This window comes from uncultured Bradyrhizobium sp. (assembly GCF_936943645.1).
Classification (GTDB): Bacteria; Pseudomonadota; Alphaproteobacteria; order Rhizobiales; family Xanthobacteraceae; genus Bradyrhizobium.
Window position 1 is genome coordinate 56,541 of the sequence record NZ_CAKZJO010000103.1, and the last position, 47,975, is coordinate 104,515.

The 47,975-nt window shown below is 65.2% G+C and carries 41 protein-coding genes (1 of these 41 only partly in view); 30 read left to right on the forward strand and 11 right to left on the reverse strand.

Features of this window, described 5'->3' with window-relative positions:
- The 6 genes in view from Q0743_RS30165 to mtnK are tightly spaced (at most 45 nt apart) and all read left to right on the forward strand, a layout consistent with a single transcriptional unit that may run on beyond the window.
- A protein-coding gene (locus Q0743_RS30165; protein ID WP_298245077.1) for a biotin--[acetyl-CoA-carboxylase] ligase crosses the window boundary here: on the forward strand, positions 1-763 show its 3' portion. 44 nt of this gene lie to the left of the window's left edge; 763 of the gene's 807 nt are visible here — the last part of the coding sequence; the start codon falls outside the window, past its left edge; it ends in the stop codon at positions 761-763.
- Positions 763-2,433, forward strand: coding sequence for a ribonuclease J (locus tag Q0743_RS30170; protein WP_298245078.1), 1,671 nt, complete (start codon positions 763-765; stop codon positions 2,431-2,433). Before Q0743_RS30165 ends, Q0743_RS30170 begins: the two co-directional genes overlap by 1 nt.
- A gap of 45 nt (positions 2,434-2,478) precedes the next feature.
- Complete coding sequence (gene mce / locus Q0743_RS30175) at positions 2,479-2,883, forward strand: methylmalonyl-CoA epimerase (RefSeq protein WP_097662509.1); 405 nt, start codon at positions 2,479-2,481, stop codon at positions 2,881-2,883.
- Positions 2,884-2,892: 9 nt separating this feature from the next.
- The gene (locus Q0743_RS30180) at positions 2,893-3,168 is read left to right on the forward strand and encodes a DUF1467 family protein (protein WP_298245079.1); all 276 of its coding nucleotides are present in this window, start codon (positions 2,893-2,895) and stop codon (positions 3,166-3,168) included.
- A gap of 29 nt (positions 3,169-3,197) precedes the next feature.
- Positions 3,198-3,545 (forward strand): hypothetical protein, encoded by a 348-nt coding sequence (locus Q0743_RS30185; protein ID WP_298245080.1) that lies wholly within the window; start codon positions 3,198-3,200, stop codon positions 3,543-3,545.
- A gap of 35 nt (positions 3,546-3,580) precedes the next feature.
- Entirely contained in the window at positions 3,581-4,867 is a 1,287-nt protein-coding gene (gene mtnK, locus Q0743_RS30190; protein WP_298245081.1) for an S-methyl-5-thioribose kinase, read from the forward strand.
- A 174-nt stretch (positions 4,868-5,041) separates the two neighbouring features.
- Here mtnK and Q0743_RS30195 read toward each other — a convergent pair whose 3' ends face one another.
- Entirely contained in the window at positions 5,042-5,926 is an 885-nt protein-coding gene (locus Q0743_RS30195; RefSeq protein WP_298245082.1) for a hypothetical protein, read from the reverse strand.
- Between the two features lie 283 nt (positions 5,927-6,209).
- Here Q0743_RS30195 and Q0743_RS30200 point away from each other — a divergent pair, with 283 nt between their 5' ends.
- The 5 genes from Q0743_RS30200 to Q0743_RS30220 all read left to right on the forward strand — a co-directional run bounded on the left by Q0743_RS30200 (position 6,210) and on the right by Q0743_RS30220 (position 11,867).
- Positions 6,210-7,799: an ABC transporter substrate-binding protein gene (locus Q0743_RS30200; RefSeq protein WP_298245083.1), complete on the forward strand. Its 1,590-nt coding sequence runs from the start codon at positions 6,210-6,212 to the stop codon at positions 7,797-7,799.
- Between the two features lie 59 nt (positions 7,800-7,858).
- Positions 7,859-8,782, forward strand: a complete 924-nt coding sequence (locus tag Q0743_RS30205) for an ABC transporter permease (protein WP_298245084.1) — start codon at positions 7,859-7,861, stop codon at positions 8,780-8,782.
- Between the two features lie 250 nt (positions 8,783-9,032).
- On the forward strand, positions 9,033-9,854 hold the full coding sequence (locus tag Q0743_RS30210) for an ABC transporter permease (RefSeq protein WP_298245085.1): 822 nt from the start codon (positions 9,033-9,035) through the stop codon (positions 9,852-9,854).
- The gene (locus Q0743_RS30215) at positions 9,851-10,831 is read left to right on the forward strand and encodes an ABC transporter ATP-binding protein (protein ID WP_298245086.1); all 981 of its coding nucleotides are present in this window, start codon (positions 9,851-9,853) and stop codon (positions 10,829-10,831) included. Before Q0743_RS30210 ends, Q0743_RS30215 begins: the two co-directional genes overlap by 4 nt.
- On the forward strand, positions 10,824-11,867 hold the full coding sequence (locus Q0743_RS30220; RefSeq protein ID WP_298245087.1) for an ABC transporter ATP-binding protein: 1,044 nt from the start codon (positions 10,824-10,826) through the stop codon (positions 11,865-11,867). Before Q0743_RS30215 ends, Q0743_RS30220 begins: the two co-directional genes overlap by 8 nt.
- A gap of 320 nt (positions 11,868-12,187) precedes the next feature.
- Here the strand turns inward: Q0743_RS30220 and Q0743_RS30225 are convergent, their stop codons facing one another.
- From Q0743_RS30225 to Q0743_RS30240, 4 genes are all read right to left on the reverse strand, one after another.
- Entirely contained in the window at positions 12,188-13,210 is a 1,023-nt protein-coding gene (locus tag Q0743_RS30225; RefSeq protein ID WP_298245088.1) for an ABC transporter permease, read from the reverse strand.
- Between the two features lie 11 nt (positions 13,211-13,221).
- On the reverse strand, positions 13,222-14,724 hold the full coding sequence (locus tag Q0743_RS30230; protein ID WP_298245089.1) for a sugar ABC transporter ATP-binding protein: 1,503 nt from the start codon (positions 14,722-14,724) through the stop codon (positions 13,222-13,224).
- A 6-nt stretch (positions 14,725-14,730) separates the two neighbouring features.
- Positions 14,731-15,753 carry a sugar ABC transporter substrate-binding protein gene (locus Q0743_RS30235; RefSeq protein WP_298245090.1) on the reverse strand — a complete coding sequence of 341 codons (1,023 nt, stop codon included), beginning with the start codon at positions 15,751-15,753 and terminating at the stop codon, positions 14,731-14,733.
- A 137-nt stretch (positions 15,754-15,890) separates the two neighbouring features.
- A complete protein-coding gene (locus Q0743_RS30240; RefSeq protein WP_298245091.1) occupies positions 15,891-16,310 on the reverse strand; it encodes a globin in 420 nt (139 codons plus the stop codon).
- Between the two features lie 497 nt (positions 16,311-16,807).
- On the opposite strand from Q0743_RS30240, the gene Q0743_RS30245 reads away from it, so the two are divergent.
- The 10 genes from Q0743_RS30245 to Q0743_RS30290 all read left to right on the forward strand — a co-directional run bounded on the left by Q0743_RS30245 (position 16,808) and on the right by Q0743_RS30290 (position 27,632).
- Positions 16,808-17,182, forward strand: a complete 375-nt coding sequence (locus Q0743_RS30245) for a DUF2946 domain-containing protein (RefSeq protein ID WP_298245092.1) — start codon at positions 16,808-16,810, stop codon at positions 17,180-17,182.
- Between the two features lie 95 nt (positions 17,183-17,277).
- The gene (locus tag Q0743_RS30250) at positions 17,278-19,686 is read left to right on the forward strand and encodes a TonB-dependent receptor (protein WP_298245116.1); all 2,409 of its coding nucleotides are present in this window, start codon (positions 17,278-17,280) and stop codon (positions 19,684-19,686) included.
- A 26-nt stretch (positions 19,687-19,712) separates the two neighbouring features.
- On the forward strand, positions 19,713-20,924 hold the full coding sequence (locus Q0743_RS30255) for a sialidase family protein (protein ID WP_298245093.1): 1,212 nt from the start codon (positions 19,713-19,715) through the stop codon (positions 20,922-20,924).
- Positions 20,921-21,418, forward strand: a complete 498-nt coding sequence (locus Q0743_RS30260) for a TlpA disulfide reductase family protein (protein WP_298245094.1) — start codon at positions 20,921-20,923, stop codon at positions 21,416-21,418. Before Q0743_RS30255 ends, Q0743_RS30260 begins: the two co-directional genes overlap by 4 nt.
- A gap of 28 nt (positions 21,419-21,446) precedes the next feature.
- A complete protein-coding gene (locus Q0743_RS30265; protein WP_298245095.1) occupies positions 21,447-21,983 on the forward strand; it encodes a copper chaperone PCu(A)C in 537 nt (178 codons plus the stop codon).
- Positions 21,980-22,540, forward strand: a complete 561-nt coding sequence (locus Q0743_RS30270) for a YcnI family protein (protein WP_298245096.1) — start codon at positions 21,980-21,982, stop codon at positions 22,538-22,540. The genes Q0743_RS30265 and Q0743_RS30270 overlap by 4 nt, the downstream gene beginning before the upstream one ends.
- Complete coding sequence (locus Q0743_RS30275) at positions 22,540-24,102, forward strand: CopD family protein (protein WP_298245097.1); 1,563 nt, start codon at positions 22,540-22,542, stop codon at positions 24,100-24,102. Before Q0743_RS30270 ends, Q0743_RS30275 begins: the two co-directional genes overlap by 1 nt.
- Before the next feature lie 144 nt (positions 24,103-24,246).
- On the forward strand, positions 24,247-25,566 hold the full coding sequence (gene proS / locus Q0743_RS30280; RefSeq protein ID WP_097662488.1) for a proline--tRNA ligase: 1,320 nt from the start codon (positions 24,247-24,249) through the stop codon (positions 25,564-25,566).
- Between the two features lie 73 nt (positions 25,567-25,639).
- Positions 25,640-26,920 (forward strand): lipoprotein-releasing ABC transporter permease subunit, encoded by a 1,281-nt coding sequence (locus tag Q0743_RS30285; RefSeq protein ID WP_018642337.1) that lies wholly within the window; start codon positions 25,640-25,642, stop codon positions 26,918-26,920.
- A 7-nt stretch (positions 26,921-26,927) separates the two neighbouring features.
- Positions 26,928-27,632, forward strand: coding sequence for an ABC transporter ATP-binding protein (locus Q0743_RS30290; RefSeq protein WP_298245098.1), 705 nt, complete (start codon positions 26,928-26,930; stop codon positions 27,630-27,632).
- A gap of 97 nt (positions 27,633-27,729) precedes the next feature.
- Here the strand turns inward: Q0743_RS30290 and Q0743_RS30295 are convergent, their stop codons facing one another.
- Complete coding sequence (locus Q0743_RS30295; protein WP_298245099.1) at positions 27,730-28,809, reverse strand: zinc-binding alcohol dehydrogenase family protein; 1,080 nt, start codon at positions 28,807-28,809, stop codon at positions 27,730-27,732.
- 107 nt (positions 28,810-28,916) lie between these two features.
- Here Q0743_RS30295 and Q0743_RS30300 point away from each other — a divergent pair, with 107 nt between their 5' ends.
- Positions 28,917-29,699 carry a helix-turn-helix transcriptional regulator gene (locus tag Q0743_RS30300; RefSeq protein WP_298245100.1) on the forward strand — a complete coding sequence of 261 codons (783 nt, stop codon included), beginning with the start codon at positions 28,917-28,919 and terminating at the stop codon, positions 29,697-29,699.
- Positions 29,700-29,720: 21 nt separating this feature from the next.
- On the opposite strand, the gene Q0743_RS30305 is transcribed toward Q0743_RS30300, so the two are convergent.
- The gene (locus Q0743_RS30305; RefSeq protein ID WP_298245101.1) at positions 29,721-31,028 is read right to left on the reverse strand and encodes a hypothetical protein; all 1,308 of its coding nucleotides are present in this window, start codon (positions 31,026-31,028) and stop codon (positions 29,721-29,723) included.
- A gap of 313 nt (positions 31,029-31,341) precedes the next feature.
- On the opposite strand from Q0743_RS30305, the gene Q0743_RS30310 reads away from it, so the two are divergent.
- Both Q0743_RS30310 and map read left to right on the forward strand, forming a co-directional pair.
- Positions 31,342-34,491, forward strand: a complete 3,150-nt coding sequence (locus tag Q0743_RS30310) for a GAF domain-containing protein (protein ID WP_298245102.1) — start codon at positions 31,342-31,344, stop codon at positions 34,489-34,491.
- 82 nt (positions 34,492-34,573) lie between these two features.
- Entirely contained in the window at positions 34,574-35,323 is a 750-nt protein-coding gene (gene map, locus Q0743_RS30315) for a type I methionyl aminopeptidase (protein WP_298245103.1), read from the forward strand.
- A 13-nt stretch (positions 35,324-35,336) separates the two neighbouring features.
- Here map and Q0743_RS30320 read toward each other — a convergent pair whose 3' ends face one another.
- The gene (locus Q0743_RS30320; RefSeq protein ID WP_298245117.1) at positions 35,337-36,746 is read right to left on the reverse strand and encodes a PLP-dependent aminotransferase family protein; all 1,410 of its coding nucleotides are present in this window, start codon (positions 36,744-36,746) and stop codon (positions 35,337-35,339) included.
- Between the two features lie 112 nt (positions 36,747-36,858).
- Here Q0743_RS30320 and Q0743_RS30325 point away from each other — a divergent pair, with 112 nt between their 5' ends.
- Entirely contained in the window at positions 36,859-37,320 is a 462-nt protein-coding gene (locus Q0743_RS30325) for a carboxymuconolactone decarboxylase family protein (RefSeq protein WP_298245104.1), read from the forward strand.
- A 43-nt stretch (positions 37,321-37,363) separates the two neighbouring features.
- Complete coding sequence (locus Q0743_RS30330) at positions 37,364-38,002, forward strand: HD domain-containing protein (protein ID WP_298245105.1); 639 nt, start codon at positions 37,364-37,366, stop codon at positions 38,000-38,002.
- 24 nt (positions 38,003-38,026) lie between these two features.
- On the opposite strand, the gene Q0743_RS30335 is transcribed toward Q0743_RS30330, so the two are convergent.
- The 3 genes from Q0743_RS30335 to Q0743_RS30345 form a co-directional block, all read right to left on the reverse strand.
- Entirely contained in the window at positions 38,027-39,328 is a 1,302-nt protein-coding gene (locus Q0743_RS30335) for an MFS transporter (RefSeq protein WP_298245106.1), read from the reverse strand.
- Between the two features lie 131 nt (positions 39,329-39,459).
- On the reverse strand, positions 39,460-39,732 hold the full coding sequence (locus Q0743_RS30340; RefSeq protein WP_298245107.1) for a DUF3551 domain-containing protein: 273 nt from the start codon (positions 39,730-39,732) through the stop codon (positions 39,460-39,462).
- A 1-nt stretch (position 39,733) separates the two neighbouring features.
- The gene (locus tag Q0743_RS30345; RefSeq protein WP_298245108.1) at positions 39,734-40,042 is read right to left on the reverse strand and encodes a DUF3551 domain-containing protein; all 309 of its coding nucleotides are present in this window, start codon (positions 40,040-40,042) and stop codon (positions 39,734-39,736) included.
- 253 nt (positions 40,043-40,295) lie between these two features.
- Here Q0743_RS30345 and Q0743_RS30350 point away from each other — a divergent pair, with 253 nt between their 5' ends.
- The 4 genes from Q0743_RS30350 to Q0743_RS30365 all read left to right on the forward strand — a co-directional run.
- Positions 40,296-41,018 (forward strand): outer membrane beta-barrel protein, encoded by a 723-nt coding sequence (locus Q0743_RS30350; protein WP_298245109.1) that lies wholly within the window; start codon positions 40,296-40,298, stop codon positions 41,016-41,018.
- 469 nt (positions 41,019-41,487) lie between these two features.
- Positions 41,488-44,991, forward strand: coding sequence for a DNA polymerase III subunit alpha (dnaE, locus tag Q0743_RS30355; RefSeq protein WP_298245110.1), 3,504 nt, complete (start codon positions 41,488-41,490; stop codon positions 44,989-44,991).
- A 115-nt stretch (positions 44,992-45,106) separates the two neighbouring features.
- Positions 45,107-45,850: a carbonic anhydrase gene (locus Q0743_RS30360; RefSeq protein WP_298245111.1), complete on the forward strand. Its 744-nt coding sequence runs from the start codon at positions 45,107-45,109 to the stop codon at positions 45,848-45,850.
- Positions 45,851-46,105: 255 nt separating this feature from the next.
- Positions 46,106-47,975, forward strand: a 1,870-nt coding sequence (locus tag Q0743_RS30365) for a caspase family protein (RefSeq protein WP_298245112.1), incomplete at its 3' end; no start/stop codon positions are given.

A 47,975-nucleotide genomic window follows, 5' to 3' on the forward strand; every position in this document is an offset into this window, starting at 1 on the left:
GCTCGCGGCGTTCGAACGGACCGGCTCGACCAACACCGAGGCGATCGAACGCGCAAGAGCTGGCGAGCGCGGCCCGATGTGGTTCGTCACCTCCGAGCAGACCGCCGGCCGCGGCCGCCGTCAGCGCGCCTGGATCGCACCGAAGGGCAATCTCGCCGCCAGCGTCCTCGAAATCCTCGACGTTGCGCCTGCGGTTGCCGCCACCATCGGCTTTGCCGCCGGGCTCGCCGAGGAGGCCGCGCTGGAAAAGGTCAGCCTCGAGGCCGCCATGCGCCTCGGCGAGGGCCGTCCCCGCTACGCCCTGAAATGGCCGAACGACGTGCTGGCCAACGGCAAGAAGCTCGTGGGCATCGGCCTCGAGGCGGAGGCCGTTGGCGATCGCCTCGCCATCGTCGTGGGCATCGGCACCAATGTCGTCGGCGCGCCCGAGGGGACGCCGACGCCTGCTATCTCGCTGGCCGCGCTCGGGGTCCAGATCAGCGCCGAGGAGCTGTTCTCGGCTCTGTCCGACGCCTGGGTCGAATTCCGCGGCCTTTGGGACAATGGCCGCGGCTTCGCCGATATCCGTAAACTCTGGCTGGAGCGAGCCGCCGGCCTCGGCGAGCCGGTCGCAATCCACACGGGAACCACGACGCTGGAAGGCATTTTTGACACCATCGACGACACCGGCTGCCTTATCGTCCGCACCGCCGAGGGCCGCCGCGTCCCGGTGGCTGCGGGCGAGGTGTTCTTCGGCCCGGTCCGCTCCGTGGGAGCTGCGTGATGGCGAAGCCCGAAGAACTGGTGTTTGCGCCGCTCGGCGGCGTCGGCGAGATCGGCATGAACCTGTCGATCTACGGCCTCGGCAACCGCCAGCAGCGCGCCTGGCTCGCGGTCGATCTCGGCGTCTCCTTCGGCGACGAGGAGCATTTGCCGGGCATCGACCTGATCATGCCCGACATCAGCTTCCTGGAGAAGGAGCGCAAGAACCTGATGGGCCTCGTGCTGACCCACGCCCATGAGGACCATTTCGGCGCCATCATCGATCTCTGGCCCAAGCTGAAATGCCCGATCTATGCGACCCAGTTCAGCGCCGCGCTGTTCGAGGCCAAATGCGCCGCCGAGCGCAACGCGCCGAAGATCCCGGTGACCGTGGTGCCGTCCGGCGGTCGCGTCGATGTCGGCCCGTTCAACGTCGAGTTCATCCCCGTCGCGCATTCGATCCCCGAAGCGCACGCGCTGGCGATCCACACCTCGGCCGGCACGGTGCTGCACACCGGCGACTGGAAGATCGACCCGACCCCGACGCTGGGGCGGCCGACCGACGAGAAGCGGCTGCGCGAGCTCGGCGAGGAGGGCCTGCTCGCCCTGATCGGCGATTCCACCAACGCGGTGCGCGACGGCCGCTCGCCCTCGGAAGCCGAGGTCGCGCGGACCATCATCGATCTCGTGAAATCCGCCAAGGGCCGCGTCGCCGTCACGACCTTCGCCTCCAACGTCGCCCGCATCAAGGCCGTCGCCGCCGCCGCGAGGGCCGCCGACCGCGAGGTCGTCGTGGTCGGCCGCGCCATGGAACGCGTGGTGCAGGTCGCGCGCGAATGCGGCTATCTCGACGGCGTGCAGAACTTCCGCTCGCCCGAGGTCTACGGCCATCTGCCGCAGGACAAGGTGCTGGCGCTGTGCACCGGCAGCCAGGGCGAGTCGCGCGCCGCGCTGGCACGCATCGCCAATGACGACCACCCCGAGATCACGCTCAACCGCGGCGACAGCGTCATCTTCTCCTCGCGCACCATCCCGGGCAACGAGAAGGCGGTCGGCTCGATCGTCAACAATCTGGTGCTGCAGGGCGTCGAGATCATCACCGACCGCGACGCTCTGGTCCACGTTTCCGGCCATCCCCGACGCGACGAATTGCGCGACATGATCGCCTGGACCAGGCCGCAGCTCCTGATCCCCGTCCATGGCGAGGCCCTGCACCTGCACGAGCACGCCAAGCTGGCGCGCGCCGCCGGCGTGCCGCGCGTGCTGGTCTGCCGTAACGGCGATCTCGTCAAGCTCGGCCCCGGCGATCCCGGCATCGTCGGCGAGGTGCCTTCGGGCCGTCTCTACAAGGACGGCACGATCCTGGAGGATTCCAAGTCCCGCGCCGTGGTCGAACGCCGCCGCATGGCGTTCTCCGGCTGCGCCTTCGTCGCCATCGCCATGACCGAGCAGGGCGAGCTGGCCGACGATCCCGAGGTCGATCTGGTCGGCATCCCCGAGAAGAACAGGGCAGGCGAGCCGTTCGACGACATCGTCTTCGACGCCGTGATGTCGACGATCGAGGGCCTGCCGAAGGCCCGCCGCCGCGACCCCGACGCCTTGGGCGAGTCGGTGCGACGCGTGGTCCGGGCCGTGATCAACGAACATTGGGGCAAGAAACCCCCCTGTCTGGTACATGTCCTGACGGTGTAACTGTGTCGGCATGATCTTCGGATCATGCGCTGAGGGAGAACAAACATGCTGGGTCGCCTCAACCATGTCGCGATCGCGACCAAGGATGCCGTCAAGGCCGCGAAGATCTACGGCACGGCGTTCGGCGCCCAAATCTCGGAAGCCGTGCCGCTGCCCGAGCACGGCGTCATCACCGTGTTCGCCACGCTCCCCAACACCAAGATCGAGTTCATCGAGCCGCTCGGCGAGGCTTCGCCGATCGCAAAGTTCGTCGAGCGCAATCCCGACGGCGGGATCCACCATGTCTGCTACGAGGTCGTCGACATCATCGCCTCGCGCGACACGCTGGTGAAGGAAGGCGCCCGGGTGCTCGGCGACGGCGTGCCGAAGATCGGCGCCCATGGCAAGCCGGTGCTGTTCCTGCACCCGAAGGACTTTTCCGGCGCGCTGGTTGAAATCGAGCAGGCATAAGGCCGCCCCATGGCCATCCAGATCTCGACCGCGATTGCGATCTACTTCGTCATCTGGTGGATCGCGCTGTTCCTGACGCTGCCGTTCGGCGTGCGCAGCCAGCACGAGGACGGCGTCGGTGCGCCCGGCACCGACCCCGGTGCACCGATCCTGACCCGGATGGGCCGCAAGCTGATCTGGACCACCATCATCTCGGCGATCATCTACGGCGCGGGGCTTGCCGCCTATCACGCCGGCTATCTCTCGATCGAGCGCCTGTCGAAATTGATGGGCATGCCGTTTTAGACTTTTTTGATGCTGCTTTGGGGGGACGAATGACTTTTCAGAGGATCGTCATCGCGCTTCTGGTGCTGATCGCCGCAGGCCTCGGCGCCGTCGGTTACGTCGAGTGGAAGATGGCGGCGCAGGTGCGAACGCTGAAGGCGTTCGTCGAGGGCTACGTCTTCAACGAGGCCGTGATGGCCTGCGAGCAGGCCAAGAGCTCGACGCCGTTCAAATGGAACGGCGGCAAGAGCACCTCAGTGATCGGCCTGAACTCGGTCAAGCTGGACAAATACAACGTCAGCGCCAGCTACACGCTGGTGGCGGACCTCGTTTATTGTGATTACGATCCGATCAAAAGAAAGGCCGAGATCGGCTCGAGCTTCCTGGAGCGGGAGTAACGATCCGGCCATGCCAAGCATGGGATGGGATCGTCATGGCGCAGGGGCAGGGAGACTACCGGATTCTGCATGAGGCTGATTTGCGGGATCATCTCGCAGGCCTGTCGGATATCGCGGCGCGCCTTGGCGGCGATCCCGCATCCTGGGAGATCACCGAGGTCGGCGACGGCAATCTCAACCTCGTCTTCATCGTCAAGGGCACGAGCGGCGGCGTCGCCGTGAAGCAGGCGCTGCCTTATGTCCGCCTCGTCGGCGAGAGCTGGCCGCTGCCGCTGTCGCGGGCCCATTACGAATATCTCGCGCTGTCCCGCCAGGCCGAGCTCGCACCTGGGCTGGTACCGGCACTGCTGCATCACAACGAGACACTGGCGCTGACGGTGATGGAGCTGCTCGAGCCCCACATCATCATGCGCAAGGGGCTGGTTGCGGGAACGCGCTATCCGCGCTTCGTGGACGACATCACCACCTTCATGGCGCGCACCCTGTTCTTCACCTCCGACCTTGCGCTGTCCGCGGCCGAGAAGAAGCAGGGCTTGGCGGCTTTCGCCGGCAACCACGCGCTCTGCAAGATCACCGAGGATCTGATCTTCACCGATCCCTACCGCATCGCCGAGCAGAACCGCTGGACCGCACCCTGGCTCGATGGGCTGGCAGCAAACCTGCGCGACGACATGGAGCTGCACGTCGCGATCTCCCGGCTGAAGCTGAAGTTCATGGCAAGTCCCGAGGCGCTGCTGCATGGCGACCTCCACACCGGATCGATCATGGTCACCGATAGCCAGACACGGGTGATCGATCCCGAATTCGCGTTCTATGGCCCGATGGGGTTCGACGTCGGCGCCGTGCTCGCCAACCTCCTGATGGCTTATTTCGCCTCCGCCGGCCACGAGCGCGCGCCGGGTGAGCGGGCCGCATTCGAGGCCTGGGTGCTGGAGACGGTCGAACAGGTCTGGAACGGGTTCGCCGGGAAATTCCTCGAACTCTGGCGCGCAGGGGGCACCGGCGATGCCTATCCGGTCTCGCTCTTCGCCGGCCAGCAGGGCGCCGCGCGTCTGGAGGCGGAGCGGCAGACCTACATGCAGCGCCTGTTCACTGAGGCCGTCGGTTTCGCCGCCGCAAAGACCATCCGCCGCATCTTCGGTCTTGCCCATAACATCGACTTCGAGCTGATCGACGATGCGAAGACCCGCGCCATCAGCGAGGCGCGCGCGGTGCGGCTGGCGCGGGCGATGATGGTGGAAACGAGGACGTTTCGGACCATCGGCGATGTCACGGGTGCTGCGCGGAAGCTCCGGGACTGGATGCCGGAATTGTCGGGCTGAAGGTGTAGCGCAAGACGGCTCCGCGCACTCCGTCATTGCGAGGAGCCCTTGCGACGAAGCAATCCAGACTGCCGACGCGGGGACACTCTGGATTGCTTCGCGGAGCCTGTTATCGGGCCGCGCTTCGCGCGGACCCGGTGGCTCGCAATGACGGGGAGGGATTGTCGCGGAACGCTAATACATCCGCACCGGCAGCGGAGCACCCTCGGGGCCGACCAGCAGACCCCAGGTCTCGTTGGCCGCAACCTCGAACTCGCGCTTCTGGGCTGCGCTTCCCCTGAGCTTGAGGGTGACCTTGTACTTGCCCGGCGGCAGCTCAATCTTCTGACGATCAGGCAACTCGTCCGCGGCGTCGTCGAAATCGATCAGTCCTTCTCCGGCGCGAGCCGTCAGGTGGATGGTTCGCTCGTTGACGGTGATGTCGGCCGCTTCATCTGTCTTGTTGCCGAGCAACAACCTCGCTTGTCCCGGTGCAGGCTGGATGCGGGCGGTGGCGGCCAATGGCTTGCGCAGCGACAGGTCGGCGATCGTCATGTTGCCCTGGCGGACGAGCCGGAGCAGCGCCGGCCCGTCTGACGTCGTGTAGGCGACAGCGGCCCTGCCGGGCTCGACGACCGCACCGTCGGTTTCGGTCCATCCGCGCTTGTCGAGTGCAGCGCGATAGAAGTCGAGCACGGCCTCGAGACCAAGCGGCGTCTCGACGTGAACCGACCTGACGAAGGGGGAATTCTTCGCGGTCATCAGGCCCCAGAGGTCAACGAGCGGCAGGCCCATGTCGTCGGACATCTTGGTTTCGAATGTCCGGCTCGCGGCTTGTGCCAGAAGCCCGATCGTGTCGCAGAGCAGGCGCTCGCCCAGATAATCCGGAACGCAACGGCCCCTGACGGCCCACCATGTATCGTCGACAAACCCGTTTGACCGCTTGGTGTGGGACCAATTGATCTGGATGCTCTTCGTCAGGCCGTCGCGGGCGGGGTCCGGCGTGACGGGGATCGCCATCGCCGCCGTTGCGGCAACCAGACTTCCGGCCAGCAGGATACCTAGCGTTCGGCGGGCCATTCTTTGCGCGATCCTCTTTTTTCGCGATCCCTGGGGTTCGGATAACGATCCTGAGCTTGGTCGCGTTGGTCACGAAAAATGTTCACTGTCCCTGGGCTGTCCGATGACGCACCGCGTCAATCCCGCTTGCAGCGAAGGGCGCATGCAACCCGCCTCCCGAGATCGTCGTCGCAGCGCTGCCATCGGAACTGACATTGGTCTCCATCAAAAACGAAGCTTGCGTTCGACGGGTGACGAATGATCAAATCCCTGATCGGCATGCACCTGCGTTGTTGGGGGACACATGATGTTCAGGATGATTGCGATCGTCGCGGGGGTAGGGCTGGCGCTCGCCGGATCGGCGGAGGCCCAGACGCCGCGCAAGGGCGGAACCATCCGCATGACCGCGCCCTATGGTTCGAGCTTCACGAGCCTCGACATTCACACCACGCAGCGCGCCCAGGATGAGATCTATGCCAAGGCCCTGCATCGCTCGCTCTACATCTGGAATTCGGCGGAAGGAAAGCCGGTTCTGGAGCTCGCCAAGGAGGATGTGGTCTCGGGCGGGGGCCTGGTTCACACCTTCAAGCTGCGCGATGACGCCTATTTCCACAACGGCCGCAAGATGACCGCCGACGACGTCATCTGGTCCTACAACCGCATCATGGACGGCACCAAGGCCTTTCCCGGGGCGCGCTTTGTCCGCGTCATCGAGGGCGCGGCCGCGGTCGAGAAGGGCCAGGCCAAGGAAATCTCCGGCCTGAAGAAGATCGACGATTTCACCATCGAGATGAAGCTGACCGAGAAGGTCGATCCGGGCTTCTACTTCTTCACCGCGCTGACCTCGATCTATCCGGCCGACGAAGGCGCCAAGGACAGCTTCATCCAGCATCCGATCGGCCTCGGGCCGTTCAAGTTCGTCGAGCACGTGCCGGGATCGCGCATCGTGCTGGAGCGATGGGACCGGTTCTACAAGCCCGGCAAGCCTTATGCCGACAAGATCGTCGTGTCGATCATGGGCGAGGCCGCGGCGCGCGACGTCGCCTTCCGCAACAAGGAGATCGACACCTCGGTGCTGGGGCCCGCCCAATACGTCGCCTATCAGTCCGACGCCGCGCTCAAGGGCACCATCGTCGAGGTCGCCGAGGTCTTCACGCGCTACATGGGCATGAATCCCTCGTTCAAGCCGTTCGCCGACAAGCGCGTGAGGCAGGCGATCAACTATGCGATCGACACCGATCTGATCATCAACAAGCTGGTCAAGGGCAAGGCCTACCGCGCCACCAGCTGGCTGCCGCTGACTTCGCCCGCCTACGACAAGGCGATGAAACCTTATCCCTACGATCCCGCCAAGGCCAAGCAGCTGCTTGCCGAGGCCGGCTATCCCTCCGGTTTCGAGTTCGAATGGACCACCAGCCAGAATGAAAGCTGGGGTCTGCCGATCGTCTCGGCGGTGATCCCGATGCTGGACAAGGTCGGCATCAAGGCCAAGGTCAAGCAGGTCGAGACGGCGGTGCTGGCGGAGGTGGTGCGCAGCGGCGACTATCAGGCCTTCATCTATTCGCAGGCCAGCGGCCCGGATCCGCTGGCCGCCCTCAAATGCTTCCACTCGGCGACGCCGCAGCCGGCCTGCAATTACATGACCTACAAGAATGCCGATTTCGACAAGATCGTCGATGCGGCAGGGCAGGCCGACGATCCCGCCAAGCGCATCGAATTGCTGCAAAAGGCCAATGCGCTGCTCTACGAGGAGGCACCGGTCTGGTTCTTCAACTACAACAAGGCGGTCATGGCGGTGCAGCCGTGGCTCAAGGGCGTTCAGCTCAATGCCACGGAGCTGACCCACCAGAATGTCGAAGACCTCTGGGTCGACGAGACCTCTCCGGCGAAGTGACAGACGCTCTCGCGCTTCCTCCATCGTAGCGAACGATGGAGGGGGAGAGGAAAGTGCCGATGCTCTCGTTTCTGTTCCGTCGCCTGCTGCAAACCGTTCCGACCGTGCTCGCGGTCGTGCTGCTGGTCTTCGTGCTGTTCAGCGTCGTTCCCGGCAGCATCGTCTCCTCCATGAGCGACGACAGCGACCCGCAGGTCGAGGAGCGCATGAAGAAGCAGCTCGGCCTCGACGATCCCGTCTATGTGCGCTTCGGCAAGTACATCGCAAAGCTGTCGACCGGTGATCTCGGCACGTCGTTCCGCACGCGCGAGCCCGTGACGACCATGATCGCCAAGCGGGCCTGGCCTACGCTGCAGCTCGTCTTCGCCGCCATGGCCTTTGCCGTCGTCATCGGCGTGCCGCTCGGCTTCATCGCCGCGCTGAAACCCGGAGGCATCGTCGATACGCTCGCCATGATGGTGGCGGTGTCGGGCCTGTCCATCGCCAAATTCTGGCTCGGGCTCGTTCTGATGTATCTGTTCGCGTTGAAACTCGGCTGGCTGCCCAGTTTCGGCTATGGCGACGGCGGATTGAAGTATCTGCTGTTGCCGGCCGTGACGCTCGGGGTCTCGCCGATGGCGCTGTTCGCCCGAACGACCCGGGCCGCGGTCCTCGAGATCATGACGGCCGATTTCGTCCGCACCGCTCGGTCCAAGGGCATGAGCGAGACGCGGGTGGTGAAGTGGCATGTCATGCGCAACGCGCTCGTCATCATCCTCACGACCGTGGGCCTGCAATTCGGAGCCTTGATGGGGCAGGCGGTCGTGGTCGAGAAGCTGTTCTCCTGGCCGGGCATCGGCTCGCTGCTGGTCGACAGCGTCCTGCAGCGCGACATTCCGGCCGTCCAGGGCTCCATTCTCGTGGTGGTGCTGGCGTTCCTCGCGATCAATCTCTTGATCGACGTGCTCTACGGCGTGATCGATCCCAGGATCAGATACGCATGAGCGCGGGCTTGCAGTCGCCTATGAGGCGCGCGTTGTGGCGGCATCGGCACTGCGCTCCCTCTCCCGCTTGCGGGGGAGGGCTGGGGTGGGGGTGTCTCCGCATCGGGGTTCCCTGTGTGGCGCGAGCCCCCTCCCGCCGCGCTCTTCGAGCGCGTCGGCCTCCCCCGCAAGCGGGAGAGGCGAAGCGCGCCCGCAGCGAGTTTTCGCTGAAGCCACGCACGAATACCCCTGCCGTAATGGTGCACTCGCGATGAAGCTCCGCGCCAATCTCGTCATCGGTGGCTCGCTGTTCGCGGTGGCAATCCTGGTCGGCGTGCTCGCGCCCTGGCTCGCGCACACCGATCCCGTCATGGATGCCAATCTCATGAACGCGGAGGAGCCGCCGAGCTGGACCTGGTGGTTCGGCACGGACGACCAGGGCCGCGACATCTATTCCCGCGTCGTGTACGGCGCGCAGGTCTCGCTGACCGTCGGCATCGTCTCGCAGCTCATCAACAGCGTGATCGGCGTGGCCCTCGGCCTGAGCGCCGGCCATTTCGGCGGCTGGTGGGATGATGTCGTCAACGCCTTGACCAATCTCATGCTCGCGATCCCGTCGCTGATCTTTGCGCTGGCGATCATGGCGGTGCTCGGCCCCGGCCTGACCAGCCTGTTGATCGCGCTCGGTCTGACCAACTGGTCCTTCACCTGCCGGATCGCGCGGGCCTCGGCGCTGTCGCTGCGGAGCCAGGGCTATGTCCAGGCGGCAACCGTGCTCGGCTACGGCGATCTGCGTATCATGATCACGCAGCTGCTGCCGAACATGCTCGGACCGCTCATCGTCATCGGTACGCTCGGCATGGGCAGCGCGGTGTTGTCGGAGGCCGCCTTGTCGTTCCTCGGCCTCGGCGTCCGTCCGCCGTTTCCAAGCTGGGGCAGCATGCTCTCGGAAGCCCGCGAGCAGATCACGACGGCACCGTGGCTGTCGGTGTTTCCGGGCCTTGCCATCTTCCTGACGGTGCTCGGCCTCAATCTGCTGGGCGACGGCCTGCGCGACATCCTCGATCCTCAATCGCGGAGCCGGCGGACATGACCGGCACGCCGCTGCTCGAGGTCGAGGACCTCAGGCTCGATCTCGATATCGGATCGGGACGCGTTGCGGCGGCCGAGGGCGTTTCGTTCCGCATCGATCGCGGCGAGACCTTCGGCCTCGTCGGTGAATCCGGCTGCGGCAAGAGCATCACCGCGCTGGCCCTGATCGGCCTGCTGCGTCACCCCCTGTCGATCGGCGGCGGCGTCATCCGGTTCGACGGCAAGGAGATCCAGCATCTGTCCGCCGCCGGGCAGCGGGATTTGCGCGGCAACCGGATCGCCATGATCTTCCAGGAGCCGATGACGGCTCTGAATCCGGTGTCGCCCGTGGGCCGGCAGATCGCCGAGATGTTCGTGCTGCACAAGGGCAAGAGCTGGCGCGAGGCCAACCGGCTCGCGGTCGAGGCGCTGGCGAATGTCCGCGTGCCTGCGCCCGAGCGGCGCGTGAAGGACTACCCGCATCAGCTCTCGGGCGGCATGCGCCAGCGCGTGATGATCGCCATCGCGCTCGCCTGCGGTCCGGACCTGTTGATCGCCGACGAGCCGACCACCGCGCTCGACGTCACCGTGCAGGCCGAGATCATCGAGCTGATGCGCAATCTGTGCGCGGAGCGGGGCACGGCAATCCTGATGATCAGCCACGATCTCGGCCTCGTCGCCAATGTCTGCCGCCGCGTCGCCGTGATGTATGCCGGCCGCATCGTCGAGGAGCGTGGCTCGGCTGACATCTTCCGCGCGCCCTCGCATCCCTATACGCAAGGCCTGGTCGCCTCGCTGCCGCGGCTCGGCAGCCGCGCAGCGCTCGGCCGCGCCAGGCTGCAGGAAATCGCGGGCGTCGTTCCCGCCATCACCCATTTCCCCGATGGCTGCCGGTTCAATCCGCGCTGCGTGCGGGCGACCGAGATCTGCCGCACCGTGGCGCCGGATGTGGATCTGCTGGAGGCGGGCGGACTCGTGAGGTGCCATCACCATGCATGAGCCGCACGAGATGCCGGATGAGGCAAGGCCGGACGAGGATCTCATCCTCAGCGTCAGGGATCTCGCGGTTCATTTTCCGCTTGGCGGCGGTCTGCTGGGGGGCGGCAAGCGGGTGCTGCGGGCCGTCGACGGCGTCGATCTCAGCTTGAGGCGCGGCGAATGTCTCGGTCTCGTCGGCGAGTCCGGCTCCGGCAAGTCGACGGTCGCCTTGTCGATCCTTGGCCTGCTGGCGCCGACACGCGGTCGGATCACAGTGGACGGGCAGGTGGTGACGAGCCGCCAATCCGGCGATCGCAAGGCGCTCGCCCGCACCGTGCAGATCGTGTTTCAGGATCCCTATGCCTCGCTCAACCCGCGCCAGACCGTTCGCCGAACGCTGGAGGATCCGCTGCGCGTGCACGGTGTCACCGCGAAAAGTGAGATCACGGACCGCGTCGCGGTGATGCTGAGGCATGTGGGCCTGCGCCCGGAGCAGGCCGACCGCTATCCGCACGAATTCTCCGGCGGCCAGCGCCAGCGCATCGGCATCGCCCGGGCACTGATCCTCAATCCCAAGATCGTCATCTGCGACGAGCCGGTGTCGGCGCTCGACGTCTCGATCCGCGCCCAGATCATCAACCTGCTGCTGGAGCTGAAGGACACGCTCGGCCTGTCCTACATCATGATCAGCCACGATCTCGGCGTCGTCGAGCACATGAGCGACCGCGTCGCCGTGATGTATCTCGGCCGCATCGTCGAGAACGGCAACTGGCGCGAGATTTTCGAGCGGCCCGCGCATCCCTATACACGGGCCCTGATTGCCGCCATCCCCGATCCCTTGCACCGCGCCCCGCTTGCGACCACGGGCGGCGACCTTCCCAACCCGCTCAATCCGCCCAACGGCTGCGCCTTCAGCCCGCGCTGCCGTTACGCGGAAGCGGTGTGCCGTCGCGAACCGGGCCCGGTGCTGGAGACGCGGCCGGACGGGCATGCGGTGCGGTGCTGGCGGAGCGAGGAGATCGATGCGGCGAACCTCGCTATTTCTCCGTCACCCTGAGGTGGCCGCTCCTTCAGCGGCCCTCGAAGGGCGACGGCCCGACTGTCAGCTCGGCCATGCATCCTTCGAGGCTCCGCATGCGATGCGTTCGCATCGCATGCTTCGCGCCTCAGGATGACGGATCATTGTTCAACGATCTTGGGAAGAGCTGCCGGGACACGCCGATCGCCACAATGCCATCCTGCTCCTGTTTTGCCCGACAGTTCAAACTTTGCCGCCGGCAGCACTCACGCCATTACGCGTTTGGCAAGGTCCTGAAATTCCTCGCAGTTTCTACTGTGCATGGGGTTGTTTTCGCAAATTTTGCTTTGGCGGCCGGTCTACTCCGCCGTCTTTTCCCGCAGCCGCTGCGCATAGACGTTGATGACCAACGCTGCCAGGAGGATCAGGCCGCGGATCAGGATCTTCAGGAAGCTGTCGATGTTGACGTGGTCGAGGCCGTTGTTGAGGACGCCGAGCACGAACAGGCCAACGATGGTGTTGCCGATGCCGCCGCGGCCGCCGAACAGGCTGGTGCCGCCGACGACGACGGCGGCGATGGAGTCGAGCAGATAGGTGTCGAACTCGTTCTGCTGCGCGCTGCCGAAATGGGCGACGCCGAGCATGCCGCCGATGCCGGAGCACACCGCCGAGATCACCATGACAGCGCCGAGGATCAGCTTGACGTTGAGGCCGGCATAGTCGGCCGCCTCGCGATTGCCCCCGACCATGTAGACGTAGCGGCCGAAGCGCGTGTAGGTCAGCACGAGGTGCCCGCCGAGCAGCATGATGGCGGCGACGATGACGATCCAGGGAATGCCACTGACCGAGCCGGAGCCGAGCGTCGTGATCAGGCTAGGGACCTTGTAGGCGATCTGGCCGCGCACCAGCAGTGCGGAGATGCCGGCAGCGATCTGCATCATCGCCAGCGTCATGATGAAGGAGGGGATGCCGATCACGGTCAGGCCCAGCGCGTTGACGAGGCCGAGCAGGGCGCAGAGCAGGATCGACAGGATGATCGCGACCGCGCCGGGCAGCGGGATGTTGGCGATGTTGACGTAGGATTCCTGCAGCGTGAAGTAGGCGACCGCGATGCCGGTGACGTTGGCGATGCTGGCGATGGAGAGGTCGATCTCCGCGCAGAGGATCACGAAGGTGAGGCCGACCGCGATGATGCCCGTCACCGACACCTGGGTCAGGATGTTGCCGAGATTGTCGAGCGTCGCGAAGGAGGGGCTGGCAAAGGCGAAGAAGGCGGACAGGAAGATCAGGGTCAGGAACGGGGCGATGTTGCGCATCTGCGAGCGCAGGAAGGGCGCCAGCCCTCGTGTCCGCTGCCCCGCCAAAGCCGTCTCGCTGCTCATGTGCTTCTCCGTCACGCCGCTTCCAGCAGGCGGTCCTTGCTGACCGGCTCGTTCTTGAATTCCCGCACCATGGCGCCGCGCTTGAGCACGAGGATGCGGTCGGCCAGCGACAGCACCGTTTCCGGCTCGGTCGACAGCACGATGATCGCGAGCCCCTTGGCGCGGAGGTCGCGGACGATGTTGATGACGTCGTTCTTGGCGCCGACATCCATGCCGCGGGTCGGCTCGCACAGCACCAGCAGCTTTGGCGGATAGGTCAGCCATTTCGCCAGCGCCACCTTCTGCTGGTTGCCGCCGGAGAGCATGCCGAGGTCGAGGCCGACCACCGGCGGCCGGATCTGCAACTGCTCGACCTGGCGCTTTGCGATATCGCGCTCCTGCGCCGGCTTGAGCAGCAGCGCGGAGATGCGATCGAGAATGCTGATCGAGATGTTCTTGTAGACCGGCTCCTGGTGGAACAGCATGTCGCGCCGGCTCTCCGGCACCAGCGCCACCCCGGCGCGCCGCGCCGCCGCCGTGCTGGCGAAGGTTTTCGGTTTGCCTTCAACGGCGAGCGTGCCGGCGTCCGGTTTCAGCTTGCCGAACAGGATGCGCGACAGCTCCTGCTGGCCGCAGCCCATGAAGCCGTAGATGCCCAGCACTTCGCCGGCGCGCGCCTCGAAGGAGATGTCCTTCAGGCTGCGGGACAGCGAGAGCTGGTCGACCTTGAGAACGACCTGGCTGGCGCTCGGCTGCGGCAGCATCAGATCGTCGGTATAGCTGTGTTCGAGCGCCTCGCCGCCGCGGCCGATCATGGCCTCGATCAGCGCACCCTTCGTCGTCGCGGATGAAGCGGCCTCGGCAACCTTCCGCCCGTTGCGGAACACGGTCACCGTGTCGGACACGTGCAGGATGTCCTCGATGAAATGCGAGATGAAGACGATGCTGGTGCCTTCCTCGCGCAATCGTCGAAGGGTGGCAAAGAGCCGCTCGACCTCGGGCGGGGAGAGCGCGGAGGTCGGCTCGTCCAGGATGACGATGCGGGCGCCCGAGAACAGCACGCGTGCGATCTCGATCAGCTGCTGCAGCCCGATCGGCAGGTCGCCGAGCCGCGACATCGGATCGACGTCGATGCCGAAGCGGGCGAGCTGCTCGCCAGCCTCGCGCGCCATCCGCCGCCATTGCACGAGGCCAAGGGCATTGGTCGGCTGGTTGCCGAGGAAGACGTTCTCGGCGACCGTGAGGTCAGGCGCGACGGAGAGCTCCTGATGCACCATGGCGATGCCGGCGGCGTGCGCATCGCGCGCCGAGCGGAAATGCGTCTCCGCGCCGTCGATCAGGAAGCGGCCGGAGAATTCGGTGTGCACGCCGGCGATGATCTTCATCAGCGTGCTTTTGCCGGCGCCGTTCTCGCCGACGAGACCGTGGATCTCGCCGGGATAAAGCGCAAAGTCGACACCACGAAGCGCTTCGACGCCGCCGAAGCTCTTCGTGATGCCCTGCAGTTCAAGGATGGGCGAACGTAGCTCGGGCATGAACGTTCAGATCAGGAAGTGATCCTGCATCCACTGCATCCCGGCGGCGTTGGCCTTGGTCACGACCGGCCCGTCGGTGACGACGTTCTTGGGGATGCCCTGTCCGCTCTTCTCGCCGCCGACCACGGCCGAGACACCCGCGATGATGGCGCCGCCATGGATGCGGCAGGAGGGATTGCGGACGGTTGCGAACATGCGCCCCTCGCTCACCGCCTGAATCGCCGGCGGCATGGCATCGACGCCGCCGATCAGGATATTGGTGCGGCCGCGCGCCTTCATGATGTTGGCCGCGGCCAGCGCCATGTCGTCATTGTGGAAGAACGCCGCGTCGATCTGCGGATATTTGGTGAGATAGGTTTCCCAGAGGCGGGCGGTTTTCGACACGTCCCAGTCGGCGGGCTGGGTGTCGAGCACCTCGATGCCGGGGAACTGCTTCACGACGTTGGTAAAGCCCTTGGCCCGTCCTTGCGCGCCGGTGTGGCCGAGGGCGCCCTGCGTCATGATGATCTTGCCCTTGCCGCCCATTGCGTTGCACAGCGCCTGGGTCACCGAGGCGCCCATGAACTCGTTGTCGGGGGCGAGGAAGGAGTGCACGTTGATCTGGTCGAGCGGCGCGATCAGCGTGTCCATGTCGATCACGGGCGTGCCGGCGTCGATCATCTTCTGCACGGGCTGGGTGAGGGTACCGATCCCGAAGGCCTGGATGGCGACGAAGTCCCATTTCTGCGAGGCCATGTTGTCGATCGCCGCGCGCTGCTTCACGGCGTCGAGTTGGCCGTCGAACCAGGTGACCTCGACGTTGAACAGCTTGCCCCAGAATTCGGCGGCCTGCTTGCCTTGCGCGCACCATGTCGCTTGAAGGCCTGCATTGGAGAACGCCGCTTTCAGCGGCTTCTCGCTGCGTCCGACCTCGGCTGCCAGTGCGGGGTTTATGCCCATGCTGCCGAGAAGGGCAGCTCCGGCGCCGGCGGTCGCGGCCGCCTGAAGAAGATCGCGCCTCGTCGTCGAGAAATCTTTCGTCCCGGACATCGCTCGCTCCCATATATATATTTTCGTCGGCGCGTCATTGATTGCGCGACCGATGTCCGAAAGTGTCTCACAAGAGTTGGCGCCACTCAATCTGCAATCACTCATTGCAGCAAGCTGTGTTGGTGCAGCGCAAAGCGTCAGGCCGTCGCACCGGCGAATGCGTCGATGTCGACGAGCAACTGATCCCAGGCTCGCGCGATCTCGATCGACCATTCATCGGCGAGCAGATCGCGAAGCGTATCCCTGATCACGGCGAAGAACGCGATGAACAGCTCGCGCGGCGTGCCATAGCCATCGTGCGAGGCGACTTCGCAAGCGATCAGCCGGAAATGTCCGCGGCGCTCGCCGGCGAAATCGAGAATCGCCTCGATCGTCAGCGCGAGCATCGATCCCTGCACCAACTCGCTGCCTTGCGAGCGGAACATCGCCTGCGTTTCAGGATGCTCGTCAAACAGGCGCTGATAGACGAGGGGCGTGAGATCCGCGGAGCGCGAGGCCGCGAGTTCGAAGCTGATTTCGATCGGATTGGGCGAAGCATCCTTGGAGGAAGCATTCATGGGCGCTTCAGTCTCTTGCCAACAAGACTTGCGGACAAAAAAAGAGCGGGGCCCTGGCCCCGCTCAAAAATTGTGTCGACCCTATTATCCCCGATCTTAAGATTTGATCTTGATTGACGGGGCGACGCTGCATTTTGCGCGCCAGGGGCTCCTCCCGAGACTTGGACCACCAGACTTGGACCTCGCGGCCAGCCTGAGCGAGAGGGATGCTAGATCAACTTTTCTCACTTGTCATCATTTTCGGCAACGAATGTTCAAAATTCGATCAGTAGACGAAATGATCGGGCGCTCGATCCCGCAAGTATATGACAAATATACGAAATCTGTGGATGGCGGGAGCGTTTGACATGCCTCAAATGCCCAACCCTGGGGCCGTGCTGGGGTACCGCGGCCACGGTTTTCGCCAAATTTGCGCTGGGCCAAGAAGGCGGCGGAACTGACCTCGACTTGGGGGCGGCACGGTGTTTAGTTAGTGGACGAACGAAACGGTTCGGCGGATGCGCGCTCGGCTACAAAAATTCCTGCCCCTGGTCCTGCTCGCCCTGGCGATGCAGGTGCTGGCGCCGATTGCCGCCTGCTGGGCGACGGGCATTGCCGTTGCCGATCCGCTGGCTGCCGGCGTCATCTGCCACAGCGCGAGCGAGCAGGGCGGCCTGAGCGACCAGACCGGCGGGCCGACTGCGCATGCCGGCGCGTGCGCCTTATGTTGCCTGGCCCAGGCCAACGCCTCGCTCGATTCGCCGACGCACACGACACTCCCGATTCCCGTCCGCCATGCCGCGCGCGTGGTGTGGCATTCGGCCCAGGCGTCCGCCATCGCCGCGCCCGAGCGCTCGATCGCCCAGGCGCGCGCCCCACCTCGATTTTCCTGACCTAGCGACAAACCGAACCGTTGGCGCGCACCGTTGCTGTGCCGACGGCGTGCTCAATGGACCGGCCGACGTGCCGGATGTCAGGAATTCAAGTGATGTTACGCATACGTGCGATCGGACGCGCGGGCTTGCCCGTGCTTGTCGGACTGCTGTCCCCGGTCGGTTCAGACGCGCTCGCCCAGGCGACCTCGGAGGCGATCCCAGCTGTGACGGTTGAAGCGCTCGAGAGGTCCCGTCCCAAGCCCGTCACCCGGCCCTCGCGGCTGCGCTCCGCTTCGACGGCCCGCGCAGCGCGACCGGTGGCACGGAACGCGACCGATGGCGCCGAGAGGCAAAACAACGCAACGAGCGCCGGCGAAGCGCGGGCCGGCCTCAACCAGTCGCCGGCCGGACAGACCTCGACCACCGTCGATCGCAGCCAGTTCGACAATCGCCCGTCGTTTTCGGTCAGCGACGTCTTGCGGGACAGTCCGGGCATTTCGATCAAGCAGGGCAACGGCCCCCGGGACTTCGGCATCTCGATTCGGGGCTCCAACGCCCGCAACGGTTTCGCCATCCGCAATCTCGTGATCTTCGAGGACGGCTTTCCGGTGACGCAGCCGGACGGCCTGTCGCGCAGCGACCTGATCGATCCCCACGCCTATGGCGCGATCGACGTGATCCGCGGCCCCTCGTCGGCGCTCTACGGCAATTACGCGACCGGCGGCGCGCTCAATTTTCGAACGCGGCCGGGCGGCACGATCGACGGCGTCGAATACGGCGTCGACGGCGGCAGCTACGGCTATCTCAACAATTACCTGGCGGCCGGCAAGAAGGTCGGGAATTTCGAGGGCTCGCTGTTCGCGAGCGACACACGGGGCGACGGCTATATCGGCAATAGCTGGTTCAACACGCAGACCGTCAACTTCCTCGGCACGCTCAAGGCGACGCCGGACGACCGCTTCACGGTCAAGATCATCAACAACGACCTCAGCACGCGGCTGCCGCTCCGGCAGTCACTGAATCAGTTCTACACCAATCCTTTCCAGCAGGGCTGTACGACGGGCTCCGCCTTGGCCGCCGGATGTCCCACCGTGTCTCTTTTCAAGAATGGCTTCAACGGTGGCAAGGACACCGAGACAGCTACCCAAGCGGGTCTCGGACGAAACGATCGTCGCACCATTGTCGGAGGACGATGGGAGCACGACTTCGACAACACGCTGACGTGGCGGAACCAGTTCGTCTTCGACGACCGAAACATTAGCCAGCCTACCGGCACGACCAGCGCGATCGGCGACTTTCCCTCGTACAACTACATGAGTGATCTCACCAAGCGCGGCGAAATCTTCGGGATGGAGTCAACCACGTTTGTCGGCGCCTGGTACAACACGCTCGTGGCGTCGAGCGATACACGTAACGTCATGCCGGGCGGCAACGCCACGCTGGGCTTGATCTCGGCCAACACCTACAGCGATACATCCAACTACGGGATACGGGCGAGGGAGGAACTGAAGCTCACTCCCGCGCTCACCGCGGTCGCCGGAATAGGATGGGAGACAACCGTCCTGAAAGGCGTCAATACGCTGTACAAGTACAATACGGTCAACGTTCCCACGGCGACGATACCCACGCCCACCACCGTCAATCGCAAGATCGAGAACACCGCTCCCGAATTTGCGCTGCTCTACAGGCTTAATCAGGAATGGCAGTTTCGCGGGCGGGTGGCGACCGGGTACGGGACGCCGCAGGTGTCGAATCTGTTCGTTCTTCCGAATGGCGATTTCGGCAACAACACCCAGCTCCAGACGCAAACCAATGTCGGCTATGATCTCGGCTTTGATTGGACACCAAGCAATGCCGTCAAGCTAAGCGCCACGGCATTCTACGAGTTCTTCCGGAACGAGCTTGTCCCTCAGGCCGCCAGCAATCCCAGCGCGAGCAACGCGACCTACATGTTCAACGCACCGCGCTCCGAACATCGTGGCATCGAGTTGGCCGCCGACTGGAAGTTCTATCCGGGCTGGCGGTTCATGGCGGCGTACACCTATCTCGACGAGGTCTATACCGAATATGTCGAGAACATCACCAATGGCGCCGTGTTCAGCTTCAACCGGGCCGGCAACAAGATCCCCGGTATCTCGCCCAACGAGCTGACGGCCCGGATTGGCTACGACGAGTTCGCCGGGCCGCTGGCCGGTCTCGGGGGCTTCGTCGAGGTCCAATGGAAGGATGCCTTCTACATGGACAACGCCAATCTCTTGAAGGCGCCGGGCTATGAACTGGTCAATGTCAACGTGCACTACAAGACCGACCTCGCGTCCGACACGTTCAGATCTCTGAACCTGTTTCTCGAAGTCAGGAACGTGTTCGACCGTACCTACGTCGCCTCTGCCAACAACATCTCCAATACGGTTACGGGGGCCGGCCTTCAAAATCCTGCGAGCGTGCTCGCAAACACGACCGGATCGATCTATGCGGGCTCGCCGCGCACATTCGTTGCGGGTATGAAGGTGGCATTCAAATGATCCGGACTCTCGAATGGAGGCGGGCCATGATCCGAGCTGGCATGCTCGCGATCCTTGCTCTCGTCGTCGCGCAAAGTGCGGCGCTCGCACAGATGCGGGCCCCGCCTGCATCGGAAGCTGCGTGCGAGGAGCCGACGCTGCGCTGTGCGACCAAGGCGACGCCCGCCTTCGGTCCTGACGGGACACTGTGGCTGGTCTGGATGGCGGGAGGGCAGGTCTCGGTCGCAAGTTCGCAGGATGAGGGCCGCAGTTTTTCGGCGCCCACCCAGGTCACGACCAGGCGGCTGAATCTCGATTGGGGTCCGGATGCGCGGCCGAAGATCGTGGTCGACCGCAAGGGCGGCATCGCGCTGGCCTTCTCGACCTTCAGGGATGAGGCCTTCAACGGAGAGGTTCTCACTACACGCTCGGCCGATGGCGGGAAGAGCTTTGCCGAGCTGAAGCCGATCACCGCCAGCAACGAGAGCCAGCGGTTCGAGGCGCTGGCGCTGGATCAGGATGGAACGGTGTTTGCGGCCTGGCTCGACAAGCGCAACCGTGTTGCTGCGAAAGAGGCGGGACGGAAGTACGAGGGCGCGGCGCTGTTCTTTGCCTCCTCGCGCGACGGTGGCGCAACCTACGCGGAGGCCGCTCTCGCCCGCGAGGGCACCTGCGAATGCTGCCGCTTGGGGCTGGCATTTGCCGCGCCCGGGCGGCCGGTCGTGATCTTCAGGAACATCTTTGAGGGCGGTGTGCGCGATCATGCGGTCATGACCTTCGCGGACGTCGCGACGCCAGGTGAAGTCCGCCGGGTCAGCAATGACGACTGGCAGATCAATGCCTGCCCGCATCATGGGCCGAGCCTCACCGTCGCGCCGAACGGGACCTATCACGTCGCCTGGTACACGAACGGCAAGGCGCGAAAGGGATTGTTCTATGCGCACTCCCGCGACGAAGGCCGCAGCTTCTCTGCGCCCATGGCGCTGGGGCAGCCAGGGCGCAATCCGACGCGTCCCTACGTGCTCGCCGGCCCTGCGGGAACGGTGATGGTCTGGAAGGAGTTCGACGGCGAGAAGACCTCGGTCCAGATGACGATCTCTCGCGACGACGGCGAGACGTGGTCGCCGCCGAAGACGATCTCGAGCACGAGCGACACCTCCGATCACCCCTTGCTGATCTCCAACGGCAAGCAGACCTATCTGTCGTGGATGACGAAGGCGGATGGATATCGGTTGACAGCCATCGAGGACCAGCCATGAGATTTCGAGTTGCAGGCCTTGCCGGCCTGGTCGTTCTGATCGCTTCAGTCGCTGCGCTCGCCGCATCTCCATCCCTGAAGCCTTTTGAACGCGGCACCTGGCAAAGCGTCCTGAAGGGACATGCCGGCCGCCCGGTGCTCGTGCATTTCTGGGGCGTAACCTGCGGCCCCTGCAAGGTCGAGCTGCCCTTGCTTGGGCAGTTTGCCAAGGATCACCCTGACATCGACGTCGTCACCGTCAGCGCCGATCTCGTGCCGAACCTGCCGGGGGCAACGCAGTCGATGCTCGACAAGGCTGGTCTGTCGTCGACCGAGAACTTCATCTTCAATGACGGCTTCGTCGAGCGCCTGCGGTTCGAGATCGACCCGGCCTGGCAGGGCGACATTCCCAGGACCATGCTGATCTCCCGGGAAGGGACCGTCACGACGATCGAAGGCTCGGCTGAAATGGCCGATCTCGAAAAATGGTCGGCGCAACAACTCGCCAAACACTGAAGTTCAAGTCTGCAAAGGGAAGACCGACATGAAGACCATCTCGAAAAACGTGCTGCTCGCCGCGTTCGCTCTTACGCTCTCCGCGGCACCGGCGCTCGCCGACGACGTCAAGGCCGGTGATCTCGTCATCTCGCAGGCGTGGAGCCGTGCGACACCAGGCGGCGCCAAGGTCGCGGGCGGCTATCTCGTCATCGAGAACAAAGGCACGGCGCCGGACAAGCTCGTCAGCGTGTCCGCCGATATCGCGGGGAAGGTCGAGATCCACGAGATGGCGATGGACAATGGCGTGATGAAGATGCGTCCGCTCGATGCGGGGCTGGTGGTCGATCCCGGCAAGACGGTCAAGCTCGCGCCCGGCGGCTATCATCTGATGCTGCAGGAGCTGAAGGGCCCGTTCAAGCAGGGTGACAAGGTGCCCGTGACGCTGCAATTCGAGAAGGCCGGCAAGGTCGCCGTCTCCCTCGATGTCCAGGGCGTCGGCGCGCAGGCCCCCGGTGATGCCGGGCATTCCGGTCACATGGACATGAAAAAGATGCCTGACCATTCGGGAATGAAAATGAAATGAGCCTGATCTGGACTCTCGAAAGGGCCAACATGATGCGATCCTGCCTGTTCCTGGTTGCCGCGCTCGCCGCCTCGCCGGCGGCGGCGCACGTGTCGCTCGAGACCAAGCAAGCCGTGGTCGGCACGTCCTACAAGGCCGTGTTTGTCATTCCCCACGGTTGCGCGGGCTCGCCGACGGTGAAGGTCCGGGTGCAGGTTCCGGAAGGGGTGATCGCGGTGAAGCCGATGCCGAAGGCGGGCTGGAATGTCGATGTCGTCGAAGGCAAATATGCCGGAGAATACGACTATCACGGCAACAAGCTCTCCTCCGGCGTCAAGGAGGTGGCGTGGTCCGGCGGCAAGCTGCCGGACAAGCATTATGACGAGTTCGTTTTCAGTGCGTTCCTTACCAACAGCCTCAAGACGAACACGACTCTGTACTTCCCCGTCGTTCAGGAATGCGAGACCGGCGTCAGCCGCTGGATCGAGATCCCGGCCGAGGGGGCAGGGCACTCGCATGACAGCAAGTCCGAGGGCAAATCGCCGGCGCCGGGCGTGAAGCTGCTGCCGAAACCCTGATGCGCCTCTTCGCCGCGCTCGCGACGCTGCTTCTTGCTGCCGGATTTGCGAGCGCGGCGTGGGCACATGCGGCCCTGATCTCGGTCGATCCGCCGAGCGGGAGCATGCTCGCAGCCGCACCGAAGGCGGTGGAGCTGCGCTTCAACGAAGCGGTGACGCCGGGCGCAATCCGGCTGATCGACGGCGCCGGCAGGGCGCGCGACGATGCGCGTGTCAGCGCATCCGGCGACACCGTTTCGGTCGCTATGCCGGCGGATCTGCCCGAGGGGACCGCGGTCGTCAGCTATCGCGTGATCTCGCAGGACGGTCATCCCGTCACCGGATCGGTGATCTTCTCGATCGGCACGCCGACGGCGACCAAGCCTCCTGCAAACGTGGACGGCCGCTTGAACGTGGTGATCTGGCTGGCGCGGGTCGGTCTTTATCTCGGGCTGTTCGTTGGCGTCGGCGGCGTGTTCTTCGCGCGCTGGATCGCTTGGTCGACAACCGGCATGACCGTGCCACGCGTGGCGCTCGCCATCGGAATTCCGAGCGCTGCGGCCTCTCTCGGCACGTTGGGCCTCGACCTGCTCGGCCTGCCGCTGCCGGCTCTTGCGACCGCCGGTCCCTGGAAGGTCGCGCTCGCGACCAGCGCTGGTCCTGCGCTGCTGGTTGCCGTGGCTGCGATGCTGTTCGCGTTAGTGGCGCTGCGCAGCGCGTGGTACGCGCGCGCTCTCGCTGTCATCGCATTGATCGGTGCCGGTCTGTCGCTCGCCATGACCGGGCACGCCGCAACCGCGCCGCCCGAAGCGCTCACGCGCCCGGCGATCTTCCTCCACGGGCTCGGTGTTACCATCTGGATCGGCGCTCTCGCGCCGCTGGTCGCGCTGGTGTCGCGGCCGACGACGGCGACGCTCCCGATCGTGAACCGCTTTTCCCGCATTGCTGCGCTCGCGGTCGGCGTGCTGGCCTTGACCGGCCTCGCCCTCGCGATCGTGCAGCTCGAAAAGCCGGGCGCGCTGGTTGCGACCCGTTACGGGCTGATCCTCTCGACCAAGCTCGTCCTGGTTACGGGGCTGCTGGCGCTGGCTGCGCTCAACCGGTTCCGCCTGACTCCGGCTCTGGCCCGGAACGGGGCGGCGGCGCCCGCGCTGAAGCGCTCGATCCTGATCAAATGCGCCATTGCGCTGGCCATCCTCGCCGTAGTCGCCGGCTGGCGCTTCACGCCGCCGCCGCGCACCATCGTTCCCGAAGCACCGCTGGCGATCCACATCCACAGCGACAAGGCGATGTTCCAGGTCCTGGTGTCGCCCGGCAGGCCCGGCGTCGATGATTTCATGCTCCAGCTCATGACCGGCGAGGGCACGCCGCTGGCGGCCAAGGAGGCGACATTGACGCTGAGCCTGCCCGAGCGCGGCATCGAGCCGATGGAGCGGAAGGCTTCGCTGGGGCCCGACGGCTACTGGCATGTGCGCAAGGCCGAGCTTCCCTTCGCGGGCCGCTGGCACGTGCGGATCGACGCGCTGGTGAGCGACTTCGAGCAAATCACGCTCGAGGATGAACTCGATGTTACGCCGCCCTAAGATGCGGCTCGCGCTGAACATGAAGTCCGACGGAAAAATGACAGGAATTCCGATGCGTTAGCGGCTTTTCCTCATTCCCGGTCTTGTGTTTTCGCTCGCAATCCGGTTTCACTGCAGGCCACCACTGATTCCACGAGTATTGCCATGCGGTTGTCGCGCTTCTTTCTGCCCATCCTGAAGGAAAATCCGAAAGAGGCGGAGATCGTCTCGCATCGGCTGATGCTGCGCGCCGGCATGATCCGGCAGGAGGCGGCCGGCATCTACGCCTGGCTGCCGCTCGGTTTCCGGGTGTTGAAGAAGATCGAGCAGATCGTGCGCGAGGAGCAGGACCGCTCCGGCGCGCTGGAACTGTTGATGCCGACCTTGCAGCTCGCCGACCTCTGGCGCGAGAGCGGCCGCTACGACGCCTATGGCCCGGAGATGCTGCGCATCGCCGACCGCCACAAGCGCGAGCTGCTGTACGGGCCGACCAACGAGGAAATGATCACCGAGATTTTTCGCGCGTACGTGAAGTCCTACAAGAACCTGCCGCTGAATCTCTATCATATCCAATGGAAATTCCGCGACGAGCAGCGTCCGCGTTTCGGCGTGATGCGCGGCCGCGAGTTCCTGATGAAGGACGCCTATTCCTTCGACCTCAACGAGGCCGCTGCGCGCGTCGCCTACAACAAGATGTTCGTGGCGTATTTGCGCACCTTCGCCCGGATGGGGCTGAAGGCGATCCCGATGCGCGCCGAGACGGGTCCGATCGGCGGCGATCTCAGCCACGAATTCATCGTGCTCGCTGAGACCGGCGAATCCGGCGTGTTCATCAATCGCGACGTGCTGGACCTGCCGGTACCCGGCGAGGACGTCGACTACGACAGCGACCTGACGCCGATCATCAAGCAGTGGACCTCGGTCTACGCAGCGACGGAAGACGTCCACGACGCCGCGCGCTTCGAGCAGGAAGTGCCTGCGGAGAAGCGGCTCAACACCCGCGGCATCGAGGTCGGCCAGATCTTCTATTTCGGCACCAAATATTCCGAGCCGATGAAGGCGATGGTGGCGGGCCCCGACGGCGTCGACGTGCCGATCCACGGCGGTTCCTACGGCGTCGGCGTCTCGCGCCTGCTCGGCGCCATCATCGAGGCATGCCACGACGATGCCGGCATCAAATGGCCGGAAGCGGTGGCGCCGTTCCGCGTGTCGATCCTCAACCTCAAGCAGGGCGATGCGGCGGTCGATGCGGCCTGCGAGAAGCTCTATGCCGAGCTGACCGCCAAGGGTGTCGACGTGCTCTATGACGACACCGACCAGCGCGCCGGCGCCAAATTCGCCGCCGCCGACCTGATCGGTATCCCCTGGCAGATCATGATCGGGCCGAAGGGCCTCGCCGACGGCAAGGTCGAGATCAAGCGGCGTAGTGACGGCTCCCGCGAGACCATGTCGCCTGCGGACGCCGTGGCCCGCCTGGTCGGCTGAATATTGTTCATCGCCCGATATCGCGGCCGCCAATCCGGCCACAATTGACCCCGAATCATGGGATTATCGAGCGATGGATGAAACCATGACTGAAACCGTGCAAACCGCGCCTTTCGCGCCCTTCGAGTGGATGCTGTCGGCGCGCTATTTGCGGGCGCGCCGCAAGGAGGGATTCATCTCGGTCATCGCCGGGTTCTCCTTCCTCGGCATCATGCTGGGCGTGGCGACGCTGATCATTGTCATGGCCGTGATGAACGGCTTCCGCAAAGAGTTGCTCGACAAGATCCTGGGGCTGAACGGCCATATCCTGGTGCAGCCGCTGGAATCCCCGCTGACCGACTGGAAGGACGTCGCCGACCGCCTCAGCCAGGTGAAGGGGATCCGGCTGGCCGCGCCCGTGGTGGACGGCCAGGCGCTGGCGTCCTCGCCGTGGAACGCCTCGGGCGTGCTGGTGCGCGGCATCCGCTCCGACGACCTCAACAACCTCACCTCGATTGCCAAGAACATCAAGCAGGGCTCGCTCGAGGGCTTTGACGAAGGGCAGGGCGTAGCGATCGGCCGGCGTCTCGCCGACCAGCTCTCGCTGCATGCCGGCGACAGCATCACGCTGGTGGCGCCGAAGGGCGCGGTGACGCCGATGGGCACGACGCCGCGCATCAAGCCTTACAAGATCGTCGCCGTGTTCGAGATCGGCATGTCCGAATACGATCTCGGCTTCGTGTTCATGCCGCTCGCGGAGGCGCAGGCCTATTTCAACCGCAGCAACGACGTCACCTCGATCGAGGTGTTCACCACCAATCCCGACCAGATCGTCGCCTTCCGCCAGGCCGTGACGGAGGCTGCGGGCCGGCCGGTGTTCCTGGTCGACTGGCGGCAGCGCAACTCGACCTTCTTCAACGCGCTCCAGGTCGAGCGCAACGTGATGTTCCTGATCCTCACCATGATCGTGCTGGTGGCGGCGCTCAACATCGTCTCCGGCCTGATCATGCTGGTGAAGGACAAGGGCAGCGACATCGCGATCCTGCGCACCATGGGCGCCTCGCAAGGCTCGATCATGCGCATCTTCCTGATCACGGGCGCCTCGATCGGCGTGGTCGGCACGCTGGTCGGCTTCGTGGTCGGCCTCGTGATCTGCCTCAACATCGAATCCATCCGGCAGTTCCTGTCCTGGCTGACCTCGACCGAGCTGTTCTCGCCGGAGCTCTACTTCCTGTCGAAGCTGCCCGCCGAGATCGACATCGGCGAGACCACGGCGGTCGTCATCATGGCGCTGACATTGTCGTTCCTGGCGACGCTGTATCCGTCGTGGCGCGCCGCGCGCCTCGATCCCGTCGAAGCGCTCCGGTACGAGTGAGGACCTGATGGAGCAGCAGCAGGGGGCTGAGGATGTACCGGTCATTTATCTCCACGAGATAAAGCGCCAGTACTTGCAGGGCGAGGTGCCGCTGACGATCCTCGACGGCGCCAAGCTGGCGCTGTGGGCCGGCCAGTCGGTCGCGCTGGTCGCGCCGTCGGGCTCGGGCAAGTCGACGCTGCTGCACATTGCGGGCCTGCTCGAAGCACCGGATTCCGGCGAGGTCTATGTCAACGGCGCGCCGACCTCGCAGCTGCCCGACATCGAGCGCACCCAGCTGCGCCGCACCGATATCGGCTTCGTCTACCAGTCGCACCGGCTGCTGCCGGAATTCTCGGCGCTGGAGAACGTGATGATGCCGCAGATGATCCGCGGCCTGAAGAAGTCCGAGAGCGTCAAGCGTGCCAAGGAGATACTTGGCTATCTCGGTCTCGGCGATCGCATCACCCATCGCCCCGCCGAGCTGTCGGGCGGCGAGCAGCAGCGCGTCGCGATCGCGCGTGCTGTGGCCAACGCGCCGCGCGTGCTGTTCGCGGACGAGCCGACCGGCAATCTCGATCCGCACACGGCGGATCACGTGTTCCAGGCGCTGATGCAGCTGGTCAAGGCAACCAAGGTTTCGATGCTGATTGCGACCCACAACATGGAGCTCGCCGGCCGCATGGACCGGCGCGTGTCGCTGGCGAATGGCCAGGTGGTCGAGCTCGAATAGTCAAAATTTGCGAAAACAACCCCATGCACAGTAGCCAAGTGCTTGGGCCGACTGACGAAAAATCAGGCGACGACGGGCGCGCCGTCGCCTGAAGCTCTCAGGGCCTGATCACCGTCAGTTTGAACGGTCCGCCATTGGCCGCGGCGTGCGCTACCGCCTCGTTGGCGTGATCAAGGTCGAAGGCCGTCGTCTCATACTCCTCCAGCCTCAGCAGTCCAGCGCGCACCAGCGCGATCAGACGGCTCGCCGCGTCCGGCGGATACATCCAGACGCCATGGATCGAGATGCAATTGCGCATCAGCCAGGGGTAGGGCAGCTCGAGGCCCGGGCCGCCGGCCATGCCGACACCGCCCATCAGCACGACGCGGCCGTAAGGGCGCACCGTCATGACCGCCGCGCGGACGACGGTCGGGCTCACCGAGGGCGGCATGATGTCGAGCACGCAATCGATCGGCGAAGGCGCCGCGCGCTTCATCGCCTCGCGATCGTCGTCCTCGTTGCCGGTGAGCCTGACCGGCTGCACCCGGGCGCCGAAGCGGCGGACGAGATCGGACAAGATCGCCTCGTTGCGGCCGGGCGTCACCACGCAGGCTGCGCCCATTGCCAGCGCAACGGACACGGCGGCGCTGCCGAAATTGCCGGTGGCGCCGCTGACCAGCACGGTCTCGCCCGGCTGCAGGTTCGCGGCGAGGAAGCCGCCATAGGGCACCAGCGCCGTCCCCAGCGCGCACCATCGCGAGGCCTCTTCGGAGGCGATCTGGCCGAGCCGTTTCACATTTTCGGTGGGCACGCGCATCTGCTCGGCATAGGAGCCGTGGCGGAAATGCTTTTGCAGCTTCATGCCGCCGGGGCCGGCGGCGGTGAGCCCCTGGAGGGCGATATCGGGCGCCACGACATCGTCGCGCGAGCGCACCGTGGGGTCGCAGAACACCCAGTCGCCGACGCCGAGCTTGGTGGCGTCAGGACCGACCGCGCGCACTCGGCCGATGCCGCCGGGGCCGGGGATAACAGGCAGGTCGAGCGCGTAATTGCGCGTCCCGTCGAACACCTCGTTCATGTAGGACAGGACGCGCGTGGCGACGACGTCGACGATCACCTCGCCGGTGCCGAGGGTCGGCTCGGGCGCGTCCTCGATGACCAGCTTCGATCCAAAGGATTTCAGTACGGCAGCTTTCATGTATTCACCTCAAAGTCGGGTGAGGCCGATATGAGCCGCCTTGGCGAGGGCATGAAGGCCTGGTATTATCCTAGTATTCCAGAAGCCCTCCATGCGGAAGCGACATCATGGCCGATCCACGCCGCGTCGAATTCGGCGATTTCCTGCGGTCCCGCCGCGAAAAGCTGGCGCCGAAAACGGTCGGGTTGCCTGCGGGGAGCCGGCGTCGCACCGCGGGGCTGCGCCGCGAGGAGGTCGCCCAGCTCGCCGGCATCGGTGTCGACTGGTACATCCGCCTCGAGCAGGGCCGCACCGTCAGTCCCTCGGTCACGACAGTCGATGCGCTGGCCCGCGCGCTGCGGCTCAGCAAGACCGAGCATGCGCATCTGAAGGCACTCGCACGCGACGGCGCGAGGAGCCCATTCACGCGCGAGATCGTGCCGCCGCCGATCCTGCGGCTGGTCGAGAGCCTGCCGCATCCGGCCTACATCACCGGGCGGCGCTGGGACGTGCTGGCCTGGAACGCGGCGGCCGAGGAGGTGTTCGCGTTTGGTCGGCTGCCGGAGCAGGACCGCAACACGCTGCTCCTGATGATGACCAACAAGCGCACGCGAAAATCCTACGGGGCGGGCTGGGCTGACGTCGCCAAGCGCATGGTCGCGATGTTTCGCGCCACCCATGACGTCTGGGCCGGCGATCCCGCCTTTGCGGAATTGCTGACACGCTTGCGCGAAGGCAGTCCCGAATTCGTCAAATGGTGGGGCGCGCACGAGGTGCACGGCACCTTGTCGGGCCGCAAGACCATGACCCATCCCACCAAGGGCGTGCTGCATTTCGAGCACACGAGCTTTCAGGCCAACGACGATCCCGCGCTGAAGCTGGTGATCTACACGCCGGTCGGGGCTAGCTGAGGGGGAAGGCTTCCCGGGCGCTTACGGTGCGGGCGTGGCGACAGGTGTTGCCTTGATGTTCGGCAGGGCACCAGTTGCCTTCCAGGGACTGTCCGTCCAGGGCGTCGGCTGCAGGGCATTCGCCGGCCAGGATTTTGCCGGGCCCGCTGCGGCTGCCGTGCATGACGTCCCGAGCTGGGTCCACACCGACGTCAGACCGGTCGTGTCGATGTTGAAGCTCGTGGTGTCAGACTTTCCCTCCGGCTCCGGCGTGGTCTCCCGGACCTGCAGAGAGGGCGAGGCCAGCACCGCCTTGACCATGTCGGGATCGACGGCACCGCTCCAGACCTCGTACTTTCCGAACCGCACCGGAGGCCCGCCGGCTTCCCTGCTGAGGTCGGCGCTGGCCGCTATCAGGATTGATTTCTTGGCCGTCGCGGCCGCGTCGATCTCGCCCGCGATCATCAGCGGCACGCGCTTCTTGTTCTCGCAATACAGCCGCCATTCCATGGTCCGGAACGAGGCGTCGCTGTCCTTCCTCACCGCGGCGATCTTGCTGATGAACGGCCGCGTACCCTTTTCCAGCCGCCACATCGTCTCGGCGAGCGGCCGGGTGTCGATCCCGAACCGGTAGAGCTCGGGCCGCGTCAGCACATGCAGGTTCTCGAACTTCACGGTGCGGATCAGCGCGTCGAGCTCGCGGCTGATTCCCATCGCCGCAATGAACGCGGCGCGGTCGCGGTCGGCGCCGGCGATCCGGCGGCTCCGTGCTTCGGCGACCACCTCCGGAGGCGGATTGCCGCTAAACTTCAGGATCAGCCTGGAATTATGCACCGCCAGCGCGGCGTCGGGGGCGACCTCGCGAGAGGTCGCGCCGAGAAACAGGTAGCCGCAGGCCGAGTTGCACATCGCATGATAGGTGGTGAGCTCGGCCTCGACCTCGCCGGCCGCGCTCTTGATCTTCTGGCATGCAGCGTCCACCTGCGTGCCCGCCGCGCACGCCGTCACGATCGTCCGCCCAACCCGGGCGATGGCCTTGCGGCTGCGGAGCAGCCGGGCGATGACGTAGGACTGCTCCACATTCCCGCCGGGCGAATGGAGGTAGATCGGGCGCTGCGTGTCCTTGACCCCGGCGAGGAAGCGGCGAATGCGCGGGGCGGCGCCTTGATCGATCTCGCCCTCGATCGCGATCCAGCGGTCGCAGCCAGGCCCGCACGCGTCGGGGGCGCCCTTGGCGAGATAGATCGTCAGGCGGGAGGCAAAGCCGGCTTTCGCGGCCGGCGTTTCTTCGGCCCGCGATGCGGTGGAAATCAAGAAGCAGGAAAAGAGAAGCAGGACTCGGACGAGCATCAAGCGTGAGACCACGAGGTGAATATCGCGATGACGCTACACGACGGTCACCGCGTTCACAACTTTCGGTGGCGCGTCAGCGCCCGTTTATTTTGCCGGCGTCAGGATCAGCAATCCCGATTTCCGGGAGAGGCCGGCGGCCGGGAGCAGGGCTGCGCTCCGAGCACAGCCTGACCGGAACCTTAATGGCTTCATGAAGTTATCGGGACGCGGGGCGCAATCTCTCGCTGTCATCGTCGTTGGCGCGAGCTGATGCCGGGAGATTGCCTGAAGCGAAATTTGGTGAAACGAGCAATTTGTCGGGGGAAGTCAGATGACAACGACGGCCGGGGCGAACTCGACCGATCGCAATGCCGTCCTGGCTGCACTTGGCGACTACATCCGGGAGATCGCCAATCCTGACGACCTCGCTTACGCCGCGGCAGAGCTGCTCGGCCGTAGTCTGAAGGTCAGCCGCGCCGGCTACGGCACCGTCGATACATCCGCCGAGACCATCACCATCGCTCGTGACTGGAATGCGCCGGGCATTTTGAGCCTGGCTGGCGTCCTGCACTTTCGTGACTATGGCGACTACATCGAAGATCTGAAGCGCGGCGAGACCGTCATTTGCGCCGATGCGGAGAAGGATCCCCGCGTCGGCGACCGCGCCTCCGCGCTCGAAGCGATTTCCGCGCGTGCGCTCGTCAACATGCCGATCTCCGAGCCCGACGGCGTCGTCGCGCTGCTCTACCTCAACAACGCAACGCCGCGCGCATGGAGCACCGAGGAGCTCGAGCTCATCCACGACGTTGCCGAGCGCACGCGCACCGCCGTCGAGCGCCGACGTGCCGAGGCGGCCGTGCGGGAGAACGAGAGCCGTCTGCTTTTCCTGGATGCGCTCAGCAAGGAGACGGCCAGGACCCGCGATGCCGACGGCGTGATGGCGGTGACGACGAGGATGGTCGGCGAGCATCTCGGCGTCTCCAACTGCGCCTATGCCGACATGGATCCCGATCAGGACGGCTTCACGATCCGCGGAGATTGGGCGGCCCCGGGGGCGATGCATATCCTCGGCCATTACAGCCTGGCGGATTTCGGCGAGAAGGCGGTGCGAGAGCTTGGCGCCGGCAGGCCTCTCGTCATCAACGACAATCTGAAGGAGATCGCGCCACAGGAGGCTGCCGCCTTTCAGAGCATCGGAATAGGGGCGACGATTTGCATGCCCCTCGTCAAGGAAGGGCAGCTCACGGCCTTGATGGCCATTCATCACCGCAGCCCGCACCGGTGGACGCCGCGCGAACTGGCGTTGCTCACGGAGGTCACGGAGAGATCGTGGGCCCATATCGAGCGCGTTCGATCCGAGCAGGCCGCACGCAACGCTGCCGAGCGCCTGAGTCTTGCGAACAAGGCGGCCGGCATCGGCACCTGGGATTACGACCCGGTCAACGACGTTCTCGGTTGGGACAACCGCTGCAAGGAGGTGTTCGGCTTGTCGCCGGACGCGGCAGTGAGCTACGAAGGGTCGTTCCTGAAGGGCATCCATCCGGACGACAGGCAGCGCGCCCACGAGGTCGTGTCCGCGGCCCTGAGGCCGGACTCTCCGCAAAGCTACAACATCGAATACCGAACCATCGGCATCGAGGATGGTATCGAACGCTGGGTTGCGGCGACGGGCGAGGCCATCTTTTCGGATGGAGAAGCTGTTCGCTTCATCGGGACGGTGCTGGATATTTCGGCGCAGAAGAAGACCGAGCGGCAACTCAGGATATTGAACGATACCGGCGCGTCGGTCGCTCGCCAGCGCGACCTCGAGACGATCGTGCAGATCGTGACGGATGCAGGCGTCGAGCTGACGGGCGCCCAGTTCGGAGCGTTCTTCTACAACGTTCTGGCCGCGGACGGCGGCAGCTACATGCTCTATTCGCTGTCGGGCGTGCCGCGATCCGCCTTCGAGAATTTCCCCATGCCGCGCAATACCGCGGTGTTCGAGCCGACGTTCAAGGGCACAGGCGTGGTGAGGTCCGACGACATCCTGCAGGACCCGCGTTATGGCAAGAACACCCCGCGCAAAGGCATGCCGGAGGGACATCTTCCGGTCCGATCCTACCTCGCGGTCCCCGTCATCTCGCGAACCGGGGAAGTTCTCGGCGGGCTCTTCTTCGGCCATGCGGAGACGGGCAAATTCCAGGTCGAGCACGAGACGGCATTGCTCGGGATCGCCGGCCACGCCGCCAGCGCAATCGATAATGGCCGCCTCCTGACCCGGCTCGAGGCGCTCAATGCCGAGTTGGAGCAACGCGTCGCTGACGAAATCGCCGAGCGCATGAAGGCCGAAGAGCAACTGCGGCAATCCCAGAAGATGGAAGCCGTGGGTCAGTTGACCGGAGGTATCGCCCACGACTTCAACAATATGCTGGCCGTGATCCTCGGCAGCCTGAATCTCGCCAAGCGACGGCTCGGCAAGGGCGAGGTCAACATCGACCGCTTCATCGAGGGCGCGATCGATGGCGCAAATCGCGCCGCCACCTTGACGCAGAGGCTGCTCGCGTTCTCGCGCCAGCAGCCTTTGGCGCCTGAGGTCGTGGACATCAACAAGATGGTCAGGGGCATGAGCGAGCTGCTGGAGCGGTCGCTCGGCGAGCTGGTCCGCCTCGAGACGGTCCTGGCGGCCGGCCTTTGGCGCGTCAAGGCAGACCCGGCCCAGCTGGAAAGCGCGGTGATCAACCTTGCGGTCAACGCCCGCGATGCGATGCCGAAAGGGGGCCGGCTGACGATCGAGAGCAGCAACGCCTCGATCGACCAGAAATATGCGCGCGAATACGCATTGTCGCCCGGACAATATGTTCTCGTCGCCGTGACGGACAACGGCACCGGAATTCCGGCCGACGTGCTGGGAAAAGTGTTCGATCCGTTCTTCACGACCAAGGTCGTGGGCAAGGGCACCGGCCTCGGCCTCAGCCAAGTCTACGGCTTCGTCCGGCAGTCGGGGGGCCACGTCAAGATCTACTCGGAGATCGACGTCGGCACGACGGTGAAAATCTATCTTCCGCGTTTCGCGGGCGAGGAGCTAGCTTCGGCTTCGCCGCAGGGCATGACACATCCCGGTGCGAGTCTTCAGAGCGAGACCATCCTCGTCGTCGAGGACGACGAGAGGGTCCGCAGCATCTCTTCCGAAAGCCTGCGCGAGCTCGGCTATACCGTGATCGAAGCCGCGAGCGCCAGGGAGGCGATCCGGACGATCGAGGATGGTCTCGTGCCGGATTTGCTGTTTACCGACGTCGTCATGCCCGACATGACCGGCGCCGAGCTTGCAGCCGTGCTGTCGAAACGATACCCGGAGCTGAAGGTGCTGTTCACCACCGGCTATACGCGCAACGCCATCGTCCACAACGGCATGCTCGACGCCGGCAAGCATCTGCTCTCCAAGCCCTTTGCGATCGAGGATCTGGCCGCCAAGGTTCGCAATCTGCTCGACGAGGGTTGAAACGTATCGGGCGCCGAGATCTTTGCGGTTTGCACGCGGGCTCCACAAGCGCTATGCCCCGGCTTTCGTAGAGAGCCCCGATATGACGATTTCCGACGACAACGACCTGACGCGCCTGAAAGAGGTCGGGCGCATCGTCGCCAATGCGCTGGAGGCGATGGGGAAGGCGCTCGAGCCGGGCATGACCACCTCCGAGCTCGACCAGATCGGGCGAAAGCTCCTGGAGGCCGCCGGGGCGCGTTCGGCCCCGGAGCTGGCTTACGATTTTCCCGGCGCGACCTGCATCAGCGTGAACGAGGAGATCGCTCACGGCATCCCCGGCGAGCGGCGGATCGCGCGCGGCGACCTCGTCAACATCGACGTGTCCGCCGAGAAGAACGGCTTCTTCGCCGATACCGGCGCCTCGTTTGCCGTTCCGCCCGTTGCCCGGGCCATCGAACGTCTCTGCCGTGACGGCCGGCGGGCGATGTGGACCGGCCTGAAGCAGGTCGGCGCCGGCAAGCCGATTGCCGGGATCGGCCAGGCGATCGGGACCTTCGCGCGGAAGAACGGCTACAGCCTGGTCAGGAATCTCGCCAGCCACGGCGTCGGCCTGTCGCTCCATGAGGAGCCGACGGAGATCGCAACCTGGCCCGATCGCTCCGAGCGCCGCATCATGACAGATGGCCTGGTCTTCACCGTCGAGCCGTTCCTCTCCATGGGCGCGGAGTGGGCGGAGAATGGCGATGATGCGTGGACGCTCTACAGCAGTCCCGAGGCGCCGACCGTGCAGTACGAACACACCGTGATCGCCACGCGCAACGGACCTTTGATCGTGACGTTGGCCGGGTAGGGCCGGGTAAGGGTCACGTCAAGCGGTCGATGATCCCAAGGAGCCGCTCGCAGGACGCCTCGATCTTCTTGAGCGGAGACGTCGCGATGCCCAGCAACAGTCCTGGGCACGCCGAAGCGGTCGGAGCGTACCAAAGCGATAGCGGCGTCGGCGCCAGTCCGAACGACGCTGCGTCCCGGGCGATAGCGAGGTCGGGTGCTCCGTCCGGCAATCGCAACACCGCGGCCAGACCGGCAATCGCAACCTTCGCAGGGCGCGTGCGGAGCTGTTTCAGCAACGCATCGCCTTGCGCGGTGTAGGCGCGTTTCGTGCGCCGCAGATGCCGAAGATAGTGGCCGTCGCGCATGAAGTCGGCCGTAGCCAGCTGCACCGCGGGTCCCGGTGCCGGCGCGAGGCAAGCCGCAGTCTCTGCAAATCGCGACGCAAGAGCCGCCGGTGCAACGACGAAGCCCAGCCGCAAGGCCGGGCTTATGGTCTTGCTGAAGGAGCCGATGTGGATGACGCGGCCGGTGCGGTCGAGCGAGGCGAGCGCCGGCGTGGCGCGGCCCTTGAGCTGCAGTTCGCTGAGATAGTCATCCTCGATCACCCATGCCTTGTTCTGGGTCGCCCATTCGAGCAGCCGTGAGCGGCGTGCCAGTGACAGCGTGGATCCGAGCGGCGCCTGTTGCCCCGGCGTCACGACAACCAGCGCGGCGTCGGGGGCATGTTTCACGCCGAAATCGACGTCGATGCCGTCGGCATCGACCGCAATCGGTACGATGGACAATCCCGCGAGTTCGAGACCGTGCCGGGTGAAAGGAAAGCCGGGGTTCTCCATCCAGACTTTCTTCTTCAGCCCGAGGCAGAGGACACGGAGCGCGAGGCCGAGGCCGCCACTAAAGCCGTTGGTGATGATGATTTGGGACGGTGCGCATTCTATTCCTCGGGCCAGCGCAAGGTAGGCCGCGATCTCACGTCGCAGGTCCAGCTCGCCGCGCGGATCCGGGTAGATCGCGGGTGCGCTCGTTTCGGCGCGAACCGCTCTTACCCGCATTCGCGCCAGCAATTTCGCAGGAAAAGTTTCCTGCGACGGCACGCCCATCTGGAAGATCGCCGGTCCGGCCGTGAACTCCTGGTACATCTCCATGAACGAGCCGGGGTCGGGTGCCTTGTCCGGCCGCACCGGGAAGGACCGCCGGTCGGCGACATGCGTGCCGGTCGCACGGGCCGCGACGATCATTTGGTCGGATGAGAGCTTCTCATAGGCTGAGCGCACGGTGCCGCGCGCGACGCCAAGCTGAGCCGCCAGATCCTGCCATGAGGGCAGGCGTGCGCCCGGGGCGAGCACGCCGCTCTCGATGGCGGCCCTGATCCCTCTATGGATCTGCTCCGCAAGCGGCGTCTTGGCAGACCGATCGAGCTCCAGGCGCAGCGGCTTCGTCATTCCCGATGGTACAAGATTTTTGTGCGTTTTTGGTACTTTTTTGTGAACCAGGCGAGGAGCATCTGAGGGAGTAGGAGGGCTTTGATCGCCCCGATCATCAGGGAGTCGTCGGATGAGTGAACGTCTCAACTACAACCACATCGCACCGGCCGGCGCGAAGGCGCTCGGCGGAGTCTACGGCTATGTCACGCAGAGTGGGTTGCCTGGAACGCTGGTCACGCTCGTTTACCTGCGCATTTCGCAGATCAACAACTGTGCCTATTGCCTCGACCTGCATACGCGCGATCTGCTGAAGAGCGGCGTTAAGGTCGAAAAGCTCGCGCTGTTGCAGGCATGGGACGAGGCCGGCAATCTCTTCGACGAACGCGAGCGCGCAGCCCTTGCATGGGCCGAGACGGTCACCCGTGTTGCCGAGACCAACGTTCCGGATGAAGCCTATCAAGCCGCCCGCAACGTCTTCAGCGAGCGCGAACTCGTCGATCTCACAATCGCAATCAGCCTGATGAATGCGTATAATCGCATGTCGATCAGCTTCCGAAATACGCCTCACGCGGCGCTCGAGAAGGCCGCCTGATGGCTCACGCGGCATCAACTGGACGCAGGGCAGGAGCTTGACGATGACGAGCGTGATTTCCGGTGTCAGAATTCCCGACAGCCAGCTGGCGCGCGAGGCGGCCGAGCTGGTGCGCAGCTACGAAGACGAGATGCTGTTCAATCATTCCGTCCGCGTCTACGTGTTCGGCGCGATCAAGGGGCTGCGCCAGAAGCTGAAATTCGATGCCGAGCTGCTCTATGTCGCGGCGTTGTTCCACGATCTCGGTCTGGTCGATCATTTCCATTCGCAGACGAAGCGGTTTGAGGTCGACGGCGCCGACGCTGCGCGTGACTTCTTGCGGGCGCGCGGCATCGCCGAGCCGCAAGCCGATCTGGTGTGGGAAGCGATCGCACTACACACCACGCCCGGCATTCCGCAATTCATGCGGCCGGAAATCGCGCTCACCAATGCGGGCGTCCTGGTGGACGTTGTGGGCGTCGGGTTCGACGACTATACCCCGGAACAGCGCGATCAGGTGATCTCGGCGTTTCCGCGCGGTGATTTCAAGAACGAGTTCCTGAAGGTGCAGACCTGTTCGGCGCTGAAGAAGCCGCAGACGACGTTCGGGACGGTGAATTTCGACTACATCGAGGATCACGATCCCGGCTTCCGCAAGCCGAATGCGTGCACGCGCATCCGCAACACGCCCTGGCAAAGCTGAAACGACGGCGTCCGGCGCAGATCGTCATGCCACGCGATCCCTGGCGGAATTCGCGCGGCGATGATCCGGTGCCAGCGGCGGCGCTTGCGCCAGCGAGGCAGCATCGCTGCGCGAAGCGTGCGCGATCGGTGCGGACCGGCTGTCGCGCCAGGCAACGATCCAGATCAGGAATCCGAGCAGCGCCAGCGCGGCGCCGACGGGACCGGTGGAGGTCCAGCCCAGCCCTTCGCGGATGGCGAGGCCGCCGAGGAACGGTCCGAGCGCATTGGCGGTGTTGAAGGCCGAATGGTTCAGCGCGGCCGCGAGCGCCTGTGCCTCTCCCGCAACGTCCATCAGCCGAGTCTGCAGGATGGCGCCGAGCGAGACGCTGGCGCCGATGGCGAAGACGTCGGCCGCAAGCAGCCATGGATTGCCCGCGACGAGCGGGAACAGCAGCAGTGCGACGGCCGCGAACAGCAGGATGAGGCCCGCCGTCGGCATCAAGGCGCGGTCGGCAAAGCGCGGCACGAACAGATTGCCGAGCGTCGCGCCGATGCCGAATACGGCCAGGAAGAACGGGATGACGGCGGTGCTGACCTTGGTCACCTCGATCAAGGTCGTCGCAAGATAGGTATAGACCGCGAACATGCCGCCGAAGCCGACGGCGCCGATCGCCAGCGTGATCCAGACGCGGCCGCTCCTGAGCGCGCCGAGCTCGCGCAGCGGATCGGACCTGCCGGCCTGGTCCCGCGGCGCGAACAGCGCGCAGAGCACGATCGTGAGCAACGCCAGCACCGAGACGAGGCCAAAGCTGGCGCGCCAGCCGACGGCCTGTCCGATCAGATTGGCGAGCGGCACGCCGATGATGGTGGCGGAGGTCAGGCCGAGCATCACCTGGCCGACGGCCTGCGAACGACGATGCTGGGGAACCAGCGAGGCTGCGACGAGCGCGGCAATGCCGAAATAAGCGCCGTGCGGCAGGCCGGAGAGAAAGCGGGCCGCGATCATCGCGCCATAGCCGGGTGCGAGCGCGGTCAGCGCATTGCCGAGCGCGAACACGGCCATCAAGGCCAACAGCTGCGTGCGCCGCGCGAACCGCGCGCCAAGCACGGCAATCAGCGGCGCGCCCAGCACGACGCCGAGCGCGTAGGCGCTGATCGCGTGGCCTGCGGTCGGCTCGTCGATGCCGAGATCGGCGGCGAAGAACGGCAACAAGCTCATCGATGCGAATTCGGTGGTTCCGATCGCAAAGCCGCCCATTGCGAGCGAGACGAGAACGATGGCGAGGTGAGGGGGCGCGGAAGCCGATGTCGCGTGGCGCGAGGTCGCTTGAGGCGAAGTCGTCATGAGTCCTGCATTGGTGGCGTCGACGGAACCAACCCAGCGAACGTCGCCACCCCTGCAAGCTTTGTCCGTCGTACTTAAACCTGGATCAGACCGCGTCAACACCCGAGCACCGCCGAAGAGCCGGCTGCATATCAGCGTCCCACGTGTACGGGCCCTCGGTCGGCCGGCCTCGAACGGCGAGCGGGCTTCTTGGGCGGGAAGTACGGGTTCACCACGCAGCTCGCCGAGCGTCCGACGGCGAGATATCTGCACTGCTCGAGCGAGCTGTAGCGGCAGTCGAAATAGCCGACGGGGCCGTAGATCTGCATGCACACGGGATAGCTCGGATCATAGGTCTGCGCGCGCGCAGAGCCGCCCGCGAGGAGCAGGCCGGCCGCGACGAGTGCGAGGCGGGCGCTGTGCATCTCAGCGCGGCAGGTAGTAGCCCGGCGCCAGCGTGCGCGGACGATTTTGATATGCGTAGGGATCGTCGCTCTGCCCGACGAAATAGGGATTGGCGATGCAAGTGAGTGCGCGACCGGACGCGCTGGCCTGACACTGCGCGTAGGTGTCGAACCTGCAATTGCTCAGCCCCGGCCATTCATCGCCAGTGAGGCAGAAGGGATGGCTCTTGCCGAATGCGCGCGCCGGCGTGCTCGCAGTTGACGCGAGTGCAAATGTGATCAATGCGAGCGAAAGTGTGGCGACAATGGGACGAGTAACGCGACCGCGCATTTCAATTCTCCAATCACGTGAATGTGCGCGCGACGTTGTTACGCGCGCATGCAGTTTATGTCCTGTAGTCGACATTGGAACTACAGAAAACACTTGTTTCAAAGGGTTTCCAGCGCACGCTGAAAAATCTTCATTCATGAAGCGTGGGCCTTTGGAGCCAACTGTTGCGCCGTGGTTACAGCAATTCCGTCGATCGCTGTTATGACCACTGCACGGCCAGGGGGCCTAACGACGAAACTGGAACGGGACTCAAATGAAGAAGAATTTGTTGCTTGCTGCTGTGAGCCTCGTCGCGCTCAGCGCGACCGCGCCGGCGCTGGCTGCTGACCTCGCAGCACGGCCCTACACCAAGGCGCCCGCGATGGTCGCCGCGATCTACGACTGGAGCGGCTTCTACATCGGTATCAACGGCGGCGGCGGTTCGTCGCACGCGAAGTGGGATCTGGTGGGCTTCGGCCGTGACGGTTCCCACGATGCAACCGGCGGCACGGTCGGTGGCCAGATCGGCTATCGCTGGCAGTCCGGTCAGTTCGTGTTCGGCGTGGAAGGCCAGGGCAACTGGGCCGACTTCTCGGGCAGCCATGTCGGCGCGATCTCCGGCTTCACCAACAGCACCAAGATCGATTCGTTCGGTCTGATCACCGGCCAGGTCGGTTACGCCTGGAACAACGTGCTGCTCTACGTCAAGGGCGGTGCGGCTGTGGTCGGCACCAAGTACGATGCCTCGCTCGCCGGCGTGTCGCTGGCATCGGCCAACGACACCCGTTGGGGTGGCACCGTCGGCGCGGGCCTCGAGTTCGGTTTCGCCCCGAACTGGTCGGTTGGCGCCGAATACAACCACATCTTCCTCGGTGGCAACGACCGCAACCTGACCGGCCCCGCCGGTGTTCTGGCGGTCAACGTCAAGCAGGACGTCGACATGGGTCTCGTCCGCCTGAACTACAAGTTCGGCGGCCCGATGCTCGGCCGTTACTGAGACTGATCGCTCTCTTCGGAGCGGTCCTCGAAAAGCCCCGGCTTAGGCCGGGGCTTTTTTTATTGTTTGAATTCAGCAAGTTAACCATTTGATTTTCGAGCGGCCGAGATCGCTTGACTCCGAAGAACGAAATGAGAACAATGTTCTTCATACGTTCTAGTGATGGAGCAAGCCATGTTCAGGATTTTCGTGGAAGAAGCCGCCGCACTCGCCTCGATCGCGCTGTTCGTCGGGATGGTCGCGATCTGGGCCCAGGTCATACCGCAGCTCTGATTCCTGCTGGCCGCGACAGCCCGGGCTGGGGAAAAGCGGGACGACGCCGCGGATCGGCCGGTCCGGCGTGGACTCTCTGGCTGCGACGCCCCACCATTGCGAGGCGAGTCGGCAAACGAGGGCAGATGGCGAGTGCATGATGCCCTGAGGAGCCGGCGACCGCTCCATCCCATCTGCAAGAGGCCGTCACGCGACCATGCCGAGCGCCGGATTTGTTCACCTTCACGTTCACTCGGCCTATTCGCTGCTCAAGGGCTCGATCAAGATCGCCAAGCTTGCCGAGCTTGCGAAGAAGGACCATCAGCCGGCACTGGCGCTGACCGACACCGACAATCTGTTCGGTGCGCTGGAATTCTCCGACAAGATGGCTGGTTCCGGCATCCAGCCGATCGTCGGCTGCGAGCTGGCGATCGATTTCGGCGACCAGGACCCGAATGCGCGCAACGCGATGGGGCCCTCGCGCGTGGTGCTGCTGGCCGCGCAGGAGCGCGGCTATCGCAGCCTGATGCGGCTGAACTCGCGCGCGTTCCTCGAATCGCCCGATAGCCATTCCCCGTTCATCAAGTTCGACTGGCTCGAGGGCCAGAGCGAGGGACTGATCGCGCTGACGGGCGGACCGGACGGGCCGATCTCGCTGGCGCTGGCCGGCGGCATGACGGAACTCGCCGGCGTGCGATGCGAGCGTCTCGCCGCCTTGTTCGGCGATCGCCTCTACGTTGAATTGCAGCGCCACAATATCGACAAGGAGCGGCGCGTCGAAAGCGGCCTGATCGATATCGCCTACGCCAAGGGCCTGCCGCTGGTTGCGACCAACGAGCCGTATTTCGCCGCGACCGACGATTACGAAGCGCATGATGCGCTGCTGTGCATCGCCGGCGGGCGACTGATCGCGGAGACCGAGCGCGAGCAGCTCACGCCCGATCATCGTTTCAAGACGCGCGCCGAGATGGCACTGCTGTTCGCCGACATTCCGGAGGCGCTGGCCTCCACGGTCGAGATCGCCGAGCGCTGCTCGTTCCGGCCGATGACGCGCAAGCCGATCCTGCCGTTCTTCACGGTCGGCGCCGCGCAGAGCTCGGACGCCGCCTCGGTCGAGGCCGCCGAGCTGAAGCGCCAGGCGGAGGAGGGGCTCGCCAACCGCCTGCGCGTCCACGGCCTGTCGCAGGGCACCACCGAGGAGGACTACGACAAGCGCCTGGCGTTCGAGCTCGACGTCATCATGCGCATGAAATACGCGGGCTACTTCCTGATCGTGTCCGACTTCATCAAATGGGCGAAGAGCCAGGGTATTCCGGTCGGGCCGGGCCGCGGCTCCGGTGCAGGTTCGCTGGTCGCCTGGGCGCTGACCATCACCGACCTCGATCCGATCAAGTTCGGCCTGCTGTTCGAGCGCTTCCTCAACCCCGAGCGCGTCTCGATGCCGGACTTCGACATCGACTTCTGCCAGGACCGCCGCGGCGAGGTGATCAGGTACGTGCAGGAGCGTTACGGCCGCGACCAGGTCGCGCAGATCATCACCTTCGGTACGCTGCAGGCGCGCGGCGTGCTGCGCGACGTCGGCCGCGTGCTGCAGATGCCCTACGGCCAGGTCGACAAGCTGACCAAGCTCGTGCCGCAGAATCCGGCCGCACCCGTCACGCTCGCCGCCGCGATCGAGAGCGAGCCAAAGCTCCAGGCATTCCGCGACGAAGATCCGATCGTGGCGCGCGCCTTCGACATCGCCCAGCGTCTCGAAGGCCTGACGCGGCACGCCTCGACCCATGCGGCCGGCATCGTGATCGGCGATCGTCCCTTAAGCGAGCTCGTGCCGCTCTACCGCGATCCGAAGTCGGACATGCCGGTGACCCAGTTCAACATGAAATGGGTCGAGCCGGCCGGCCTCGTGAAGTTCGACTTCCTCGGCCTGAAGACGCTGACCGTGCTCGACGTTGCCTGCAAGCTGCTCAAGCCGCGCAACATCGACGTCGATCTCGCCACGCTGCCGATCGACGATGCCGAGAGCTACCAGATGCTGGCGCGCGGCGAGGTGGTCGGCGTGTTCCAGGTTGAAAGCCAGGGCATGCGGCGCGCGCTGGTCGACATGCGCCCCGACCGGTTCGAGGACATCATCGCGCTGGTGGCGTTGTATCGCCCGGGCCCGATGGCGAACATCCCGACCTATTGCGCGCGCAAGCACGGCGACGAGGAGCCGGAATATCTGCATCCCGTGCTGGAGCCGATCCTGAAGGAGACCTTCGGCGTCATCATCTACCAGGAACAGGTGATGCAGATCGCGCAGGTGATGTCGGGCTATTCGCTCGGCGACGCCGACCTCTTGCGTCGCGCCATGGGCAAGAAGATCCGCGCCGAGATGGACAAGCAGCGCGACATCTTCGTCGCAGGCGCGGTGAAGAACGGCGTGCCGAAGGGACAGGCCGAGACCATCTTCGAATTGCTGGCGAAGTTCGCCGACTACGGCTTCAACAAGAGCCACGCGGCGGCCTATGCGCTGGTGTCCTATCACACCGCCTACATGAAGGCGCATTATCCGGTGGAGTTCATCGCGGCGTCGATGACGCTCGATCTGAACAACACCGACAAGCTCTCCGAATTCCGCTCCGAGGCGCAGCGCCTCGGCATCAAGGTCGAGCCGCCGAACATCAACCGTTCCGGCGCGACCTTCGAAGTCGGCGAAAGGACGATCTACTACGCGCTCGCAGCGCTCAAGGGTGTCGGCATCCAGGCGATCGAGCAGATCATCGAGGAGCGTACCAAGCGCGGATTGTTCACCTCGCTCGCCGACTTCGCCGCGCGGGTCAATCCGCGCGCGATCAACAAGCGCATCATCGAAAGTCTCGCCGCTGCCGGCGCCTTCGACACGCTGGAGCCGAACCGCGCCCGCGTCTTCGCCGGCGCGGATTCGATCCTCGCCGCCTGCCAGCGCGCGCATCAGGCCGAGACTATCGGCCAGAACGACATGTTCGGCATGTCGGCGGACGCACCGACCATCATGCTGCCGCAGATCGAGCCGTGGCTGCCGGCCGAAAAGCTCCGCCGCGAATACGACGCCGTCGGCTTCTTCCTGTCGGGCCATCCGCTCGACGACTACGCCACCGTGCTGAAGCGGCTGCGGGTGCAGAGCTGGGCGGAATTCTCGCGTGCGGTGAAGACCGGCGCAACCGCCGGCAAGGTCGCGGCCACCGTGGTCTCGCGCATGGAGCGGCGCACCAAGACCGGCAACAAGATGGGCATCATGGGGCTCTCCGATCCCACCGGCCATTTCGAGGCGGTGCTGTTCTCCGAGGGCCTTGCGCAATATCGCGACGTGCTCGAGCCGGGCGCGGCCGTGCTGCTGCAATTGGGCGCTGAGCTGCAGGGCGAGGACGTCCGCGCCCGCGTGCTGCATGCCGAGCCGCTCGACGATGCCGCCGCCAAGACGCAGAAGGGGCTGCGCATCTTCGTGCGCGACACCAAGCCGCTGGACTCGATCGCCAAGCGTTTGGCCGGGCCCGACATGGCGGCGTCGAACGGCGCCGCGCCAAAAGTCGGCAGTCCCGGTATCGCGCCGCGCGGGAGCGGCGACGGCGAGGTCTCGCTGGTGATGATGCTCGACCTCGAGACCGAGGTCGAGATGAAGCTGCCCGGCCGCTTCAAGGTCTCGCCGCAGATCGCCGGCGCGATCAAGGCGGTCGCGGGCGTGGTGGACGTGCAGCAACTCTGACGCTTGCGCGCACTGCCGCAAACCAAAGCTTAACTAATCAACTCACGCATGGTTTCGAAGTCTGCCGGGCACAGCTATCAGTTGTTGCCCGGCGCGCAACGAAGGAAGACCAACCATGTGTGACAAATGCTCTGAAAATCCGCATCAACCGCTTGCTCCCTCCCGCCGCTCGATGATGCTTCTTGCCGCCTCCGCGCTCGGGGCGGCAGCGTTCGGCGGGGCCGCATCGGCGAAGGAAGCCAAGGCACCGCCGAAACCCCAGAACGTGCTGTCGCCCGATGCGGCGCTCAAGCGGCTGATGGAGGGCAATTCACGTTACGTGTCGGGCGTGTCGCGCCGTCACGACTTCACGCATGAGCGCGAGGCATTGGTCGGCGGTCAGAATCCGTACGCGGCTGTTTTAAGCTGCGCCGATTCCCGCATCGCACCCGAATATGCCTTCGACAGCGGACGCGGCGATCTGTTCGTGTGCCGCGTCGCCGGAAATTTTGCCGGCGAAGAGACCATTGCGAGCATGGAGTACACCGTCGCGGTGCTCGGCACGCCCCTGATCCTCGTGCTCGGCCACGACAATTGCGGCGCCGTCGACGCCACGATCAAGTCGCTGAAGGACGACAAGCCGCTGCCGGGACACATCCCCTCGCTGGTCGCCGCGATTGCGCCTTCGGTGAAGACGGCGGCCGGGCAGAGCGGCAACGCGCTCGACAACGCCATTCGCCAGAACGTCATCGACAACGTGGCCAAGCTGAAAGCGGCGGCGCCGCTCCTCAACGCGGCAGTCGAGCAGGGCAAGCTCAAGGTGGTCGGCGGCATCTATCGGCTGAGCACGGGGACCGTCGAGTTGCTTGCGCAGGGCTGAGCCCGGTTTCGGGAGCACCAGAGCCAGGCGGCCGGCCTCTGCCCGTTGGAGGGCGGCCGCCAGGCGGGGACTTGAACGAGCCTCGCGCAGTTCTTAGGCTGCGCCGCGGTTGACGTCAGGCTGAGTTGGAGCTGACGCCGGCAGCGGCGTGGCCACGCCACCGCCTCAATCCGAGCCTTTCGTTCAATCGCCGTTCAGCTGGCTGCGCGCCTCATGCGTGGTGGCTCCTCAACTACAATAGCGGGCAAGCAAGCCATGCGTGGGACGTTCAGACTCTTCATTTGCCTAATCCTGCCGATCGTGGCCCTTACCGCCGGCGCGCCGAGCGGAGCGCGCGCGCAGCAGCAGGAGAAGCGCATCGCCCTCGTGGTCGGCAACGGCGCCTATGCCAAGTCGCCGCTGGCAACCACCGCGAACGATGCCGGACTGATCGCGCAGACGCTGCAGGCGGCCGGCTTCGACGTCGTCGGCGCGCGTGATCTCGACGGCGACACGCTGCGCAAGAGCTTTCGCGACTTCATCCAGAAGGCCCAGGCCTCGGGCCCCGGCACCGTCGCGATGATCTATCTGGCCGGCTACGGCGTCCAGCTGGCGGGCGAGAACTATTTCATCCCGGTCGATTCCAACATCACCCGCGACACCGACATTCCGACCGAGGCCCTGCGGCTCAGCGACTACGCCCGCCAGCTCGCGTCGATTCCGCTCAAGGCCAACATCGTCGTGCTCGACGCGGCGCGCGCGCAGCCCTTCATCGAGGGCGGCCAGCCGATCGCGAGCGGCCTCGCCCTGGTCGAGCCCGAGCCGAACATGCTGGTCGCCTTCAACGCTGCGCCCGGCACGGTCGCGCCGGAAGAGCCGGGGCCGTACGGCATCTATGCGCAGTCGCTGGCGGAGATGATCCGCACCGGCGGCCTGCCGTTGCCCGAGGTGTTCGATCGCGTCCGCCTGCGCGTCAACGAGGCCAGCAAGGGCGCGCAGGTGCCCTGGAACGAGCAGAAAATCTCGGCACCGTTCTCGTTCTTCGAGCGCGGACCTGACGCGCCACCACCGGAGGCCGCGCCCGACCAGGTCGCCGCGCTCCGCAACAAGCCGATCCGCGATCTCGGCGTGCAGGATGCCTATGCTGCCGCGCTCGAGCGCGACACGCTGCCGGCCTATGAGGAGTTTCTCGCTGCCTATCCTGGCGATCCCCTGGCCAAGCGCGTGATGGCGATCGTGGCGGCGCGCCGCGAGGCCATCACCTGGCGGCGGACCTATCGCACCGACACGCCGGAAGCGTATTGGTCGTATCTGCGCCGCTATCCGCGCGGGCCGCACGCTGGCGACGCGCGCCGGCGTCTTGCGATCCTCACCGCGCCGCCGGAGCCGCCGCCTAGTTTTGCGATGATCGACTACGACGTGCCGCCGCCGCCGCCCCAGGAGGTGGTCTATGTCGATCGTCCGGTGCTGTATTTCAGCGATCCCGATTTCGGCTTCGCGCCGCCACCGCCGCCGCCGGTCTATTATCTGCCGCCGCCGCCGCCGGATTTCGTCGTGCTGCCGCCGCCGATGCCTGTCATCGGCCTGTTCGTGCTGCCGCAGCCGGTGTTCGTGCCGATCCCCGTGTTCGTCAGGCCGCCGGTCTATGTCGCGCCGCCGCCAAACAACATCATCTACCAGAACATCCACAACACGACGGTCATCAACACGGTGATCAACCGTCCGCCGGCGCCTGCGCCTGCACCCGCCGCGGGGCCGGGACCTGGTCAGGTCAATCTGGCGCCGGCTGTTGCCGGCCGTGCCAACCCGGCAGGCCCGGCCGTGCCGCAGGCGGTCGCGCAGCGCGCCGCGCTGATCCAGCAGGGCAAGGCGCCGATGCCGCCGAGCGCGACGATCCAACCGACGGCGAAGCCCGGCACGCTCCCGGGGACGATCCAGCCGTTGGCCAAGCCCGGCCCCCCGCCGACAACGTCGGCAGCCGTCGCGCCGACCGCAGCGCCGCCGGTCGCGCCACAGACCAAGCTGCCGCAGGCCAATACCTTGCCGGTCCCCGGTGCCCATGGTGGACCGCCGACGCCACCGGCGGGGGCAGGGACCCTGCCGGGCGGCAAGCCCGCGCCGGGGGCGACCGCTCCGACGGCGACTG

Coding starts and splice junctions, on each gene's coding strand:
- proS (WP_097662488.1), top strand. CDS start 24,247: ATGCGGTTGTCGCGCTTCTTTCTGCCCATCCTGAAGGAAAATCCGAAA.
- map (WP_298245103.1), top strand. CDS start 34,574: ATGACGATTTCCGACGACAACGACCTGACGCGCCTGAAAGAGGTCGGG.
- Q0743_RS30235 (WP_298245090.1), bottom strand. CDS start 15,753: ATGTCCGGGACGAAAGATTTCTCGACGACGAGGCGCGATCTTCTTCAG.
- Q0743_RS30225 (WP_298245088.1), bottom strand. CDS start 13,210: ATGAGCAGCGAGACGGCTTTGGCGGGGCAGCGGACACGAGGGCTGGCG.
- Q0743_RS30205 (WP_298245084.1), top strand. CDS start 7,859: ATGCTCTCGTTTCTGTTCCGTCGCCTGCTGCAAACCGTTCCGACCGTG.
- Q0743_RS30300 (WP_298245100.1), top strand. CDS start 28,917: ATGGCCGATCCACGCCGCGTCGAATTCGGCGATTTCCTGCGGTCCCGC.
- Q0743_RS30210 (WP_298245085.1), top strand. CDS start 9,033: ATGAAGCTCCGCGCCAATCTCGTCATCGGTGGCTCGCTGTTCGCGGTG.
- Q0743_RS30215 (WP_298245086.1), top strand. CDS start 9,851: ATGACCGGCACGCCGCTGCTCGAGGTCGAGGACCTCAGGCTCGATCTC.
- Q0743_RS30200 (WP_298245083.1), top strand. CDS start 6,210: ATGATGTTCAGGATGATTGCGATCGTCGCGGGGGTAGGGCTGGCGCTC.
- Q0743_RS30320 (WP_298245117.1), bottom strand. CDS start 36,746: ATGACGAAGCCGCTGCGCCTGGAGCTCGATCGGTCTGCCAAGACGCCG.
- Q0743_RS30270 (WP_298245096.1), top strand. CDS start 21,980: ATGAGCCTGATCTGGACTCTCGAAAGGGCCAACATGATGCGATCCTGC.
- Q0743_RS30255 (WP_298245093.1), top strand. CDS start 19,713: ATGATCCGAGCTGGCATGCTCGCGATCCTTGCTCTCGTCGTCGCGCAA.
- Q0743_RS30230 (WP_298245089.1), bottom strand. CDS start 14,724: ATGCCCGAGCTACGTTCGCCCATCCTTGAACTGCAGGGCATCACGAAG.
- Q0743_RS30240 (WP_298245091.1), bottom strand. CDS start 16,310: ATGAATGCTTCCTCCAAGGATGCTTCGCCCAATCCGATCGAAATCAGC.
- Q0743_RS30220 (WP_298245087.1), top strand. CDS start 10,824: ATGCATGAGCCGCACGAGATGCCGGATGAGGCAAGGCCGGACGAGGAT.
- dnaE (WP_298245110.1), top strand. CDS start 41,488: ATGCCGAGCGCCGGATTTGTTCACCTTCACGTTCACTCGGCCTATTCG.
- Q0743_RS30360 (WP_298245111.1), top strand. CDS start 45,107: ATGTGTGACAAATGCTCTGAAAATCCGCATCAACCGCTTGCTCCCTCC.
- Q0743_RS30310 (WP_298245102.1), top strand. CDS start 31,342: ATGACAACGACGGCCGGGGCGAACTCGACCGATCGCAATGCCGTCCTG.
- mce (WP_097662509.1), top strand. CDS start 2,479: ATGCTGGGTCGCCTCAACCATGTCGCGATCGCGACCAAGGATGCCGTC.
- Q0743_RS30250 (WP_298245116.1), top strand. CDS start 17,278: ATGTTACGCATACGTGCGATCGGACGCGCGGGCTTGCCCGTGCTTGTC.
- Q0743_RS30170 (WP_298245078.1), top strand. CDS start 763: ATGGCGAAGCCCGAAGAACTGGTGTTTGCGCCGCTCGGCGGCGTCGGC.
- Q0743_RS30305 (WP_298245101.1), bottom strand. CDS start 31,028: ATGCTCGTCCGAGTCCTGCTTCTCTTTTCCTGCTTCTTGATTTCCACC.
- Q0743_RS30335 (WP_298245106.1), bottom strand. CDS start 39,328: ATGACGACTTCGCCTCAAGCGACCTCGCGCCACGCGACATCGGCTTCC.
- Q0743_RS30290 (WP_298245098.1), top strand. CDS start 26,928: ATGGAGCAGCAGCAGGGGGCTGAGGATGTACCGGTCATTTATCTCCAC.
- Q0743_RS30245 (WP_298245092.1), top strand. CDS start 16,808: ATGCGCGCTCGGCTACAAAAATTCCTGCCCCTGGTCCTGCTCGCCCTG.
- Q0743_RS30265 (WP_298245095.1), top strand. CDS start 21,447: ATGAAGACCATCTCGAAAAACGTGCTGCTCGCCGCGTTCGCTCTTACG.
- Q0743_RS30325 (WP_298245104.1), top strand. CDS start 36,859: ATGAGTGAACGTCTCAACTACAACCACATCGCACCGGCCGGCGCGAAG.
- Q0743_RS30275 (WP_298245097.1), top strand. CDS start 22,540: ATGCGCCTCTTCGCCGCGCTCGCGACGCTGCTTCTTGCTGCCGGATTT.
- Q0743_RS30350 (WP_298245109.1), top strand. CDS start 40,296: ATGAAGAAGAATTTGTTGCTTGCTGCTGTGAGCCTCGTCGCGCTCAGC.
- Q0743_RS30260 (WP_298245094.1), top strand. CDS start 20,921: ATGAGATTTCGAGTTGCAGGCCTTGCCGGCCTGGTCGTTCTGATCGCT.
- Q0743_RS30195 (WP_298245082.1), bottom strand. CDS start 5,926: ATGGCCCGCCGAACGCTAGGTATCCTGCTGGCCGGAAGTCTGGTTGCC.
- Q0743_RS30330 (WP_298245105.1), top strand. CDS start 37,364: ATGACGAGCGTGATTTCCGGTGTCAGAATTCCCGACAGCCAGCTGGCG.
- Q0743_RS30295 (WP_298245099.1), bottom strand. CDS start 28,809: ATGAAAGCTGCCGTACTGAAATCCTTTGGATCGAAGCTGGTCATCGAG.
- Q0743_RS30180 (WP_298245079.1), top strand. CDS start 2,893: ATGGCCATCCAGATCTCGACCGCGATTGCGATCTACTTCGTCATCTGG.
- mtnK (WP_298245081.1), top strand. CDS start 3,581: ATGGCGCAGGGGCAGGGAGACTACCGGATTCTGCATGAGGCTGATTTG.
- Q0743_RS30340 (WP_298245107.1), bottom strand. CDS start 39,732: ATGCACAGCGCCCGCCTCGCACTCGTCGCGGCCGGCCTGCTCCTCGCG.
- Q0743_RS30185 (WP_298245080.1), top strand. CDS start 3,198: ATGACTTTTCAGAGGATCGTCATCGCGCTTCTGGTGCTGATCGCCGCA.
- Q0743_RS30345 (WP_298245108.1), bottom strand. CDS start 40,042: ATGCGCGGTCGCGTTACTCGTCCCATTGTCGCCACACTTTCGCTCGCA.
- Q0743_RS30285 (WP_018642337.1), top strand. CDS start 25,640: ATGGATGAAACCATGACTGAAACCGTGCAAACCGCGCCTTTCGCGCCC.